The sequence below is a fragment of the Algisphaera agarilytica genome, from assembly GCF_014207595.1.
GTDB lineage: Bacteria > Planctomycetota > Phycisphaerae > Phycisphaerales > Phycisphaeraceae > Algisphaera > Algisphaera agarilytica.
The window spans coordinates 3,998,717-4,055,372 of record NZ_JACHGY010000001.1; the positions used below are offsets into that span (position 1 = coordinate 3,998,717).

Here is a 56,656-nt window from a genome sequence, read left to right on the forward strand (position 1 = left end):
TTGCGGCCAAGCATGCCCAAAAGCTGTGTGTCCAGTTCCGGGCGCTGGTTCTGCATCCACTGGGCCAGGCGCATCAGATACTCGGTTGTGACAAGTGTTTCTTGCTGCTCGGCGCTCTGCAGCAGTTCAAGCCCTTGGCCGGTGAGCCCAACAAGGATGGCGCCCGAACCTCGGGCGTCGGGGTCGTGATCTTTCAGAAGTCGGTCGATCAGACCAGATAACTCTTCTCGGCTGAATCGATTGGCCAAGACGACACAGGCCAAGTCGCGGACAGCGCTCCGGTCGTTAAGACGAAGGGTGTCAACAAGCCATTGCGGCTCCGCGTCACGGCTTACCCTTGTGGCGGCGATGCGCACGAGGTGGGGCATGGCGGGATCAAGCTTCACGTCCAACGATGCGGGGGCGGCGGACTCAAAAGCGATCAATGTGTCTGTGTCATCCCATGAACCGCTGAAGAAATTCTCGGGCGGGGCCGGTCGCACCGAGGCCTCGTACGGTTGAGTGGTGGAACGCTCCCAAACGGCAAGCAACCGGCTGGCCAAGCTTGCGATCTGCGGTGCGGGGTCTTGCTGTGCGTTCTCGATGTCCGGTAGGTAAATCGAGGGGTGGCGTGGCACAAGGCCGGCGATGGCAAGCAGCGCCGCCTCGCGAACCCGGGGCTCGGGATCGTCGAGCAGTGACACCAGCCGGTCGTGGAGATAGACCGGCTCGATTGAGCCGTGACCTCTCGGCAGGTTGCCCAGTTGGAATGCCGCGGCCCGGCGTATCGCTGCGTCTTGCGAAGTCACCCACCGATCAAGCCATTTGACGTAGTGATGCACCGGAACGGGAGGGCAAGACCATGCGCGATGGGCGTCGAGCAGAGAAACCAGCCGATCGTAATCCTCGGATGAATCGACGGTATCGAGATGGGGAAGCGCTGCCTTGACGACCGCTTTTCGTTCAGCCAGGCCATCACCGGGGAGCTGATGTCCGATCGCGATCAGGTGGGGAAATTCGAGTCGGTCGAGTTGCCCCAGCCAGGCGTGGCGGAGTTCGGGGGCTTCGGTGGCTCCCGCGAGCACCATCGCTTGGTACACCTGCAGCACCGCTTCGCTGGAAAGCTCCGGCAAATGGCCCGCGACTCGGGTTCGGAGTTTCGGGTCGCTGGAGGCTTCGCGGATGATCGTGTTCAGCGCGCGTTCGCGAAAGGCGAGGTCCTGCGAGTCGAGCCCGTGCAAAACGATGTGGCGTTTCCTCGCTTCAACCCCGGCCAGCACCATGGGCACAACCAAAGCCGAGGCGAACAGCAGTGATAGCCCTAGATGGCGCCAGTAGCGGGGGGGCAGAGGCCGTCGCATAGGGAGTAGATTAAACGCTGGGCGCTCGCCATGCCTTGGACTTCATCGGATGCGGCTCAGTCGCGCAGATCGAGGTAAGCCAGTTCCTCGGCGGTCAGCTTGAGGTCCATCGCGGGCAGCGAGGTCGCGGTCTCGTTGAGGAAACGCGGGCCGATGAGGGCGAAGGAGGGGAACGGCTGGCAGAGCACGTAGGCCGCGGCGATGTTGATCGCCGAGACGTTGTATTTCTCGGCCAACTCGAACGCACGCTCTCGGCGCTGGCGGTTCTCCGGCGAGTCCCAGGAGTTGTCGTGGTCCCAAATGCCGGCCTTGCCCGTCGCTTGCCGCGAGAGGAAGTAGCCCCGCGCCTGGCTGGACCAGGCGAAGTTGGCGATCTGGTTTTCGATGAGGTATTCGCGGAACTCATCGGTCGTGGCGGCGATGCAGCCGGCCCAGACCGGGTTGATCATCCGCGCCAGGGAGAAGTTGTTGCTCAGGAGGCTGAAGCCCTGTTTGCCGTTGGCCTTGGCGTATTCGTTGGCTTCGACAAAGCGTTCCTGGGTCCAGTTGCTGCCGCCGAAGACCTTAATGCGGCCCGCCTGGGCGTGTTCGTTGAGCACGTCGACAAACTCACCCACGGGCACCTCGAGGTTGTCGCGGTGCATGATGTAAATTTCGACGTGGTCGGTCTGCAGGCGGTCGAGCGACTCCAGCAGCTGTGAGGTCAGCGCTTCGGGGTTGCAGTGCGGGGTGTGGGCGCCCTTGGCGATGATGTTGATCTGGTCGCGCACGCCGCGGCTGGTGTGCCACTGGGCGAGGAGCCTCTCGGGGCCACCGCCGCCGTAGATCCAGGCGGTATCGAAGGTGTTGCCGCCGCGCTCGATCCAGTCGTCGAACATGACCGCGGTGTGGGCGAAGGTGCGTTGGTTGTCGCAGCCCATGACGAAGCGCGAGACGTCGCGGTCGAGGCCGGGCACGCGGTTGTACTGCATGTTGTGGCCGTCTCTGGGGGCCAGGGCGCGTCCGCTGATCGGGGTGGGGAAGCCTTCGGGGGTTTCCTGCGGGTAGGTCAGGCCGATGGCTTGCCGCCACTGGTCGAGGGTGTCCATCTGGCCGAGCGTGTCGTCCCAGGTCATGGCGGGGCTGTCGGCTTCGAGTTTGCCCGCGAGGATGGCGTCGGTGGCGACCTTGATCTCGTAGCCGAAGGCCGAATGCTGCGACTCGATTTCGTGGACGGTGTCTTCGCCCTTCACGGTGACGATGATCTTGCCTTGCTCGGCGCCGTCCCGGCTGTTGAGCCAGGGGTTGGGGACAGAGATGGTGCCGAGTTCGCCGGCGATGTGGCAGGTGTTGTCCAGCGACGCACGGACCGCGGTGGCGACCTCGGCGATCGCGCCCGTCTCAAACTCGAGGTGGGCCGCGGCCCATTCGTCGACGCCCGTCTCGCCGAGGTGGCCCGAGGCCGTGACCTTGGTGGGGTTGAGGAACGGCTTGCCGACCGAGGCCCCCGCGATGAGGCGGGCGTATTCCACGGCGTAGCAGCCCACGTCGAGGATGCCCCCGCCGCCGAGTTCGATGTTGAGCAGCCGGCCCTCGGGGTTGGCGCCCCAGTAGTCGGTGTTAAACCCAAATGACACGCGGATCATGCGCACCGGGCCGATCACGCCGCTCTGCAGGACTTCGACCAGCTTGTGGGCCTGTGGGTGGCAGCGGTCCTTGAACGCGTCCATGAAGAAGACGTTGTTCTCGCGGGCGGCCTGGATCATGGCCATGGCGTGGCCGTGGTTCAAGCCGACTGGTTTCTCGCAGAGGATGTGCTTGCCGGCCTCGGCGGCCTTGATGGCCCACTCGGGGTGCATCGGGTGGGGCGTGGCGATGTAGACCGCATCGACGTCCGGGTCGGCGAGCAGTGCGTCGTAGCTGCCGTGGCAGTTGGCTTCGGGCAGTTCCATCTCGTCGACGAAGGCCTTGGCCTTGTCCACCGATCGGCTGCCGACCGCGGCGACACGGACGTGGGGCAGGCCACGGGCTCCGTTGACGAAAGCCTTGGCGATGGTTCCGGCACCCAGGATGCCCCAAGCGACTGATTCGGACATGGTCGATACTCCAATGCAAGCAGGTGTGGCGGACATGAACCGTCCGCTGAAGTCTGAACGGCCCAACAAACTATCCGATTTCCGGGCATCGGACATTGCCCCCTTGGGCAAAAGCATGTCATAATTGGACGTATGGGCCGAGTGCTGAAGCAGGACTACCGCAACGACACGTTCTATCGCAGCGGACGCCCCGAGCGGGGGCCAGCCTGGTTCGATTGCGGCGTGCTGATCAAGAACGATTTATCGCTTAGCTATCGGAATCGTGTCATCGAAGACCGGCTTGTTGTGGTTTTTTTGCTTCAAGGGAGCGGTTTGTACGTGGACGGCGACGGCCGGGCTCACCGCGTGAAGGCGGGCGACCTCGTTCCCCATGTCCCGGGCCGGCGCCACTCTATGGTTCCCGATGAGAACGGCGGGTGGGTGGAGTTCTTCATGCAGGTGCCCGCCGTGTTTTTCCGCGCCTTGTCGGATATGGGCCACCTCCCGGACGATGACGGGATCCGCCACCCCGGCGTGCGGAAGGACCTGTTGGCGGGGATTGACGACCTGATGGACGCGGTGCGGGACGCGGATGAACTCGATGCGCCGCGGCTGTTGAATCAGGCGCACGGCCTGTTGAACGACTTCTATCGGCCGGCCTCCGAGGTGGTGGGGGAGGGGTCGCACCAGGCCGCGATCGAGGCGGTGTGTGAGGCGTTGTCGGGGGTGGATGGGGCGGAGGTGGATGTGTCGGCCATGGCCGAGGCGTACGGCTTGAGTTACGAGCGGCTGAGGAAATTGTTCCGGGAAAAGGTGGGGCTACCGCCGGGCGAGTACCGCATCCGACGCCGGATCGACCGGGCCCGCACGATGATCGCCGAGCGGGGGTTGAGCAACAAGGCGGTCGCTTTCGAGCTGGGGTACCCCGACCCGTTTGCGTTCTCCAAGCAGTTCAAGAAGTACGTAGGGATGAGCCCTTCGGCGTTTCGGGCGCACCTGTAATTTGGTTTGTTGATGTGTGCTAAGCCGCAACCGGCAAGACCATTAGCCTTGCTCGGGGCTGGCGGCGCTCAGGTCGAGTGTCTCGGGTAACTCGTCGCCTTCGGCCAGATGAACCAGGCCTTGCTCATCCTTGGTGGCCAGACCCAACTCGGTCAGGGCGTTGAGCGCGGCCTGCTGCTCGGCCTGCTTCTTGGAGTTGGCCCAGGCGGAGCTGAACCGGCGGCCCTCGATCTCGATGCACACCTCAAACGCCTTGGCGTGGTCCGGCCCTTTTTCATCGAGCAGGATGTAGGTCGGGTTGCAGGGCAGCAGCTTCTGCGAGAGTTGTTGCAGCACGCTCTTGAAGTTCTGCTGGTGCCGAGACGTGGCGGCTTCGTGGATGTACGGCTCCATGTGCTTGACGATGAAGTCCTTGGCGGCCTCCATGCCCCCATCGAGGTAGATCGCGGCGATGATCGATTCGAGCACCGCGGCGGCGACGCTGGCGGGCAGGGACGGCCGGCCCGACATGCCCTTGCCGAGGTTGAGCAGGGCGTCGAGTTTGATCGCGATGGTGACCTCGGCACAGACCCGGCGAGAGACCACCGCCGACTTGATCTTGGTCATGTCGCCTTCGAGCAGGTCCGGGAAGTTCTGGTAGAGGTATTCGCAGACGACGTAGCCGAGGATGGCGTCGCCGAGGAACTCCATCCGCTCGTTGGACTTCCGGCGGTCGTCCGCGGAGGAGGCGTGGGTGAGGGCTTCCTCAAGAAGGTCGGTGTTATTGAACCGATATCCCAGTACATCAAACGTTTCTTCGGGCATCGCGCTAACCTGAGAGATGAACTTTCAATCCATCCGAGGCGTATCACGGGTACGTCGCTCGGAACAAGCGGTGGCGCGACGGGTGCTCGGTCGGGGTGATGTGGGCACGGATGCCGTGAAATCAATTCAACACATCAACCATCGAGGCGATCAGCCGTGACGACAGCGATAAAACAGTATTGGACCGGCCCGACTGCTTGTCAAAGGTTTGTTCGGCGAATAGGCTTATTTCCTATGCATACCCATTCGATGCGGCGGTTTCTTTGTGTGCTTGGCGTTTGTCTGCTGTTGACGACGGGCGCGACTCCAATCCATGCGGCCGATCCTGATCCGGCCCCCGCGGCGCCGACGCCGATCATGGCCTTCGACGAGGTCAAGGTCGGCATGAAAGGCTACGGCAAGACCGTCTTCCACGGCAGCGAGGTCGAGCCGTTCGGCTTCGAAGTGGTCAGCGTGATCAGCGATTCCTCCGCTCAGCGGGGCACCGTGTGGGTGATCTGCTCGGACGAACGCATGATGCGTAGCGGTCCGGTGCAGGGCATGTCCGGCTCGCCGATGTACGTCTGGGAAGAAGGCGAAGAAGGCACGATCGGCGAAGGCGGGCGGCTGATCGGCGCGTTTGCGTTTGGCTACTCGGATGTGAATGTGTGTTTGGTCGGCGTGCAGCCGATCGAGTACATGCGTGAGGTGGGGGACCGAGCGCTGGAAGAAGACCTGGATGAGGCTCAGGTGTCGCAGGTGCCGCCCGGGACGATGCAGCGCTCGATCGTCGCGCTGGAGACGGCGGCCGAGCGCGTCGGGGCTTCGGAGCAGGCACGCTCGGGCTTGCTCCGGATGCAAGAGCTGATGAGCCATTCGCCTCAACTCAAGCCCACGCAGACCCAGGCCGAGGCTTTGGCATCGGTTCAGGTGCCCGCCGGTTTGGCCACGGGCGGTGATGTGGTTCCGATGCACCTGCCGATGTCGGTGGGCAACGCCCAGACGGCAGAGTTCTTTGCTCCACTACTCGCACCGGCCGGGATCGCGGCGAGGTCCAGCCCGATCACCTCGGTGGCGGGCAAGCCGCCGAGCAATGTCGATCCCGCAAAGGTGAAGCTCGAACCGGGCAGCGTCCTGAGCATCCCGCTGGCTTATGGCGACATGGACGTGAACGCCGCGGGCACCGTGACCGATGTCCTGCCCGACGGCACCGTGCTGGGCTTCGGCCACGCGATGAACTCGGTGGGTTCTTCACGTCTGCCGATGGCCTCGGGTTACACGCACTTTGTGGTCTCGCGTGATTCGATCAGCTTCAAGCTGGCGTCCAGCCTCGACATCGTCGGCAGCATCGTCCGTGACGAGGCCAGCGCTGTGGCGGGTGTGGGCGATATCGCGTTCATCTCGGCTCCGGTGAACATCCAGGTTGACCTGCCCGCTCAGCCCACCCGCAACTACAGCTACCACGCGGTCGACCACTTCCTGCTGACCCCCAACATCGTGGCGCTGCTTGCGTCGTCGAGCCTCAACGCGGTGCAGGGCACGCCGATCCTCCACACCATGCACGCCACCGGCACGATGACCTTCACCGGCGGCCGCACCTTCGAGCTCGACAGCCTGATCCCCGGCCAAGGCATGAACGGCCTCATGTTCGACATGCTCCCGCCGATGATTGCGCTGATGCAGAACCCGTTCGAGCCGCTCAAGCTCGAGTCGGCCGACCTGACCATCAAGGTCGAAGAAGGCATCCACATGGCGTCCATGGTGTCGGCCAGCCTAGACCAGCGTGTCGCCAAGCCCGGCGATACCGTGCAGGTCACGCTCACGCTCCAGCCGTTCGACGGCCCGGCGTTCACCCGGACCCTGCCTTTCACCCTGCCCACCGACCTTACCGAGGGCGAGTATCAACTGCTCATCAGCGACGCGGATTCGTATAGCTACCGCATGATTGCTTCCCGGCCAGACTTGGCCAACATCGACGATGCGGATCAGCTCCTGCGGGCGTTGCAGACCATCGCGGACGTTGATCCGCGGGGGATCTACGTCGGGCTACCGCTGCAACGCCAAGGCATCGCGGTGGGAGGGCAGGCGATGAACGACCTGCCCTCGAGCCGAGCGATGGTGCTCGCTTCGACCGCGTCTTCCACCACCATGCCCTTCCCGCGATTCGTCGAATCGGCCTATCCCGCGGATCAGGTCATCTCCGGCGAACTCTTTTTGCCGCTGCGGGTCGTCCCCGATCAGCCTTGACCGGATGGCTGCGACTTCAGACTTCTAACGGATTGAACCAAGATTTACCGCCGACTCGGCACCACCTCAGGATGAAACTTTGACGCCAACCCCTCCACGATTCGTCCGTCCGCTGCTCGCTCTGGCCGTGCTCTGCCCGGTCGCATTGCCCTCGGCCTACGCCATCCAACCCCAACGCTGGACCCACTCCACCGAGGCCGACTTCGAGGCCGGCGAGCTCGACGGGGTCGTGGTCACGAACCTGGGCGACATCAAGCTGGCCACCGCGGTGGATTCGCTCGGCGAGTTCCCCGAAGAGGTCACCGTGATCTACGACATGGCCGTCGTGGGCGAGACGACCTTCATCGCTGCGGGCCCGGCGGGCAAGCTGTTGAAGCTGGTCGACGGTGAGATCACCGAGCTGGCCGACCTCCCCGACCATCAGGTGTTCGCGCTGCTTGCTTCCAGCGAAGGCTTTGTCACCGCGGCCCTCAGCGGCCAGGAGTCGAAGCTCGTGGCCTACGACGCCGAGGGCGAAGTGCTGCGTGAAATGCTGCTGCCCGAAGACGTCCGCTACATCTGGGACATGGCCACGCGAAACGACGGCGAACAGTTGGTGCTCGCCACCGGGCCCGAAGGCAAAGTCCTGGGTGTCAACGCCGACGGGGAAACGGTCGAGCTGCTCGACACCGCACAGGCCAACGTGCTTTGTCTGGCCGAAGGGGCCAATGGTGCAATCTTTGCGGGGACCGACACCGATGGCTTGGTGTACCGCCTGGATGCCGAGGGCGTGGCCTTTGTGGCCTACGACGCCGACGAGCCCGAAATCGGAGCGCTCTTGGTTGCCGAGGACGGCAGCGTCTACGTGGGCACCGCCGACGCCGAGCAAGCCACGCCCGGCCGGATGGAAGACCCCACCGAAGAAGAAACCGGCCGCCCCGAACCCGAGGGTGACGCCGAGGCCGCACCGCCGGCCGAGTTGCCGGGCGATCCCGAGCCGCAGCCTCTCGATACCGCCGAGGGTGCCGAAGCCGCCGAAGGCGTTGCCGAGGAAACCGAAGCGGGCGCCGAAGCGGCGACCGAGGAAGCCGCCGCCGAAGATGCAGCGGCCGAGGACTCGGCGGAGGAGACTGAAATCGCCGAAGCCGGGCCGCCGTCGCCCGAGCAGCTTGACGCCCTCCGCGAAGAAGTACGCAAGCGTCTCCTGGCCGCGCGCAAGTCCGGCAAGGTCGCGGCGGGACCCGCCAGCGGCAAGTCTGCAGCGCGTCCCACGCGCAACGCTCGCCCCGCCTCCACCGGCGGCGACAAGTCCGGCAACGCGGTCTACCGCATCGACACCCAGGGCTTTGTCAGCGAGGTCTTCCGCGAATCGGTCGCGGTGCTGGACCTCGTCGAGCAGGCCGATGGGCACATCCTCGTGGGCACCGGCAGCGAAGGGCAGCTCTACCGGCTGGACCCCGCGGCGGGTGAAACCAGTGTGCTCAACGATCTCGAAGCCCAGCAGCTGCTAACGCTCGTTGTGGCGGACGGTCGCATCCTGGTCGGCGGCTCGAACCCCGCGGCCTTGATCGAACTTACGGATGAAACCGCCGGCGAAGGCAGTTACACCAGCGATGTGCTGGACGCGACGCACATCAGCCTCTGGGGCACCTTCCTCGTCACCGCACAGGGGATGGGTGACAACGGCACGGTCCAGGTCGAAACCCGCTCGGGCAACGTGTCCGACCCCGAGATCGCTGCTTGGTCGGAATGGTCCGTGGCGGAGTCGGTGACGGCTCAAGTTGCAGATCCGTTGCAGCCGCGGGAGTACACCATCGGCTCGCCGCCCGCGCGGTTCCTGCAATACCGGCTCACGCTTCAGGGTGGCGATACGGCAGAGGCCGGCGGCCCAACCGTGGGCAAAGTCGAACTCGCCTACGTCACCCCGAACCTCCGGCCGAGCGTGTCGAGTTTCACCGCGGCCTACCCCGATTTCGCGGGGGTCGATCAGCCCGCCAGCCCGGCCATGAGCATCGGCTGGGAAGCGACCGACGAAAACGGCGACCGCTTGCTGTACGACCTGGAGTTCAAACCCGCCGCCGCGACCAAGAACGGCTGGCTCCCGCTTGTCGAGGACCTGGCCGACGCGTCCTATGAATGGGACACCCGCAAGGTGCCGGACGGGCGGTACCACCTCCGCGTCACGGCGGACGACCGCCTGGACAACCCCGGCGATATGGCGATGCAGGCCCGCCGCCTGGCCGACCCTGTGCTGATCGACAACACCCCGCCCGCCGCGGGCGAGCTCAAGGTCGAGGTCACCGGCACCACCGCCAAGGTCTCCGCCACCGCGAAGGACGCCTACTCGCCGATCCAATCGGTCGCCTACACCCTCGACGACGCCAAGGAGTACACGCCCGTCCTCCCTGATGACCTGATCTACGACTCGACAAGCGAGGCCTGGTCGGCTACACTCTCCGACCTTTCGCCCGGCGGCCACAGCCTGACCGTGCGGACCCTCGACGCCCGCGGCAACGCGACCTACACGTCGACCTTGTTTGAAGTCAAGTAATGTCAAGGGCTTAACGGATTACGCCCTTGCCCAACCCGAGTAATTCTGCCCCCGAGAATCCCCGATGTCCACCCACTACCCCAAACGTCGCAGCCTGATCAAGCGTGCCCGCAAGTTCGGTTTCCGCGCCCGCATGCGGTCCAGCGCCGGCCGCAAGCTGATCAACCGTAAACGCCGCGCCGGCCGCAGCGTTAACGTGCGTCGCAGCTTCTAAGCCCGCGGCGAATCTCAAGCGAAACGAAATCTGACCACGGCTTCACGGCCGTGGTTTTTCGTGCGCGGGCAGTGGGGCGATCCATTTCAAATTAGAGCATTCCTATTCCACCTGTAGCGTCGGCGTCAATCCCCCTCCCTTGAGGGAGGGGTTAGGGGATGGTGAGTAACCTCGCCCCAAACCGCGGCAAACCGCAAGCCTCGACACCCTCCCCCGGCCCCTCCCTCAAGGGAGGGGAGATGATAAGACGCTAGGGGTGAAGTCGTTGTGCGAGAGCTGCGACGCCACGCGTCGCTGTGTTGCACACAGGCTCAAAGCCGCTGTTCAAGCTCGGCGATGCGCCGCTCCAGTGCCTTGATTTGGCTGGCCATTGCGGGGACGCGCTTCTGGCTGAGCACCACGCGTTTGGCGTCGCTCAGCGGCGTGGCGGGGGTGCCGCCCCAGGTCTCGCCGTCGGGGATGTCGGTCATGACCTTGGCGTCGGCGGCGATGGTGACGTGGCTACCGATCTTGAGGTGGCCCGCGAGGCCGACCTGCCCGCCCATGGTGACGAAGTCGCCGGTGGTGGTGGACCCGGCGATGCCGACGTGGGCGACGATCATGTTGAACCGGCCGAGCTTCACGCCGTGGCCGATGACGACGTTGTCCGAGAGCTTGGTCCCGTCGCCGATCACGGTGCTGCCGAGCGCCGCGCGGTCGATGCTGCAGTTGGCTCCGATCTCCACGTCGTTGCCGACCACGGCGTTACCCGCCTGGGGGATCTTGTGGTGGCGGACTTCGTCATCGCCGTCGCGCTGGGCGGTGGCGTAGCCCAGGCCGTCTTCACCGATGACGGTATTGGCGTGGACGGTGACGCGGTCGCCGATGACGCTGCGGTCGTAGACGCACACGCCCGGGTGCAGCGTGGTGTCGTTGCCGATGACGGCCTTTTTACCGATGTAGCAGCCGGGGTAGAGGATCACGCGGTCGCCCAGCCGGGCGCCGGGGGCGACGTAGGCGAAGGGGCGGACGGTGCAGAGCTCGCCGACGATGGCGGTTTCGTCGATGTAGGCCTGGGGGCTGATGCCCACTGCGGGCTGCGGGCGGAAGCCGTGCAGCTTCACCATCGCCTGGCGGAAGGCGAAATACGGATTGTCGGCGATCAGGACCGAGCAGCCGTTGGCCCGCTTGGCATCGTCGGGCGACACCACGACCGCCTCGGCTTTCGTGGTCGCCAGCTGGTCGGTGTAGCGGGGGTTATTCAGGAAACTCAGGTCGCCTGGGCCGGCGTCTTCGAGCGTGGCGCAGCCGACGATCTCGGCGTCGGGGTCGCCTTGCAGCGTGGCACCGATCATCTCGGCGAGCTCAACTAACTTGATACTGGACATAGGCCCATTGTAATTGATCCGCCGCCTTGCACGGAACAAATCGATGCGCGTAGGTCAGGCATGCTTGCCTGACGCCGAGTTGCAGAAAACCGTGTCAGGCAAGCATGCCTGACCTACGAAAACGCGATGGCCGGTGGCTCACGCCGAGGCGTTCTCTTCCGGGACCAGCCGCGCCACGACGACGGTGATGTCGTCGAGTTGGGGCTCGTCCTTGCCGCCCTTGAACGTGTTGAGGTCGTCGATGATCTGCTTGACGATGTGCTCGGCAGGCTTGTCGTGGTTCTTGCGGATCAGCTCGTACAGCGGTTCCTTGCCGTACATCTCGCCCTCGTTGGGTTGACGGCATTCCCAGATGCCGTCGGTGCCAAACAGCAGCAACGCTCGCGGCGGCAGGTTCTCGTGGATCGTCTCGGTGAACTCCCAGCTCGGCTCAACGCCCAGCGGCAGGTCGTGGCCCTCGATCTCGAAGAACTCGTCTTTGTCGGGGTCGTACACGATGATCGGGTCGTGCCCGGCCGAGACCAGAGTGATCTCGCGGGCGGGGCGGTCCAGCACCGCGTACATCAGCGTCATGAATCGCCCATCCGGGCTGTCGTGGTAGAGCGACGTGTTGACCGACTCGATCATCGGCTCCAGCGGGCCCGGCGGCAGGGCACGCGAACGCAGCAGCGCCCGCGCGGTGCACATCAAGAGGGCGGCCGCAACGCCGTGGCCGGTGATGTCGCCGACCGCGATCGCCAGCGACCCGGGCTTCCATTCGCCCAAGTCCAGGTAGTCGTAATAGTCCCCGCCGGTGCGGTCGGCCGGGATGTTGATGCCCGCCACGTCCAGCCCGTCGACCTCGGGCTCTTTGTCCGGGAGTAACCCCTGCTGGATCGACTGGGCGACCTTGAGCGAGTCGGCCATGTACGCCCGTTCCTCGAGCTTGGGCACCATGTCGTTAAACGCGGTGGCGAGTTGGCCGATCTCGTCACGGCTGGCGGAAGGGGCGCGGGCGGAGAAATCGCCCTCCGAAATTTTCATGGCCGAGTGCGTGAGCTTGCGGATGGGTTCGACGAAGTGCCGGGCCGTGAGCAAACCGATCAACACCGCGACCAGGCCGACGATGAGCAGGATGAAGGTCTGCTGCTGCCGCAGCTCGCGCAGCGGCTGGTCAAAGTCCGAGCGCGGCTTAACCACGCCGACCACCCAGTCGCGTCGCTGCATCGGCGAATAGCTGACGATCATGGTCTCCCGGCTCTCGGGCGCCACGAAGCTCTCGCTGCCGCGCATCACCGCGCCGGTCATGCTCACGGCCATCTCGGGATCGAGCCCGGCCGACTCGATCTCATCCAGCCCGTAACGCACCTGCGAATCGATGGTCGCCCGGACTTCGTCACTGAGCGGGGCCAGGCTCTTATAGAGCATCTCGGGGTTCGGGTGAGCGAGGATGATCCCCGCCCGGTCGATCAACGCCACAAACCCTTCGCCGCCCACGGCCGACTGCTGGCAGATCTCGTGGACCTTCTCGCCGGCCAGCTTCAGCACCAGCACGCCGACGATGTTCTGCTCCGCATCAAACACCGGGCTGGAGAAGTAGATGCCCGGCCGACGCGTGGTCTTGCCGACCAAAATCTCGGAGGTGTATTTTTCCCCCGCCATCGCCGCCTGCATGTACTTGCGGAACGTCAGGTCCTGGCCGACGTTTTTCGAACTGGTCGAGGCGATGCCCGTGCCCTCGGGGTTGGCGATGAACGCCGAGGCGATATCGGGGTTGGTCGCCTTGATGTCGTCCAGCAGCTTCTGCACGGGCGGGAGCTTGGCGTCTCGCTGGTCAACCGGCGCGGCGCAGAACTCGATCACGTACTCGTTGCGGGCCATGAGCTGTTGCAGGTTGCCCACGTCAAGGATCAGGCGATCGATCTCCGTCGCCGTCACGTTGGCCAGCAGCTCCAGGCTCTCGAGCGCCAGCGTCTCCACCGTATTGATCCCCCGGCGGATGTTGAACACCGTCGCGATGGTCAACGGCACCAGCGACGCGATCAGCAGCAGCACCCCGAGCTTAAGCGCGATGGGCAGCGGCATCTGGCCGGAGGCGGATCGGGAAGGGGCGTTGTCGGGCATGCCGGTCTCGTCTTGATGGGGGCGGGAAGTGATCGGGAAAAGGGCCTGCGAGTATGCTAAAGATTCTACTCGCTGGCGTCGCGTTCCAAATACTCCCGCAGCGCCCCGGCGTTGTTGAGCCGCTCTTCCTTGCTGGCGAACACCAGCGTCACCACCTCGTGCCCCGCGATCTGTTCCCGCAGCGCCGCGACACCTTCCGGGTTCGCATCCAACTCCGCAAAGTATCGCTGGCGAAACTCATCCCACTTCGCCGGGTCGTGCTGATACCACTGGCGCAACGCATCCGACGGGGCGGTGTCCTTGGCCCAGTAGTCGATGTTCGCTTTGTCTTTGGAGATACCGCGTGGCCAGAGGCGGTCGGCAAGGATGCGAAAGCCATCGCTTTGGTTAGACGAAATGTGAACACGTTTGATCTGGAATTGTGACATGATTTGTAGAGGGATCGACACTACATCGCGTTAAGCATCTGGCTTTGCAAGGCGACGTTTCCAATCCAGTTTCACATGAATGCGTTTGGCCAGCGTTTCATCCCATGTGACTTCCAGGCCTTGTTCCCGCATTGCGTGGGCAATCATCAAACCAATGTCGACAGATGGCTGTTCGCCCTCTAACACAGAGCCATAACTCAGATACACCCCGTACCCTTCAACGGCACTTTCGGTGTCTTGCTCGTGATAATGCGCGCAGCCAATGATTTCACGCCCTTTGTCTTGCTCGGCTTGAATCTCATCCCAGATTTCGGCGCTTGCGCAGGTACCGCAGCAACTGAAATTGTGCCTGCACACCACTCCTTTATCTTCGAGGGATGCATAGGCCATGTCGAAGCGATCACAGTCTGTCTTTTCGGGCCAAGTTTGCTCAGCTTTAAGGTGGTTTGCGATGGCTGAATTCAGGGCTGACTCTGCGTGTGGACGAAGTGCGACAATGTCGTGTTCATCTTCGAGCACCTCCAGAGCCCTGTCGACAACGTTATTCAGGTCAGCAAAACCGCTGGCAACATCACGCTCGATGTAACCAGTTACTTCGTTGATAGCTTCCTTCAGCGAGGAGCCATCATCTGTGATCGAGGTGTTATTCGAATTTTTTCGTTTAAACCAGCCAAACATACAGACTCCCGGATAGTAAAGATGGCTAAATCAAGTCACAACTGCACGTACTCCACATCCGCGACCTTGGCATCGGCGGCTTCGGGGAGGTGCATCTCGGTGGCGAAGCCGTCGCCCATCTCGGTGCGCCAGTCGAAGGGGTTGTAGAGCTTGCGTTCCATCTTGCCGGCGACGGCCATGAGGTCCAGGGCGATCTGGCCCTCGGTCTTGGCGAGCTCGATGACGGGCAGCGCCTGCTCGAAGTGTTGGTGGCGGCCGTTGACGTTTTCGAAGCTGCCGGACTTTTCGACCCAAGTCGCGCCTGGGAGGACGACGTCGGCGGCTTCGGTGATCGCGGACGGCAGGGTGTCGATGACGACGGTGTAGCGGTCCTTGTCGCTCGCGGCGGCGACGACTTCGGGCGTGGCCCATTCGCTGGGGTAGTTGCCGGTGAAAACCAGGGCGCGGTTGTGGGTGAGATCGCCCATCAGCTGGTCGAAGCTCTTGACCTCGTCGCTGACCATCTCCAGCGCTCGGCGGACGCCGCGGGCGTTGGGGGCTTTCTCGGCATACACGGTGTAGCCGCCGGGGAAGGTCTTGTCTTCGCCGTCGAACGGCACGGGGCCCACGGCCAGTACCGCGTTCTCGTCGATCGACGTGATCATCTTGCCCAAGAGGTACGCCTCTTCGCTGGCGAGCATCGGGCTGACGACCAGCGCCAGCGTGCCCCGGCCCTTCTTGAGCACGGTGAGTTCGAGCTGCTCGAACACCTGGGCGTAGGCGGCGTTCCAGTCGAGCTCTTCGAGGCTGCCGTGGACCTTGTGCAGGGGGGAGCGCAGGCGGTCTTGGTGGTGGACGAACTTCCAGCCGTAGCGGATCTCATCGGAGGTCCACCAGGTATTGACGTCCATGTTGGTGCGGGGCTTGATGCGGTAGACCTTGTCTTCGTTGGTCTCGATGGACAGGTTGTCGCCCGACGCGGTGATGCCGTCGATGGACGGGGTCTTCTTGAGGTTCCAGACGCGCATCGACATGAGGAAGTCTTTGTCGAGCAGGGCCCCGACGGGGCAGATGTCGATGACGTTGGCCGAGAGCTCGTTGTCCAGCGGCTTGCCGGGGAAGACGTCGATCTGTTCGGAGCTGCCGCGTCCGAAGATGCCGATCTCGTCGGTGCCGGTGACTTCGCGGGTGAAGCGGACGCATCGCGTGCACATGATGCAGCGGTCGCTGTAGAGCAGGACGTTGGGCCCGAGGTCTTTCTTGGGCTGCTTGATCTTGGTTTCTTCGAAGCGGGACTGCGATCGGCCGTACTGGTAGCTGTAGTCCTGCAGCGAGCACTCGCCGGCCTGGTCACAGACGGGGCAGTCCAGCGGGTGGTTGATCAGCAGCATCTCCATCACCGATTTCTGGTTGGCGATGGTCTTGGGCGAGTTGGTGAGGTGAACCTCCATGCCCTCGGCGGCGGGGGTCTGGCAGGTCGGCACGAGCTTGGGGATCAACTCGACCTTGTTGTCGTTGCGGGGGTTAGGCGCACCGACCTCCGCGAGGCAGATGCGGCAGGACGCGACCACGGACATGCCGGGGTGGTAGCAGTAGTGGGGGATTTCGATGTTGTTGTCGAGGGCGACCTGCAGGATGGATTTCTTGCCTTCCCAGGTGCATTCACGGCCGTCGATGGTGAGCTTCTGCATAGTATGTGTATCGTATGGGCGTGGGCAGGTGACGGCAAAAAAGGTTGGGCCCGCCGGAGGACTTTTCGATGCGGAGACGAGACGTGATCAAGAGCGGAGCGGCGGCGGCGGCGGGGCTGGTGGCTGTACCGGCGGTGCGATCCGAGCCGCATGCCCCCGATCAGGCGTCGCCAGAGCCGTGGATCGCGTTGCTCAGCGACCCCCATATCGATACGGCCGAGTCGAAAGTCGTCAAGGGCGTGAACATGGCCGAGCACCTCACCGAGGTGATCCATCGCCTGCGTGCCGCAACGCAGCGCCCCGAACACGTCATGATCAACGGCGACTGCGCATTGGGCTCGGGTGAAACTGGTGACTACGCGTTGCTTCGCCGGCTGCTGTCGCCGATGGAAGACGAACAGTGGAGCGTGCGGCTCGCCCTGGGCAATCACGATCACCGCGAGCGGTTCATCGAGGGCCTTGGACGTTCAAGCGAGATTTACCGGACCTTCGGCCGACACCACCAGGCGATCCGCGGGCACGGCAACTCCGTGTGGCTGATCCTGGACTCGCTCCGGGAGACCGACGAGGTCGCCGGCGAGCTCGGGCCCGTACAACGCCAATGGATCAGCGATCAGCTCGACCAAATCGAAGCGAGCGATCCGACGGCCAGGGTGTTCCTCCTGACTCACCACCAACCCGAGGACCCCAAAGACCCGGACGACGACGGCTACGGCCTGGCCGACAGCAACGCCCTGATCGATCTCCTGTGGAACCGCCGGCAAGTCAAAGCGATCTTCCACGGCCACAAACACGCCTGGGGCATCCGCGAAGCCAACGGCATCCATATCGTCGGCCTGCCCGCCACGTCCTACGTGTTCAAAGACGGCGAACAACCCGGCTACGTCGAAGCCCGCGTCCGCCCAGACCACATCGAACTGACCCAGCGATGCCTGAACGCCCAACATCCCGCCGAGGGCCAAACGCACGCCTTGGCGTATCGCTGAGCCAAACGTGGCTCTGAACCGAAAAACCCTTGTAAACCAAGGGAATGGCTCGAAATCAACCCCACCTGGGCCCCTAGGGGCAAGTTATACATAACATGTATTATAGGACTTAAGGTCGAGGTCTAAGCTTACGACAAGTTCGGGTAAATTGGTTTTTGAGATGGAGCGAGCCGTGGCCGTTCTGGCCGTGCTCGGGAGTGATTTAATGCAGAAACCGGTTCTCAATGTGAAGCTGATCTGCCTACACCTCTTGGCTCTGGCTATGGCTATTCCTGCGGCATCCCACACACTTCCTGAAGACGCTCCTGAGTCTTCGGCTTTGGAGCGATATGAGGAAAAGATTTACCAAGCTCGTATCGATCGAATTGTATTTTACGAATTGGAGATAAAGAAATCGGAGTCGTATTTCAGGCGCGAGTATGGCCGTATGCCCAGGCGAGATAATTACACACGATTGGCGGAACGTGATGTAAACCGCGCCGATCTGTATTACAGCATGAAGGATGCGCTTTCTGGTCTTAAGAGAGACGAAACGTCCGGTATTCTGGTCAGCTTAGATGTGGTCAATCCGGTGGCATACGACACAGGGTTGCTCCACCAAAATATCCAAGGCAAGCAGTTTTTCTTTGTAGTTAAAGAACTTTTATCTGAAGACGAATGCCGTATTGCGGTCAGCTACGAAGACCGGTCAGGTACCCAGGGCGAACTTCACGAGAGATACGCCGATCATTTTGTTCGCGACATTTTGATTGTTGGGGCAAGTACCGAAAACCTAATCGTTGATGAGCAGTTGCCGGTTCACTGGAGGCTGCGTCCACATGAGGTCATTGGAGTGCGCGACAACTCTGTGTGGATGATTCATCCCATCATGAGTGATGAGGATGGGATATCTAATGATTAATACGCATTGGCCTCTAGGAATTTAGGCGATGTTTGTTTTCCTCGTCGATGCGTTCGCGTTGGGCGTCGCTGAGGCCGTGGCTGTAGAAGAATTCGGGTTCGAGGTAGTAGTGATGGTGCTTCTTCATCTCGGGGTCGTAGTGGTCGAGGCTGAGGCTGCAGTCGAAGCGCATCAGGATACTGGCGCTCTTTTCCCATGAGTAGGCGGGAGCGAGGTGGCTGATGCCCCAGGTGATGCCCCGGCCGTTGCCGTTGCTGTCGAACGCGTCGGGGACGTACGGGCCGGCGGCGATGGGCATGAGTTCGACCATGGAGGCGATCTCGAAGTTCACGCCGTCCTCGGCGTACTGAACCGTGAAGTGCTCGTTGCCGTCTTTGATGACCATGGCGGCGACCCCCCCTTTGAACGGGAACATGGCGGTCTCGTGGCCCGAGTTGAGGACGGGGTTGAGCGGGTGTTTTTTGAAGGGTCCGAGGGGATCGTCGGCGATGGCGAGGCCGGTCATGCGGACCAGTTCGGGGTCGCCGTCGAAATCGGATTTGTAGTAGAGGTAGATCTTGTCCTGATAGACGATCGGGTAAGGGTCGTGGATGGAGTACTGGTCCCATTCGCCCGCTTCGCCGTTTTCGATGACCACTTTGTTGAGCGGTGTCCACGGGCCGTCGGGCGAATCTGCATGCGACACCGCGACGGGGCAGTCGTCGCCTCTGAGGCCGCTGGCCTCCATGAAGGCCTGGTAATACAGGTAGTACTTGCCTTTGTAGACCAGGATGTCCGTCGTGGTGACGGAGCGCCAGCCGACTTCAGGTTTAGGTGGGCGCGGGATGGCAACGCCCTGCTCTTCCCAGGTGAAGCCGTCCTCGCTGGTGGCGTACCAGATCTCGGAGAGGTCCCAGTCGGCGGACGGGATGGTGTCGGTGGCCTGCGCAGCGTTCCGTAAGCCAACGGGCTTGGTTTCGGTGTGGCGGTAGGTGTACCAGACGTAGTACTTGCCGTTTTCGAAGATGACTTTGGAGGGATCGCGGCGGGTGATGGTGCCGTCGAAGTTGTTGTAGTCGAACCCCTTCAGTTCGGTGTATTTGAACTGCGTGTAGAGCGGGTTGTCTTCGGGGCGCGGCGCCGGGTATTGGTTGTAGTTCCGCTCCATGGCGGCGCTGAGCTCGCGGGACGGTTTCTCCTTGGGGAGAACAAAGGGGAAGCCTTTTTGATCGGGATTTGAATCGCTCATAGATTTGCTTAGGGAGGTGTCGGGTTCATCGGTGACGTTGGATTAGCGTATCCTACGGTTTTCTGAGATTGTTAACATCTGGGATTCTCTCATGCCCGAGCCCCTCTTTCAAAACGTTGCCGGTCGCTACGACGCGGTGTTGTGTGACATCGACGGCTGCCTGCTCAACGAAGCCGGCGGGCCGTTGGATTTGGTGGCGCTGAATAAGATCGCCGAGCACAACGTCCGGGCCAAGACGGACCGGGATCGGCCGTTGGTGACGGTGTGCACCGGTCGGCCGTTGCCGTTTTCCGAGTGCATGTGCCGGTTGATTGCGAACGATGTGTTGCCGTGCGTGTGTGAGAACGGCGTGTGGGTGTACGACCCGTCGGTCAACGGGTATCACCTGGACCCGGCGATCACCAACGAGCATGTGGATGCGGCGGTCGCGTTCCGCCGATGGTGTCTTGATGTATATGCCGATCAGGGCGTTTCGAGCCAGCCCGGCAAGAATGCCAGCGTCAGCCTGTACCACCGCGACCCGGACTTTCTGGAGTCGATCAAGCCCCGGCTGGCGGAGGCGTGTGCGGAGCACGGCTGGCCGTTCCGCGTGGGCGGCACGTGGAACTACATCAACTGCGACCTGGAGCACATCTCCAAGGCCACGGGCATCGATCAATTCCTCAAACGCACGGGGCTCGATCCGAAGCGGCTCGCGGGTGTCGGCGACACCAAGGGCGACATCGCGATTGCCGAGTCGGTCGCGTGGTTCGGCGTGCCGGCGAATCGTGACCCCGCGATCGATGCGCATGCGACGTACATCTCACCTCTCGAGCAGGCGGACGGCGTGGTCGACATGCTCGAGCGGCTCTGCGATTGAGCGTATTTTGAATGACTTCAGAGACCGGCGATATCCGCGGCGCGTTTCAGCGTCGTCCGCGTGATGTTCATCATCAGGTCGGGCGGCCAATCGAGGGTCTGATCGTTGAGATAGATGTCGGGCACAACCGCGAGGGTCATCGTGCGGACTTCTTCTTCGATGGAGCGCCTTCGTTGTTCGCCGGCGTCGGGCGTGCTGCCGTCTACCGGGTCGTTGAGGTCGTAGGCGAGCATCAGCGTCGTGACCTGCCAATCGAAATAGCCCTGCAGGGCGCTTTCGTTGGCGGCCTGATCGCCGGCGGGATCGGAGGCGTCGGGCAGGTGCAGCGTGCGTTGTCCGGGGAGCTGTGTGATCGGGTCAAGCATCGATCGCCCTGCCTTTCTCGAAGACGGCCAGGGCGTCGTCGATGGTGAAGGTGTTTTCGTACAGCGAGCGGCCAATAATGGCCCCCTGCACCGGGAGCTCGCGGAGGGCCGCCAGGTGCTCGAGCGTGCCGACGCCGCCGGAGGCGACGATGGGCGTGTGCGTGGCTTCGCACATGGCCTTGGTCTGTTCGATGTTGGGGCCCTTCAGCGTGCCGTCGGTGGCGATGTCGGTGTAGACGATCGCGGCGAGCGGCCAGTCGCTGACTTTCTGGGCGACCTCGATGGCGGTGGTGTCGGTGGTTTCTTCCCAGCCGGACACGGCGAGCTTGCCCTCGCGGGCGTCGAGGCCCAGGACGAGTCGGCCGCGGTAGGTCGGGTTGCCCATGAGCGACTCGAACCAGTCCCAGTTGCGCAGGGCGGCGGTGCCGATGATCGCGCGGGTCACGCCGATGTGCAGGAGGGCGTCGATGGTGGCCTCGCTTCGGACCCCCCCGCCGACCTCGACCTTGAGGCTGGTCTTGGAGCAGATGTCGTGGATCTCGTCACGGTGGGCGAGCTGGCCGGTCTTGGCGCCGTCGAGGTCGACGACGTGGAGCCAGGTGGCGCCGGCGTCTTCGAACTGTTTGGCTTGGTCGAGCGGGTTGTCGCCGTAGGTCGTTTGCTGGGCGTAGTCACCCTGCATGAGGCGGACGACTTTGCCGCCGCGGAGGTCGATAGCGGGAAAAAGATGCATAGGTTTTAGTCTAGCTGAAGTTTTCGATACAAGCGCCTGCGCGGCGAGCGGCAGGGGCTCTGCCCCTGCACCCCGAAGGCATCGGGCACTTGTTGGGGTGAAGGTTATTCGCCGTAGGGCTTGGTGGTGGGGTCGTTGGGATTCTGATGGTAGCGCTTGGCGAGTTCGACGTAGTGTTTGGCGAGCCAGCCGAGGTATTGCTTTTCTTTGTCGTTGGTTTCACGCATGACCCGGCCGGGCACGCCCATGACGACGTGGTCGTCGGGCACTTCGAGGCCCGGAGGGACCAGGGCGCCCGCGGCGATGAGGCAGCGCTGGCCGATGACGGTTTCGCCGAGGACGGTGGCGTGCATGCCGATGAGGCTGCCGTCGCCGACCGCCCTGCCGTGGACCACGGCGTTGTGGCCGATGGTGACGTATTCGCCGATGACGTTGGGCTGGCCCGAGTCGCAGTGGACGGTGGCGTTGTCCTGGATGTTGGTGCCCCGGCCGATGGTGATGGGGGCGACATCGCCGCGGATGACGCCGCCGGGCCAGACGTTGACGCCGTCGCCGAGCGTGAGCTGGCCGGTCAGGCGTGCGGTGTCGGCGATGTAGGCCGATCGCCCCTCGACTTGGATGCATCGCATGGTCATGCCCGGGATTGTAGTGACCTGGCCCGAAAGTTGAACCCGCCGCCGGGGCCGCTATGGTAGGCGCACCGTGCGAGCCCTTTTCGCCTCTCGATGGTTCCGTGTGACCGCCCTGCTGTGGGTGGTGGGCTTTTTCGTGGTCTTCATGCCCGCCCACCGCCGGGGGATCGTGGCGCTGCCCAACGCCCCGCTGGCCCAGATGGCGGACCCCGCGGACTCGTCCAAATCGGACAAGCCGTTTTGCCCGCTCTGCACGATCTCGCAAGACACGCCCGCCCCGGCCGACGCGCCGGTGAGCTGTGCGATCTGTCACCTCAAAGCCAACCTCGACACCCCGCCGACGCTGATCGTACCGCCGGTGTTCGTTGATGAGTTGGACTACGCCCTCTTTGAGCTGCGTGAGCTGGAGCTGGTCTCCGCCGCGTCGCAGCACCGCATCCTCGGCCGAGCCCCGCCGACCCACGCCTGACCCCGTGGATCGTGTTTGAGGTTCTGATTTTCTCACCGAGGAAGGCTCGACGTGCGCTATCGCACCGCGTTTACGCTTATTGAATTGCTGGTAGTGATTTCGATCATCGCCCTGCTGATCGGCATCCTGCTGCCGGTGCTGGGCAACGCCCGTCGCACCGCCCAGGCCACGAAGTGCCTGTCGAACATCCGGCAGATCGAGACGGCCAACTGGCTCTACGTCCTCGACCACGACGGATTGCTGTTGCCCACTAGCCACAGCGGCAAATCGTGGATCGAACATCTGCGTGATCAGTACAGCCCCGAACTGGTAATGCGATCGCCGCTCGATACCAGCCCACACTTTGTGGGCGGCACCCCTACGCCTTCGACCGGGCAGTATCGCGAGACCAGCTATTCGCTGAACCTTGTCCTTTCACCAGACGGAGTTGATATAGGCCTCCCTGACGCGGTGGCCAGTATCGACTCGGTTCCCCAGCCCGCCAATACGATCCACACCGCCATCACCGTTTTCGAGGGAGAGTTTGCGGCCTCTGACCACTTTCACCCGCATGGCTGGGCCCATCCCTCCCCAGACTTTTCTGCGGCCCTCGCTGCCAACGAACTCGAGACCTCGGCCTACGGCGGTGAACCCGAAACTCGTGAAGCGATCGGCGGCTACGGCTACCTCGACGGCCACGCCGCCACCCACCCGTTCCAAGACAACTACACCGACGCCATCAATCACTTGTTCAAACCCAACTAACCCACTCAGCCTTTTCGCAAGCCCGCGACGAGGCCTCTGAATCACACCCAGGAAGTACCATGAATCACAAAGTTTCCACCACCGCCCTTTCGACCGCCCTGGCACTGACCTCGGCCGTCCCCGCCCTGGCCCACGACGGCCGCCGCCTGGACATTCAAATCAACGACGACCAGATCGTCACACAGGGCTACATCAGCGGCTCGAACCCCGTCGACGACGGCAACGGCATCCGCCGCGACTACTACAACGCGGTCCATAGCCATTGGGGCACGATCGCGGGGAGCTCGGTGACTTCGTTGCCGGGTTTCGACATCGAGGCGCCGTCGGACCTCGGTGGTCGCGGCCTGACGCTGACGGTCGAAGGCGCGTACAAGTGGGCCGACGCTCCTTTTGCCGACTTTGCGGGCGGCCATAGTCACACCCACGCCTCGGGCAGCCATACCGCCCCGATGCACAGCAGCCCGACGCACTTCATGCCCGACTTCCAGCTTCTGGACGGGCAGGAAGAAGCCATCGACCTCTACTTCACCAATGTCCCTACCGCCTCAGCTGTCCGAAGCAGCACCTTGGACACGCTTGATTCGATCGCGCTCAGCGACTCGGTTGCGCTCGATGCCCACTACGACCTGCGGTTCGAGTACCTCGCGGGGAGTGGCGGCAGCCTGATCAACAGCGCTGCGCCGCTGACCGATGTGTACCTGCTCAAGGTCAAGCTCACCGCAGATGGGAACGATGCCCCCGCCGAGAGTGATTCGATCCACATCATCCTGTCGCCGGCGGGCACGAACGTCGCCGGCTCGCACGGCCTGTCGCTGGCGATCGAAGAGCACCTGGGCACTCCGATCCCCGAGCCGGCGTCGTTGGCGCTGCTCGCCATGGGTGGGCTTGCGTTGGCCGGGCGTCGACGCGGGTAATGAGCCGTTAGCTAATCAAACTCGACACGTGAATCACACCGCCCCGCCAACTATGTCGGGGCGGTGTGCGTTAAGGCTTGGTGGCGGTCACCATTCCCAGCGTGTAAGGCACGGCTTCGATCGGCGTACAGCAGCCCCGCTCTAGCCCGGCGGTATGAAGCAGGTCGATCACATCATCGGGCTGGTGGGTCTGGCCCGCGCGGGTACGCAGCGCGAGTCCCAATGTGTAGAGCGTGCGGTTCAGGTCGCCCGCAGCTTGGCCGGGGAACACGTCGATGACGACCAGACGCCCACCGGGGCGCAATGTCGCGGCCAGGCGTTTCAAGGTTTGCCCGAGCGCGTCAGGGGGCATGAGGTGGGCCACGTTGGCCAGGATCACCACGTCATGGCTATCGGCGGGGAATGACGCTTCAGCGAGATCGCCGGGCATCAACTCCAATCGATCGGCCAGTCCCATACGCTGGGCTGTGGCCTTAGCCACTTCCAAAACCGCGGGCCAATCCGCGGCGGTCACCCCGGCTTGCGGCAATCGTTTGGCGAGGCTCAGGCTCCAGATCGCCGAGCCCGCACCCGCATCGAGGATACTCACCTTTCCCTCCGCATCGAGGGTCGCGGCGAGAGATTCCGCGGCCCACGACGCGGCGGGCGCGAGCATCCAGCCCAACGCCGCGGCCTGGCCTTGGTAGCGGGCTTCGCTCTCGGCCGGGTCGTCCATCTGCGCCATCGGCTCGGACGTCTGCAAAAACTCGGGCAGGTGATGCCAGTATGGATCGCCCAGCGTTCGGTACGGTCCGCGCAGCAGGCCATCACCCAAGGGGCTCAACCTCCACAACCCGTCTCCATGTTCAACGACACCGAGTGTCTTCAGCACGTCACACAACATCGCGATGGGCTGGGCCTGCGCATCCAGTTGCTCCGCAAGCGCGGACGCAGAGCTCGGCGATTGCGCGAGCGTATCGAGCAGCCCCGACGATACCGCGGTGCGGTACACATGGTCAGCGCCGTTGGCCGCCATCAACTGGAAGTAGTTCTCCAAAGTGGGCGTCGGGTCGTTCATGGCTTCACCTTCCTTGCTAGTGACACGGTAAAGATGCCCCACTCGTCAACGAGAGTCTGCACCTTCTCGAAACCCGCCGCCCGCACGAGTTGGTCGAGTTCGGCTTGGGTCCGCCGACGCATCACCCACGACTGGCCGCGGTGACTGGGCAGCGTGCGCGCGATCATTTCGACCTGCGGGTGCCAGGGTTGGCCGGTGTAAACCAGGTACCCCCCTGCCGATAGCCCCGCGGCCAGGCCTTTGAGCGATTCGAGGATGGGCGCGTTCTCGGGAAAGAGCTCATAGAGCCCGGAGACCACCGCGACGTCCGGCGTCGGCGTGATGCCAGCCAGCGACGCGGCGTCGAACGCATCGCCGGGCTCGTAGGACACATCATTCACCGCCAAACTTTCGGCATGCTGCCGGGCATCCTCAAGGTTGGCAGGATCGAAGTCACGCAGCGTTGCGGAGACGCCGGTCCCTTCGACCGCTTTGATCGCTTCGAGGGTGTATCGACCGCAGCCCGCTGCGATATCAAGCAAGTGCACATTGGCTTCTTCGGGGCGGTCCTGCGCGGCGAGCGTGATAGCGTGGCCGATCATCTCGTGGAGGTGCAGTCGTCGTTGGCGTATGCCGCGCCAACCCAGCGCATCCAGATACGCCCGGTCGAGTAGCCGGCCGATACCTAACGATCCCTGGGCGTGGTTCTCGTAGACATAGTCCAACGACTTTCCGGAGTCGAAACCGGTGTCGAACCCCAGCCGAACGCCGCGGCTGGTTCGGCCCAATGTCTTGAGCGCTGCGGTCTGCGCCAGATAGAACAGGTTCTTCGGTGACAGTGTAGGCAGCTGCGTGTTGAGCCATTGGTACTCGTTGAACGTGAAGCCGTGCTCGTCGGCATCTAGCAACGCCGACTCTTTCGCGGATTGAGCGAAACGCTCGTCCAGGAAGCCGCGGATGGCATCGAGCACCGGCTCGCGATCCGCCTCGTGCAACACGTCGTGGTACATCTTGGGGAATACGCGCAGCTTCTTCGTGGGCGAGCCGAGCCTGTCGAAGAAATTCCGCTGCGCATTGAGGCTCACCACGTAATCTGAGCCACCTGAGAGCATGAGCGTCGGCGTCTGGATCGCGCCGGCGTCGTCGATCAGGCGGCTGCCCGCATCGTGTAGTCCGAGCAGAATATTGACGGCGATGGCTTTGGCGATTTTCGGGTCGGCGTCGTAGGACGCGGCCTGGGCCGGGTCGTGCGTGAGCATCTTCGCCTTCACATAACTCTTCACGAAAGTCTTGCGCTTGCCGCGGAGCTTTTGCAGCAGCCGCAGCCCGGGGATGGCCAACGGCACGTACAACCGCACACGCAGCGCGGGCGTAGCGAGGATGAGGCCGCGCAGCCGCGGGGCGTGGCTGTGCACCCACGACGCCACAGTCACCGCGCCGACACTGTGGGCGAGGATCACCATGTCTTCTGTGGCAACGCCGTGGGCTTCGGTGAGGTGGCGGATGAACATGTCCACGTCGCGCACCATCGCGCCGAAGCTGGGCGCATAGCCGCGTTCACCGGGCGACTCGCCGTGGCCACGGGCGTCCCAGGCGAAGAGTTGCGTATCCTTGAGGCCGAGCGCTTCGACGACGTCGACAAACCGGCCCGAGTGCTCGTGTCCGCGGTGAAACATCACCAACGTGCGTTTGGCGGGCTGGGCGGGCTGCCAGTGGCGGTAGAACAGCTCGGTGCCGTCGAAGCTGGTGAACGTCCAGGTCTGTTCACTCATCGGCGTTGCGGTGCGTGCAGCCTCGTTAGAGGGGGCTGGAGCGAGGGTGTTCATGGGTAACCTTCCCGGTGAGGCGTTGTGATCAAAACCCATCTGCACAGACGCCGATGAGCCGACTTGCACGTGCTACGCGGTTAGAGCCGGCCGGGTTTTCGAAAAAACCAGGGTTCACGAAATTTCGTAAGTAATTACTTACTTAGTGGCTTCGGCGCCCTGTTCGACGGGAATGGTCGTGGGTTCAGGCTGTCCTTTGACCCAGGTTTCGTGGACGCGGAAGTCGTCGCTCGTCTCGGGGTAGTCGAGGCGGGTGTGGGTGCCGCGCGTTTCCAAACGCCACGCGGCGGCGCGGGTGATCAGTGCGCCGACGGTCAGCAGGTTCTGCACTTCCCAACCGAGGCGGTCGTCGAAGATCTTGTCCATGGTGTAGCGGGCCCAGAACAGGAACATCTCGCCGACTTCCTTGAGGTGGTCGCCTTCGCGTTCGATCCCGACGTGACGCCACATGACGCTGCGCAGGCTCGATCGGACGTCGGCGAGGTCGAGCTCGCTGCGCTCGGACAGGCGGATGTCCGAGACGATCCGGGCGGGGCGTCGCCCGTTGGCCTGGACCATTTCCAAAGCGGCTTCGCCCGCCGACTTGCCGAGCACGAGTCCTTCCAGCAGCGAGTTGCTGGCCAGGCGGTTGGCACCGTTGAGCCCGCTGCAGGAGACCTCGCCCGCGGCGTAGAGGCCGGGCAGGCTGGTTCGGCCCTGGGCGTCGGTGCGGACGCCGCCGATCATGTAGTGGGCCGAGGGGTGGACGGGGATGGTGTCGGTGGCGGGGTCGAGGTCGAATTCCCGCAGCAGCCGTTCGATGCCAGGGAAGCGTTCGTTGAAGCGTTCCGTGCCGAGGTGTCGGGCGTCGAGGTAGACGTGGGTGTGGCCGGTCTTGGCCATCTGCGCGAGGATGCTGCGCGAGACGATGTCACGCGGGGCGAGCTCGGCCCGCTCGTCGTAGTCGGGCATAAAGCGGTGGCTCGAGCGGTCGATCAGGTGCGCCCCTTCGCCGCGCACCGCTTCGGTGATCAGGCTCCGCGACGCACCGGCGATGTAGAGCGTGGTCGGGTGGAACTGATAGAAGGCCAGGTCCTGAAGCTCGGCCCCGGCGCGGTAGGCCATGGCTACGCCGTCGCCCGTAGCGACGCGGGGGTTGGTCGATTCGCGGTACACCTGCCCGGCCCCGCCGGACGCGAGCACGGTGGCGGCGGCCCAGATGACCTGCAGGCCGTACTTGGGGTGGTGCGTGATCGCGCCGAGCACCTGCCCGCCGCTTTCGCTGGTGTTGTCGGCGGTGATCAGGTCGAGGACGAAGCATTCCTGGAAGAAGCGGATGCGCGGATCGTTCTCGATGCGTTGCCCGAGGCATTGGCCCAGCGCCTTGCCGGTGGCGTCGCCGTCGGTGTGGAGGATGCGGTGGTGGGAGTGGCCGCCCTCTTTGCCGAGCGCCGGGGTGCTGTCGTCCTCGGAGGCGAGGTCGAAGCGCATCCCCCAGTCCATGAGTTCGCGGACCCGCTCGCCGCCCTCCTGCACGATCTGCGTCACCACGGATTCGTCACACAGCCCGGCACCCGCGACCATCGTGTCGCGGACGTGATCGGCCACCGAGTCGGCCTCGCTGATTACCGCGGCGATGCCGCCCTGGGCCCAGAAGGTGTTGGACTGTTTGAGCTTGCCTTTCGCCACGACGATGACGTCCGCCTCGTCGTGCCCTTCGGTCGCCGCCAACGCCGCCCGCATGCCCGCAACCCCCCCGCCGATGACCAACACGTCCGTGAAGATCTGCGGCAGCAGCGTGGCACGGAATGGGATGAGGTATCGGCGGTCGGTGTAGACAGAGTGCATGAGAGGAGATTGGGCGATTTCGTGATTAGGTGATTGTGCGATTGGCGGCGGGTAGCTCAGATTCTCAGGAACAATTGCTGGACAGGCGATGCGGTGTTGGGGCATCAATCACCAAATCGCCCAACCCCTAAATCGCAAAACGCTCACTCCAACACCCCTTTGCCGGAGAACAGCACCAGGGGGAGCGGGATGCCGGTCTCGGTCAGGAAGCTTCGGAGGTAGTTTTCTGGAGAATAGGTCACGCTGCCGTTGATTTCCCAAGATTTCCCCGAGAGCGCTTGGCCATCGGTTTGGATCGCGGCGGGGAGGCGGATCGCCTGGACGCCCTTGGGCCCCAGGACCCGGGCGGGGATTTCGACATAGGCGTAGGACCCGGCGTCTGCGACCGAGAGCGTGTACGACGCTTCGGGCAGCTGGATCGCCACGTCGTTGGGGTTGCTCATCACCACGGCCACCTCGACGCGGGCCCCTTGCGGCGATTCCTGGGTCAGCTCGGCGCCCACCACCTCCAGGGACGGGGGCACGGCGCTGATGCACCCGGTTAGACCGGCCACGCAAATCACGATGACAGCAACGAATCGCATTTCACAATTGTACGAGATTTCATTTCCCGGCAACATCATCCGGGCCGCGGCGGGCGCATCATCCCAACCGCCACCGCTTCGCTGACCGTTACAACCCACACGCTTGGAACGACCTGCACGCAGCCTTTCGCCAGGCCTCAGAAAGCTCACAACCGCCTGTTGCATACCCGCTGCTCCGCCGATGGATCGGCAGAGGAGAAGTACCGCCCATGGCGTCCACCGAGAGAACATGCGGCTCCTGCACCGCGTGCTGCAGCAGCCTGGTCATTGAAGAGCTTTCGAAGCCGGCGTTTACCGATTGCCCGCACGAGTGTGCCGGGGGCTGTGATGCCTACGCCTCGCGTCCGACCTCCTGCCGGGACTTCCGCTGCCTGTGGCTCGATGGCCACCTCGAAGAGAACGACCGGCCCGATAAGCTCGGCGTCATCTTCACCACCACCCACGATGAACAGGTCGGCGTCCACCCGCTGATCGTCGAAGCGGAGCCGCAAGGCGTCGATCGTCCAGCAGTTCAGGACGCCATCCAACGGCTGACCGAAAAATCACCGGTGCTGGTTCTGACACCCGCCGGCGGCACGTTCCATCCCAAACGTCGGCAAACCACAACGCCGCTGACCATCGATGGCCAGGCGGCGTAGGTGTGATGGGTTGTCTATAGAAATTCAACGGCTCAGCGCTTGTGCTCGGGGCTGGCGAAGTCGCTCTTGCATCCCGCGTCCCAGGCTTCGGGCTGGTTGCCGTGCGCCGGGATGCCGCCGGCGTCTTTGAGCATGCGCGCCAGGTGCAGGCAGTTCCACACGAGGAACGTGGTGTTGCGGTTGGTGAAGTCGTTCTCGGGGCCGCCCGAGCCGGGATCGCGGTACGACGGGCCCGGGCCGGCTTCACCCATCCACCCGGCATCGGCCTGGGGCGGGACGGTGTAGCCGATGTGTGACAGCGAGAACAGGATGTTCATCGCGCAGTGCTTCACGCCGTCTTCGTTGCCGGTGATCAGTGTGGCGCCGACCTTGCCGTAGTCGCGGTACTGGCCCTTCTCGTTGAACGAGTGGGTGTAGCCGTACATGCGTTCGAGCGTGCGGTTGCAGACCGACGACTTCTCGCCGAGCCACACCGAAGTGCAGAGGATCAGGATGTCACAGGCATCGACCTCGGCCTGGATCTGCGGCCAGTCGTCACGCTCCCATTCGGGGGTCTGCGACATGTCTTGACCGAGCCCGGCCGCGATCTCGTAGTCGACCGGACGGATGACCTTGTGGCTGACGTTGTTCGCATCGAGGATGCCTTGCGCCACACCGATGAGCCCCTCGGTGTGGGACATCCGCGGCGAACGCTCGAGGGTGCAGTTGAGAAACAGCACCTTGAGGTCGTCGTAGGTCGCCGGGGCGATCGTGCACTGCTGCTTGGTAATCTTCTCGAGTTGCTCGGACATCCACGGCTCCTGTGATGAAAGTAGTTGATTCACTTCGATACACGACAGTCAACCGGCAGGCGCACGCGCATTATTTCAGGCTCGGAGGATTTCAAGCACAGGGTTTTCCTCAATCGCCGGTCATCTTCATCAGGAACTCGGCGTTGGTCGGCGTCTTCATCAGACGGCTCTTGAGCATCTCCATGGCTTCGACGACGTTCATGTCGGCGAGCACCTTGCGAAGGCGGTAGACCAGCTTCAGCTCGGTCGGGTCCATCAGCAGCTCTTCCCGGCGGGTGCCCGAGGCGGCGATGTCGATCGCGGGGTAAACCCGTTTCTCGACCAGGCGGCGGTCCAGGTGCAGCTCGGAGTTACCGGTGCCCTTGAACTCTTCGAAGATGATGTCATCGGCCTTGCTGCCGGTGTCGGTCAGCGCGGTGGCGAGGATGGTCAGCGAGCCGCCGTTCTCGATCGCCCGGGCGCTGCCGAAGAACTTCTTGGGGCGTTGCAGGGCGTTGGAGTCGAGGCCGCCGGTCATGATCTTGCCGGTGTGGGGCATCTCGGCGTTGTAGGCGCGGGCCATCCGGGTGATCGAGTCCATGAGGATGATCACGTCGTGGCCGTATTCGACCATCCGGCGAGACTTCTCGATGACCATTTCACACACCTGTACGTGGCGGGTGGTGTTCTCGTCGAACGTCGAGGCGACGACTTCGACTTCCGGGGGCGTGTTCGCCTTGAAGTCGGTGACTTCCTCGGGGCGTTCGTCGATGAGCAGCACGAACACCTTGCAGGTCGGGTAGTTCACGATCAGCGACTTGGCCATCTTCTGGAGGAGGACGGTCTTACCGGTACGCGGCGGCGCGACGATCAGGCCACGCTGACCCTTACCGACGGGGGCGACCAGGTCGACGATACGCATCTCGAAGTTGTTGTCGTCGCCGGGGGTTTCCATCACGAACCGCTCGTAGGGGTGGAGCGGCGTGAGGTCGTCGAAGTCTTTGAGCTCGTTGAGGTGCTGCGGGTCTTCGCCGTTGATGGCGTCGACGCGGAGCAGCGCGAAGTAGCGCTCGGATTCCTTGGGCGGACGGATCGTGCCGGCGACGACGTGGCCGACCTTGAGTCCGAACCGGCGGATCTGCGACGGGCTGACGTAGATGTCGTCCGGGCAAGCGAGGTAGGACTGGTCGGGGCTGCGGAGGAAGCCGAAGCCGTCCGGCAGGATTTCCAGAACGCCTTCGCCGTACATCAGGCCCTTGGCCGAGAAGTGCTTCTCGAGGATCTTGAAGATCAGACGGTTCTTGACGAGGCCTTCGATGTCCTTCTCGCTGAGTCCTTCGTTCTCGGCGAGCTTGAGCAGTTCTGCGTCGCTCATCACTTCGAGGTCGCGGACGGTGAGGTCGGCCTTCTTGGCCTCCTCGTAGTGCTCCTGCGTCTCGGCGTCGAGCTCTTGGTCGGACTGCGGCGCGGGGGGAGCGACTTTCTTTTCTTCACCCGACGAAGCCTTGGCTTTGGTCTTTCGGGAAGATTTTTTCTTGCTGACTTTTTTCTTGGTCGTGGTGGATTTCTCAGCCATGAGAACGGGTACTCCTGGGGTGGCCGTGCCGCGCACAACATGCGGCAGGTTGGGGGGTGGGTGGAACGGGGGATGTTGTGAAGGGTGAACTAAATCGAGGTGTCTGAACGAATCATCGGTCCTTGGGCATACCCTGATCGGCATACCTGTTTTTTTAGGGGGGTATTTCAAGCGACGCCTGCTGGACGAGGGTCCCCACCCACCAGCACGGTCATTCAAAGCTCAATAGCGAATCGACCGTGCCGCGGCAGGGTCTGTGTCGTCATCACGAGCTTTTCGAGAGAGCCCAATCGAGTAGCCGACGGGCTTGAGTCTGAACAACCGATGGATCGGCGTCGTTGCTGAAGACATAATCGGCACGCGCACGCTTGATGTCAAGCGGCATCTGGTTTTTCTCTCGACGCTCCAGCTCCTGGGCCGACCAACCGCGGGTGCGGGCCACCCGCTCCTGACGAACTTCCAAGGGCGCATCGATATAAACCAATACGTCGCAATCGCCTTCGAGTTCGCGCTCGAGCAGCAGCGGGCAGTCTTCGATAATCGCCAGGACATCGGCATCGCCTCGATAGAGCGACCGCAGCTCGCTCCGGCGGGCGTGCACCAGTGGGTGGACCAGCGATTCGAGACGGGCCAACTCGCACGGGTCGTCGAAGACCTTCGCGCCGATCGCCGAGCGGTTCACGCTGCCGTCGGCTTCCAAGACACCTGCCCCCCACCAGCCGACGAGGGTGCCCTTGACTTCCGGGCGGTCCAGCACCTCCCGCGCGATGGCGTCTGCGTCGATCACCGCCGCGCCCTCATGGGCCAACAGCTTGGCGACGTGGCTCTTCCCCGAGCCCGGGCCGCCGAGCAAGCCGATCACGGGCTTGGTCTTCGACGAAAGGCTGGCGGCAGAGCGTGGTTCGTAACCCATCGCCCTATCCTAGCCGACTGGGTCGATTCGTCGAGAGTCTTGGCTGCGGAAGTTTACGGCTTGAGGTCGCGGATTTTGACCGAACGCCCGAACGCCTCGATGAGCGGCTCCAGCTCGACGCCGTAGTCGTCTTCGAGCGCTTCCTCCCAACTCTTGCCGTCCTTGATCCCGTTGATGAAAGCTTGGTACCGCTTGCCGTTCTGCTTGATCATGAAGCCGGTGAGCAGATTGGCCATGGGGTAGTGGTGGCCTTCGATATGGCTCGCGTAAAAGAAGGCGTTCCCGCCGAGCGATTTATTCTGCCGCATCAGGCTCAGGCCGTAGTCGATATTGCGTGCGAGTGAGCTTTCGCCGAAGCCGCCCTTGTCTACCAATTCCGATGAGACGTACTCGGCAAGGCCTTCGTTGATCCAACTCGGCAGGAAGGGGTATGAGCGGTAGCGGTGGTTGAACATGTGGACCGCTTCGTGCACCAGCACCCGTGCGAAATCCAGATCGCGGCGTTGCTTGAAAAGCGCCACCTCGCTCTTGCCGGTGCCGTACGAGAGGCATAGCCCCAGCGTCCCGCGGGAATCGTGCTGGTGGTGCAAGAGAAAGTACTTGTGGTAGTCCGCTTCGTTCTGAAACACGATGATCAAACCCCGGCCCAGGAAAATGTTTTCCCCTTTTTCCAGGCCGAAGATGTCCGACAAGCGGTCGTACATCTCATCGAGCAGGCCGGCCCACTGGCGGGCTTCCTTCGGCGGTAGGTCGGAGTAAAACAGGAAATAGTCCGAGGCGTCTTCATAGAGCCGGAGGCGCAGGTTGATCTTCTTTTGGGCTTCGAGCATCTCCGCCTTTAGCTTTTCGACGTTTGACGCCATCACCTCGTCGGAAAGATCGCCCCAGAACTGGGACTGGATGTCACCGACCGTGACCGGGCCGCCCAGGCCGGATCCACCCTCGCCGTGGTCGTGGGTGTGCGTGTGGCCGGGCTGTTCCTCGATGACTTCTTCGGGCTCGGGCTCGTCGTAATCCACGACCTCGCCATCGCGGACCCGATCGATCTTCGACGCCAGCCCGGGTTCGATCCGCAGCGCCCGCTTCCACGCGCTCTCGGCCAGCTTTTCGCCGTCTTCCCGTTCATACAGCAGCGACCCCAGGGTGTACCAGCCCCGGGCGTCATCCCGGGCGAGAAACTTTTCCTGCACCCACATCACCCGGTCCGGCCGGAGCGAGTCCCACGCGATCTGCTTGGTCTCCCCTTCCACCGTTTTCATGGTGAAATCGAAGTCGTCGTACTCGGTGAGCCAACCCCGCAGACGCTCGCCGCCGTCCGGAGCGACGGTCAGCTTCACCGGCGGCTCCACCACGATCGGCTCGGACCACACCGTGGACGTCCAAGCCAAACCCAGCAGCGTCAGCGCCAACCACGAGGCCCGCACGAGGCGTTTGCGGGCTGTCGTGCGCCGATCCGCATTATGGAATGGAGGTGTTTTCATGATCGAGTCTTTCCCGGATGAGTGCTTCTAATTGTTCGATCGTTTCCGCGTGGGCAAGTTCTTCTGAATTCAGCCAAATACGCGCCTCCTTCTCGTCTTCCTTCAACACGGCGGGCCAATCCACCGTTTCCAGATCGTAGCGCTCCTTCGCCTCGTCACGGTGCAAGAACTCGATGTCGTGTTCGAGACCTTCGATGAATCTGGCCCACCGTTTCTTCATCCCCAATGCATGGTGCGTGACGGCGCAAAGGGAACAGCGGTAGGTCTTGGGGGAAATCAATTTGTGGGCGCTGTCCCACGCAGCGCCCAGCCAACCCGCGTCGGCGTTGTAGACGAAAATCAGTTTCACGGCCGAGGCCCGAGAGGGAAAAACGACGATGCCGAATCACCGGCCCATGCTGGCGATCTGCCGATAGTTGTCACGGAAAAACAAGGTCCAGGCCAGCTTGTCCTTGAGCTTTTGGTCATCGTCCCGGCCACGGAAGCGGTCCATGAAATCCGCGAGTACGCCCGCCGCTTCGGAGTGACGCGGGTGATCCACGTCACCGACCGCCGACTGCCAATCGTTAGCCAGCTCTTCGTCCGGCCAGGTCAGCGTCAGTTCTGGCGGCATCTCGTCGAACAGCCGGAGCATCTCTGGCTTGTCGGGGTGATCATCAGGAGTACGAAGGATCGCCCGCCAGGCGGCGATCAGGTCCTGGTGGACATCGATCGCCATCGCCTGCGACACGGGCGATACCGCCGAGAAAAAGTCCGGCATGCCGGGCATGATCGGGACGGCCGTGGGGTACGGGTCGATCTGAGGATCGGACCAGGTGGCTTTCTCCTCGGCGGTGTAAAGGTCGGCGCGGATCGGTTGCCGACGCAGTTCGTAGCGGATCGGGCCGCCCTCGGTGTCGAGCTTGGCTTGCCAGAGCCGCTGGGACTCTTTGCTGAGGAGCCAGGTGATGAACTGCTCGGCGGTCTCACGGTGCGGCGCGCCACGCAGCAACGACACCGGGTCGGCCGTGGTCGCCGTCATGCTCTTGCCATCAACAACGGGGTCGGCGTAACCCACACGGCTCATGCCCTGGCCTTCGGTGTCGCCCGACCATCCCGCCGCGGCGATGGCCCCGGCCTGGGTGCGACCGTAGAAGTCGATGCACATGCCCGCCGCGGCTTCACCCGAAGAGACGTCGACCGGCACCTTGCTGGCGGCGCTGGCGAAGTAGCGGGCGTTGGCAAACACGCGACGCATCACCGCCCACCCTTCGGTCCACCCCGTGCGCTTGAGCAGGGTATTGAACGTCGCCCCGATCGAGCCGGAGTGGCCGGGGTCAGCCAGCGCTACCCAGTTCTGGTACGCCGGGTCGGTCAGGTCGGCCCAAGTCGTGGGTTCTTTGAGATCGAGCATGACCAGGAGGTCGCGGTTGTAGACGATGCCGAAGCTGGACAACGCGGTGCCGATCCAGAGCTTGTCGGGGTGATAAAGCTGTTCGCCGCCGATGAGCGCTTGAGGAAACGCCTCGTCAAGAACCGCCTGAGGGATATCCGCGGGCACGGCGACGGCGATCTTCACCTCTTCGCCGTCTCGTTTAATCTTGAGCCCGCTGGCCAGCTTGTTGTGGTCGTATTCCCCGCCGCCGAAGAACAGGTCGGCTCCGATGCCGCTGTCTTCCTGACTCTTTTTGGCCTTGGCTTCGAACTGAGCCAGGATGGTTTTACGCAGGTCCGAGGTGCCGCCCGAGGCACGCCAGTCGAACTTGACCGGCGACAGCCCCTGCTCGCCCCGCCAGGCGTTGAACGCGTGGGACATCTCGAGACGGATCTGCTCGTTGTGCGGGGTGTAGATGATCAGGCGTTCGCCGGCGCCGTCGCTGTCGGTCAGCTTGCCCGAGGCGTCGTTGGGGCGGAGCAGGAAGGGCACGCCCACCACCAGGAGCATCAACGTCACGATCACGATCTTCGCCAGGTGTTCTCGCATGGGAACAGTTTAGCGTGAGCCGGGGTGGGTCTCCCGTTAAAAAATGGCCTGCGTTAAACTCTTTGGCGATGCCCCCGCCACCCCCCGGCCCCGAACGCGACGAGTACTTCATGCGCCTTGCGCTGGACGAGGCCCGCCGCGCCGCCGAGCTCGGCGAGGTGCCCGTGGGTGCGGTGGTTTACCGGCTGGAGGATGGGCAGGTGATGGCCACCGCGCACAACCTCCGCGAGAACGACGCCGACCCCACCGCCCACGCCGAGGTGATTGCTCTGCGGGAAGCGGCCCGTCAGCGCGGCGTGTGGCGGCTGGAGACCTGTGGCCTGGCGGTCACGCTCGAACCCTGCCCGATGTGCGCCGGGGCGATCGTGAACGCCCGGATCGGCGAACTGATCTACGGCGCGGCCGATCCCAAGATGGGGTGCGTCGATACGCTGCACCACCTCTGCGCCGAGCCGAGGTTCAACCACCGTTTAACCCACCGGTCGGGCATCTTGGCGGACGAATGTTCACAGGTACTCAAAGATTTCTTCGCCGCTCGGCGTGGGAAAGGTAGTGCTCCGGATAAGCCCCGCCCCAGGCCTGCTGATTAAACAGACTTGGCGCCCGCCGGCGATGCCTTGCCCGGGATAAGCATCAGCATGAGCAGCCCGGGGATTGCGATCGCAAGGCACGCCGCGACGGCGGTGGCGGTCAGCCCCGGCGCGTGCGCAGAGCGCAGCCCGGCCGCCAGAAGGAACCCCCCCGCGACCACCAGGCCGAACGCCTCTCCGCCCGCGGCATGTCGAAGCGTCAAAAGTTCGACTTGTGATGCGTCACGCCGAACACGGGCGCCGATCCAAAGCACAACCACACCGCCCACCGCCGGCCACACGCTCCAACTCAGCGCAGTCATGGGTTGAGACAACCAACCCACCCCCGCGACCATGACCAACCCGCTCGTCACGATCCCCAAGCCAGCGCCTAAGCCCGAACACACGCCCAATCCGCAGAGCACGATCACCACGGGCAACACAAGCCCCGCGATGGCAACCAGAGCAATCGACAGCGTCGAGAAAGACCCGCTTCGCATCATCGTGCGTTCGAGCGACCCGGTGACTTCGGGTTCGATCTCACGGACTGAATCGTGAAATGAAACGATTGCCTGAGCAGAGGGCCAATCCGTTGCGCCCGATGGAGGGCTGGCTTTGAGGCGGTACCACGGTTCGGCGTCTTCCGCCGCGTCGTCGGGCAACGCATACCAGGACGCAAAGAGCCCGCCGTTGCGTTGCAGGTCCGTCACCGTCAAAGGCGTGGGGTCGAGCATCCCCGTGACCAGCGTGCCTGCTTCGCGGCGGGTGACGTCGTAGTCGCGCTGCAGTGCAGTGAGTCGAGCCTGCCGTTCCTGCGCATCCAACGACTCCGCTTCGCGGACAAAACCTTCAGCCGCTTCGATCATCCTCGGGTGCCAATCTCCCAGGTCTTGTTTGGTACCTGCGGGCATCAGCCCGATCCCTTGGCGGATCAACTGGACCTGATCGATGAGATCGACGGGGCTTGTCTGAGTAGGGCTTTTCGCGAGGGCGGCGGCGGACCGCGCCGCGGCACCGAGCGACACTTCCATCTCGTTCATGATGGCGTCGATCGCGGTTCGGTCTTCGGGGAGTAGTCGGCCGATGCCGGTGACCTGTTCGACCTCAGGGAGTGCGCGGAGCGCCGTCGCTCGATTCTGAGCATCCTCCATACCCCGCGCGAGGATCGACAACGGCATGTCCCACTCCCCGCCCTCGACCCAGGCCCGCTCCCGCCAGATCGCGCCTTCGGTTTGCTCGGGGATGAAGCCCGACGTCTCGGCACCCCGGGGCGTGAACGCGGCCGATGCCCCGATGCCCGCCACGACCACGACCGCCAAGGCCCATGCGATGCGTGGCCGGTTGGCGCTGGCCTCCGCCAGGGTTTGGGCCAACTCGCCGCGCGACGCATTTTTAGAGGAAGTATGGGGCGAGCGGTTAGCGGGCAATAGTGCCGTGCCCACCATCACCACGACTGCCCAAGCGAGAACCATGCCAAGCATCGCGATCAGCCCCGCCTCACGCAGCCCCATCACAGCTGGGCCGGACCCACCTAACCCCAAGACCGCCATGGCTTGCTCGTCCCACACGATGAACCATGCTGCAACCCCGCACACCGCCAAACACGCCAGAGCCAGCACCGGGCCCACGGCCACGATTCCCGTTCGGCGATCCGCTCCCCTCGCGCAGGCCCCCGCCAGGAACAACCCGCCGTAGAGTGAGGACAAGCCCGCCAGGACAACGCCGATCATCGCCAGGGCGTTGATCTCACCAAGCAGTAACCCGATCAGCCCCAGCGTGCATACGGCCGAAACACCGGGCAGCGCGACGGCCACCACCGGAAGCCATAAGCTCCGCCACGCCAACCCCGAAAGCAGCAAGATCCCGATCAGCGCTCCGCCCACGGCACGCTGTGAAGCGGTGCGGATCACCGACTCCGCCTCGCGGCTGGTGGGCACGTACCCGGTGACCCCCAGCTCCAGCGTTTCAAAACGCAGCCGGATTGTTTCGACCTGCCGACGGAGCGCGGCCAGCGAGCCCTCGTAGCCGGGCCGCTCATCGATGCCTTCCGCAAGCTCGACGCGGAGCACGAGCAGTCGGCCGCTTGCCGAGCGCAGCAGTTCCCATTCGGGTTGGCCGGCCGCGGTGGCCAGGGCCGCCCAGAGGTCAACGGGTTCCTCGGGAGGTGTTTGCATGCGCTGGGTCATCGCGTCCATCAGCCCGACAAAGACCGCCGCACCCTCGGCCAGGTTAGGTCCTTCCTCATCGTCGCTGCTGATGGTCTGGATCGCGCTCTGCATGGCCCGCGCCATGCCGGCGTTGAGCAACGCGCTAGGCGTGTCACTTTCAAGAAGAGGTTTGAGCTGCGCGATGCTGGAACTGAGAGCCTTTACGTCTTCCAGCGGGAGCGTGCGGATGAGCTTCGGGCTGGACTGCGCGGGGTTGAGTCCCCAATGCACCGTCGCCACCTTGGGCTCTTCTTCCAGAGATTCACCTAAGGCGTACGCCGCTTCGGTCGCGATAGCTTCGTGTTCGCCTGCTTCCCCCGTATCGATCAGCACGATGGCTTCCTGCCGGGTGTCAAACAGCTCGCGGTACTCGGCGTAGCGCTGCTCGCCGGGGTTGGATGCGTCGAAGAGCGAGCCGAGGCTGGTCACCGACAAACGCGGGATCCCGAAGCCGGCCAGCGCGGCAGTCAATAACGCGGTCACAAAAAGCACCGCAACCCGCCCGCGTCCTTGGGCGAGCGGCAATTTGTGCATCCATGTTTCGACGGTCCGGTAGGGCATGGGCGCTCAGTCGGCGGGTTCGGAGGCGGTGGGCTTTCGGGGTTGGCGTGACCGCCGGTTCGCTGCGGTGGCCCCGAACACCTCGGCCACCTCGGTCGGCCCCACGGCAAAGACGCGATCCTTACGGCTAGGCAGGATCGCCTTCATCCCGGTAAACGCGCCAAACCCCGGCAACACCGCCTGCCGGGTTTTGAAGTGGAAGCACGCCGCGCGGAGCCGCGACTTGCCCAGGCCTTCCAGAATTACCGCGGGGTGGATGTGGCCGCACAGCGTTACCGCGTTGCTGACCACGTCCGGCTCGTGGGCGAAGGCCACCGCTTGATCGGATTCGTCACGCCAAGGGCCGCACACGCATTCGATATCCAGCGAGGACGGCGGGTCGCCGGCTTGGCGGTCGTGATTCCCGCGGACATTGATGACACGCAATCCGTCCCAGCGGTTGCGCCACACCCGGAGCTGTTCGATCAACTCCTCGGTGACGCCGTTGCGTGAGTGGAAAAAGTCGCCGAGCACGATCAGCCGCTTCGCACCCGTGGCTTCGAGGGCGACGTCGAGGCGTTCGAGGTTGTGCCGTGTCGTCCCGCGGGGCACGGGGACGCCGGCGCTGCGGAAGTGGTCCGACTTCCCGAAGTGGGGGTCGGCGATAATCAGGGTCCGCTGTTCTTTCCAAATCATCGAGCGGTCGGGGCGTAGGCCCCACGTCTGTCCGCCCCATTCGAGTTCACTCATCGTCAGGACTCCGTTCCGATCGTGGGTGCCTCCGGGCATGTCTACCGGCCCGCGGCCGCTTCCAACCTCATGACCATTTTACCGACCTGATCCTGCCACGACTGGCTGGTCAGGTGTTGTTCACGCAATCGCTCAGCCCACAGCGGAAACGCCATCGGCGTTAACCGCTCGGTCTGGCGGGGCTCGAGCCGCATCTGCTCCAACTCCTTGAGTGCCGCGGTCAGGCGGGTGACCTCAAGCTGCTGCTCCAGTACTTCCCGCCGGGCCTGGTCGAGCAGGAGGTTGTCGGGATCGAAATCGGTGAACACATCGAAGAACAGCTCCGAAGACGCCTGGAGGTGGCGGTTGGTGACTTGCTGGCCGGGGTATCCGGTCTGGATCAGCCCCGCGACCCGGGCGATGTCGCGGAAAGCCCGCCGGGCGAGTTGGGAGGTGTTGAGCGCTTCGAGCAGATGCTCCAGCAGATCGTCGCGGTGCAGCAGACGCCGCCAGTCGGCCTCGGTCAGCTCCGGATCTTCCGGCGAGAGCAGCTCGATGCCGTAGTCGTTCACGGTGACCGTCACCGCCCGGGGCGCTTCGCGGGTCAGCCGGTGGGCAAGCAGGGTACCCAGCCCTTCGTGGACCAGTCGGCCCTGCAGCGGGTAGAGGAACGTGTGGTGCCCGTCGCGGCTGGTGGTGGTTTCGATCAGCAGCTTGCCGCTGCCCGGCACCACGGACCATTGGGTCTGCAGCTCCAGCAACGGGGCAACGGCCCGCATCTCGGGCGGCAGGTCGTCCGCGGAGCTGCCGCGTTGCCTGATGTCGTCGAGCCGTGCGCGGACCGCGTCGGCGAGTTGGGTGCTCAACGGGGTGCGGCCGCCCTGCCAACGCGGGACCTGGGCTTTCTTGCCCTTGGCCTTCTTCACCGTGGCGACCATCGCGCGGACACGCACCAGCTGCAAGAGGTGGCCGGCGAAGACAAACTTGTCGCCGGGCTTGAGGAAGCCGACGAATCCTTCTTCGACGGTGCCGAGCTTCTTGCCGTTAGCGAACTTCACGGCGATGGCGGCGTCGGAGGTGATCGTGCCGATGCCCAGGCGGTGGTTGCGCGCGATCTTGTTCGAGGCGACGCCGAAGCGTCCGTCGTCGTCTTCTACGACCCGGGCGTATTGCGGGTAGACCTTCAACGTCTCTCCGCCCCGCCGGACGAAGTCGAGACACCACTCCCACTCCTGGTCGGTAAGGTTGCGGTAGGCGTGACTCGAACGGACCTCGGCCAGCATGTCGCCCGAGGTGAAGCCGCCGCCCATCGCGCACGTGACCAGGTGCTGAGCCAACACGTCCAGCGGCCGATCCAGCGGCCGCCGTGATTCGATCCGGCGGGCCGCCGCCGCATCACGCGCCGCCGCGAAGTCGATGATCTCCAGCGCGTTCGTCGGCACGCCGATCACCCGGCTCACCTTGCCGGGCTGGTGCCCGCTGCGTCCGGCCCGCTGCAGCAGCCTGGCCACGCCTTTGGGCGACGCCACCTGGATCACCTGCTCCACCGGCGAAAAATCCACGCCGAGGTCCAGGCTCGACGTGCACACGCAGCACCGCAGCCCGCCTTGGCGCAGCAGGTCTTCGACGGCCTGGCGTGACTTGCGGTCGATCGAGCCGTGGTGCAACGCGACCTCGCCGATCCAGTCGGGGCGTTTAGCGATGATCTCGTTGAACCAGATCTCGGCCTGTGAACGCGTGTTGGTAAACAGCAGCGTGCTGCCCGCGTTTTCCAGGACCGCCAGCACCTGTGGCAACAGCGTGATGCCCAGGTGGCCCGCCCAGGGGAAGCGGTCCATGTCGTCGGGCAGGAGCGTGGTGATCTCGATCTGTTTGTGGTCGGGGCCGTGGATGAGTTGGCCGGTGGGAGCCAGGCCGGGGCCCAGCAGGGTGTCCATCGCCTCGGGCAGGTTGCCGAGGGTGGCGGAGAGTCCCCAGACCGAGAGTTCGGGGTTCCACGTGCGTAGCCGGGCGAGGCCGAGCTCGGTCTGCGTGCCGCGTTTGGTGGACATGAGCTCGTGCCACTCGTCGACGATCACGGTCTGCAGCCCACGGAATTTTTGCCGGGCGTCTGCGTAGGACAGCAGCACTGACAAACTCTCGGGCGTGGTGACCAACGCGCTGGGCAGCCGTTTCTTTTGTCGTGCTTTGACCGTCGCCGACACATCACCCGTGCGTCGCTCCACGGTCCACGGCAAGCCCAACGCCCCGATGGGTTTTTTGAGGTTCTCCTCGGTGTCGGTCGCCAGCGCCCGCAACGGCGTGATCCAGAGCACCCGAATCGGTTCGGTTTGTTTGTCTTGCCAGGTGCTTTGCTCGGGATGCCCGTCACACCACCGCATCAGCGACGGCAGCCAGGCCGAGTAGGTCTTGCCCATGCCCGTCGGGGCGTGCAGCAGTCCCGATTCGCCCGCCAGCTGCGACGCCCACGCGTCACGCTGAAACGCAAACGGCTCGCCCACCGCATCTCGGAACCAGGACTCAACGGGATTCATCGGGAAGTGGTCGCCCTCAGCAGTGTCTGCAACGACTCCAGCGTATCCGCATCCTGAGGCTTTTTGTCGGTCCGCCAGCGGTGCATGCGGGGAAATCGCAGGGCGATGCCCGATTTGTGACGGTCCGATTCGTTGATCCCTTCGAAGGCGATCTCAAAAACCAGCTCCGGCTCGACCTGCCGGAAAGCGCCCTTCTTGCCCAGGGTGTGGGTCTTGATGAAGTGATCAACCTTCGCGAACTCCTCATCGGTCAGGCCCGAATACGCCTTGGTCACCGGGACCAGTTCGCTCTTGCCGGGCTCACCGGACCACACAGCGAAGGTGTAATCGGTGAAGAGCGAACTGCGCCGCCCGCTGCCCCGCTGGGCGTAGACCATGACGCAGTCGACTGTGTACGGATCGACCTTCCACTTCCACCACGCCCCCTTGACCCGCCCTGCGGCGTAGGGGGCGTCGTTGCGTTTAAGCATGACGCCTTCGACCCCGCGTTCGCGCGATTCTTCACGCAAATCGGCCAAGCCGGTCCAATCCGTTGCTTCGATCAGTGGTGAGCGTTTTACACTCGGCTCTTCCGGCAACACCGCCTCGAGTCGTGCACGCCGTTCTCGGGTCGACAAATCACGGACATCGGCGCCGCCTTGCTCGAGCAGGTCGTAGGCCATGAACACCACCGGCACATCGGCGAATAGCATCGGCTCCATCCGCTTGCGGTTCAGCCGTCGTTGCAGCAACGAGAAACCCAGGGGTCGGCCGTTTTCGTAGGCCAGAACCTCGCCGTCCAAGACCGTGCCGTCGGGCAGCGCATCCCCGACCGCGCGAAGCTCGGGGAAGGCCTCGGTGATCAGTTCGTCCCCACGCGACCAGACCATCGTCTGCCCGCCCCGCCGGATAATCTGGGCGCGGATGCCATCCCACTTCCACTCGGCGGCCCACTCCCGAATGTCGCCCAGAGCCGCGGGATCGCTTTCGAGTTGATGGGCCAGGTAGAACGGGTACGGCCGGGCGTCGTCGTCTTCCGAACCCGCGAGCAGTTTTTCGTACGCCCCGGGCGTGGGCTCGATCGGCTTCCCGCTCAGGCGGTGTTGCATCACCGCGGCGTCCACTTCCGCGGCCTGGGCCAAGGCGTTGATGACCACCTTTTTAGCCGCGCCGAAACGGAAGTTGCTGGAGATCAGTTTGTGGAAGAGGAAACGCTGGGTCTGATCGAAGCACTTCCAGGTCTCCATCACCGACACCTTCTGCTCGGCCTCGGTCATCTGAGCCAGCGGCAGGATCCGCTCACTCACGATCTGATGGAGCGGATCGTCGTTGGCCTCGGCAGGCTCGGGCAGGACCAGTGAAAGGGTTTCGGATAGATCGCCCACCGCGCTGTAGCACTCGTTGAACAGCCAAGGCTCCAGCCCCGCCGCCTCGGCCGCCCACGCCCGCAGCCGTTTGTAAGGCACCGCGCGGATCAGCTTCTGCCCGGTCAATACACGCAGAGCCCAAACCGCGTCGGCCGGTGGAGCCAATTCGAAATAACGTCGTAGCGCTGCGGTCTTCTCCGAGGTCCGCGTCGTTGCGTCGACTTCCATGAACAGGCGGGTGAACAACTTCACGCCGAGTCGCTGCTTTCCGTGGAGGGCTCGGTCGAGGTTTCGGTGTCGGTGTCGAGTTCGCCGACGTACCGCGTGGATATTTCGTCCGCCTCCACCCCCTGCTCTTGCAGGTAGCGGGCGACGACGGCCGTGTACCCGTGCGTAGCGCCGACGCTCTCGCATCCGGTGGCCTTGATTGTTTCCAGCAGCCCGGTCCAATCCACGTGATCCGACAGCACAAAGCCGCGGTCCACCCCACGCCGTCGGCGGTTGCCACGTACCGCCATCCACCCCGAAGCGAAGGCGAGCGACGCGGGCGAAAACTTCTTGAGCCATGCCGTCCCCAGCACCGACGGCGGGGCAACAACCAGCCCCTTCCCCTTCACCGCCTTGCGGCTCTCGGCGGTCGAGGTCGTCACTCCGGGCACGTCCACGCCCGCTGCGCCGTACACCTCACAGAACCGCTTTACCGAGCCGTGCACGACGATGTGGCCTAAGCAGCGGTCGACCAGCGACAACACCCTTTGCGCCTTGCCCAGGGCGTAGGCGAAGACCACGCTGGTCCTCCCCGCCGCTTGGTTGGCCAGCCACCACGCGTTGATCTGCTCAGCGATCTCGGCCTCGGGCCGCCACTTGTAGATCGGCAATCCGAACGTACACTCGGTGATCAGCCGGTGACAACGGATCGGCTCGAAGGGATCACAGGTCTTATCCGGCTGCGTTTTGTAATCACCCGTGACCACCTCGACCCGCCCGGCGTGTTCGACCCGTACCTGGGCCGAGCCCAGCAGGTGCCCCGCGGGGTGGAGGCTGACCTCGACGCCGTTGATGCAGGTGGTCTGGCCGTAGGCGATCCCTTCGATCTTCGCGCCGTTGTGGACGCGTGGCCGGAGGACTTCGACGCCGACTTCCGAACAGAGGTAACGCTGGCTGCCGGGGGTGGCGTGGTCGGAGTGGGCGTGGGTCACGACCGCGCGGTCCACGGGTCGCCAGGGGTCCACGTAGAAACCGCCCTGTTCGCAATAGAGTCCGCGTTCGGTCGGGCGGATCAGCCGGTCATCGCGATCACCCATCGGCTACCCCCGCATCACCAACGCCAACATCCAGATCACCAGCCCGCCGCGCAGCGTCCAGCCCGCCGTCCGCAACCAATTCGTGTTCACCAGCAGGCGGCAAGCCTTTGGATCAAACCCCCTGGCCAGTTTCACGTGTTGAGGCACCGAGCAACAAAAAGTCACGCCCCACACCAACAACACCAAGCCAAGCCCCACCCATGGCATCCATCCGGGCAGCACCAGCCCCAATTCTGCATCAGGTTTAACGATCACTAACCCAACCGCAGAAACCAACTCCACCATCATCGGCGGCAGAACGATCGGGGTGATGGCGCGCGTGTGTCGTGCCTCGTAGGCCGCGAATTGTGGCTCGCTCACGCCATCGAACAGCGGGTAGTGGACCCGCTGCACCATCCAGATCAGGCCGACCATGTACAGGGTGGCCGCCGCATTCGTGAGAAGAATCGCCTCGAACATGAAACCCAATCTTAAGAGATGGCGTTTGCTTCTCGGTTGAAAAACCGGGTCGCGGGCTCGGCGTCCTCGGCGAAAAGCTCGGTCATCCGTCGATGGCGGTGTTCAAACAGCTTCCGCAGATCGCGCCGCACCATCGCCGCATCCACCAAGCCCGCCACGGGCCCACCCGGCGGGCGGTAGCGGATCACATCGCGGGTCGTGGTGCCTCCGCCTTCGGGTTCGAAGGTGTGCAGGTGAGAGAAGTGTGCGTAGGGGCCAGCCGCCTGGACGTCGACGAATCGTCTGGGGTACTCGACCTCGGTGATGCGGGTCCGCCAACACACGCCGATCCCGTGGAGCCGTAGCCGGTACTCGTATTCGACGCCGGGGGCGATCGCCGGGGGTATCTCGTCCGGGGAAAGGTTGAGGATGTCGAACTGCATGAAGCCGGGGATCACGTGATTCATGTGCCGGCAGTCCGCGACGAACGCCCAGATGTTCATGGCGTCGGCGGGCAGCCACTGCCGGGCCTGCATGACGTAGTCCCGACCATCCCGTTCGAAATGGATCTCGCCGGGAGTCGACGGGTGATCGTGCGGGCTCATGTGGGAACCGCCTCGGCCTCGGGCGTCTTGAGAGGACGATCGCGGTAAGCGGCCCAGAGGATCAGCCCGAACGGGACCCACCAGATCAGGTCGTTGGTCGGGATGGTCCAGCCAAACGCGGGAGACAACTCACCGCGGATCAGTGCCCCGTCGACATAGCCGATCGGCCCCAGGATCTTGCCGAGCAGCCCCACCAGCACGATCGGCCAGTGCCGCAGCGGGTTGGTCGCCGCGATCGCGTAGCCGATTCCGTAGACCCCGACGATCATGCCCACGCACTGCCAGATCGCGGGGTGGCGTGGAGGCTCCATCCCCACCAGCGTGAAGAAGTGCTCCGGGAACAGCACCACCCAGGCCCCCCACACCAGGTTGTATCCCGCCGCGGCGAACAGCACCCAGGACATCCAGGGCGGTGGTTGGGTGGCTTGTGAGTTGCGAATCTGCATCACCCAACACTAGGCGGTCCGTCGGGTTTCGGCAGTCCTTGGCATATACTTTTGTTATGCCGCCTTCATCATGCCCGGCCGGGAGTACCGCGATGCGAACGATCTTTTTTGGAGTCTTGACCAGCTTTGCTTTGGCGTGGTTCAGCGTCGGGCAGCCCGCCCTTGCCGCGGGCGGCGGGCCCGAGGCGGAAGCCGATCCGTTTGCCGAACCCAACGAGAACGCCCCCGCCGAAGCCGAACCCTTCGCCGACGCCTTAGCTGAAGACCCGGGTATCGAGCTGAACCTGGTGCCGTCGAATTTCAACCTCAACCGGTCGATCAGCTTCGACGACCAGGGCGAGCCCCGCCACCGAAACAACCAGCTCTCGATCAACTTCCGTTGCTTCTACGAGACCGACACGAAGCCGCTGTCGTACCGCGATATCGAGATCACCTCGGTCATCACCTCGGCGGGCGAAGAGCTGGAGGTCGATCCCAATCGGCAGAACCGCCACCAGCAGCAGATCCACGCCAACCGTCAGCGCAACGGCAAGCCCTACTTCGATATCTACGTCAACCTCCCCGCTCCGTCGCGACACGCCGACGAGATCACCGAGCTCCGGGGCAAGCTCAAGATGGAGCTATCCCAAGGCCCCGAACGGGTGCTGCGTTTCTCGCCGTTATCGGATTACGTGGATAAAAAGTTCCGCGTCACGGACATGGACGACTCGCCGATGTCGATCAGCTTGATCGAGGCCCACAACAACCAGCCGGCCATGATCGAGTGGCGATACGCCCGTTCGATCGAGCCGCTGATCCAGGAGATCAAGTTCTACCGGCGGAACGGCGTCGAGTTTGAAGCGAACCGCCACGGGGGCAATAGCGACAACACCAGCCGCAGCCAACGCTTCTCCGTGGGGCCGGCCGACGATGTGATCATGGTCGTGCGTCTGTTCCGGCAGACGCGCACCGTTGAAGTCCCCTTCGTGGTAAGGGATATGCCGCTGCCGGTCGCTGAGCCGCGGGGGCCGCGTTTTGATCTGGCGATCGCCACCGAGCCGCTGGGCGGAGCGGTCGGGCTCGAGCCGGTTGACGGTGAGGTGCCCGTGGGCCCGGGCGCTCCCGGTGAGAACGACCTGCCCATCATCATTTTGGAGTGACGGTGTTCACTGCCCCTTAACCGCGTCGAGCGCGGCCAGCGCCGAGTCGCGGGCCTGCTTGTGATCGACGATGGGGTACGGGTACGTTTCGCCCAGCGTGATGCCCGCCGCGGCGAGCTGCATCGGCGGAGCCTCCCACGGCTTGTGCAAGATGCGGTCGGGCAAGGCCGCGATCTCCGGCACCCACTGCCGGACATACTCACCGTCCTTGTCAAACTTCTCGCCCTGCAGGATCGGGTTGAAGATGCGGAAGTACGGCGCCGCGTCCGCCCCGCAGCCCCCGGCCCACTGCCAGCCCAAAGTGTTGTTCGCCAAGTCCGCATCCAACAGCGTGTCCCAGAACCACTCGGCACCCTGTTCCCACGAAATCAACAAGTCTTTCACGAGAAACGACGCGACGATCATCCGCACCCGGTTGTGCATCCAGCCGGTGGCGTACAGCTCACGCATCCCCGCGTCGATGATCGGGTAACCCGTCTGACCGCGCTGCCAATTTTTGAGATGCTCGGCATCTTCTTTCCACGGGAAGCGGGCGTATTTCTTCTGCAGCGGCTCGCGTGGCGTCTCGGGGAAGTGGTAGAGCACGTGGTAGGCGAATTCACGCCAACCCAGTTCCTGGACGTAGTGTTCGCACTGCTTGAGTTCGTCCTTGGAGAGGTTGCGTCGGCCGTCGGCCATGAATTTGCGGGCGGCGTGGTAGCACTGCCGCGGGCTGATCTCGCCGTGCACAAGGTGGGGCGAGAGCTTGGAGGTTCCGGGCTTGGCGGGGAAGTTGCGGTCGTCTTTGTATTGGCGGATCGCGTCGTCGAGGAAGGTGTCGAGTTTTTCCTGCGCCGCGGGTTCGCCGGGGGTGAACGCCTCGGCCAGGCCGTCTTTCCAGTCCCGCGTGGGTTCGAGGCCGAGGGCTTCGAGTACGACCGATGCCGGCCACTGACTCGGCGCGGGGATCGACTCGGGCGCTTCGCGCGGCAGGTCGGGAGTGGGCTGGTTCTTCGCGTTCCGCCAGAACGGCGAGAACACTTTGTACGGCCCCCCGCCGCCGGTCTCGATTTCCCAGGGCTCGTAGAGCAGGTGGCTGTTGAAACTCTCCGCGGCAATCGAACGCTCGTCACGCAACCAACGCTTGATGTTCTGGTCACGCTCGATCGAGGCCGGCTCGTAGCGCCGGTTCCAGAACACCGCGCACGCGGATGTTTGCGTGATCAATTCTTCGAGAACTTCTTGGGTGGGGCCTTCACGAAGCACAAGCTGAGAGCCAAGCGCTTTCAGCGATTGATCCAGGGACCTAAGCGAGTGGTGCAGCCACCACCGCCGCGCGCCGCCCGCCGCCCAACCGCCCTCTTCTTCCGGCGACCAGATGTACACCGGCACCACCGCCCCGCCCTGTTCGTTTGCACGCTCCACCGCCGCGAGCAGCGCGGGGTTGTCCGCCAAACGCAGATCCTGTCGGAACCAGACGATCGTCACCGGGGCTTGATTCATGCCTGTTCATAGGCGGCTAAGGACGCCCAAGCAACTCGCGGAGCGCTTGTTCGAGGTGGGGCTGACGGAAAGTGAAGCCCGAGCCCGTCAGACGCATCGGCTCGACCCGCTGGCCGGCGAGCAGGGCTTCGTCTGCCATGCCGCCAAACGCCCGGCGCAACGCAAATCGCGGCGCGGGGAAGACCGTGGGACGACGCAAGACCCGCCCCAGCGTTTTGGTGAACTCGCGGTTGGTCACCGGCTCGGGTGCGACCAGATTCACCGGCCCGCTCATCTTCCGGTCGAAGATCGCGTGCATCATCGCCCGGATATGGTCGTCCAGCGTGATCCAGCTCATGTATTGATCGCCCCGCCCGAGTCGACCCCCGAGGCCCATCTTGAAGATCGGCAGCATCTTTTTCAGCGCCCCGCCGCGCGGGTGCAGCACGATGCCCGTACGCAGATTCACCACCCGGATGCCGATGTCCGTGGCGGTCTGGGTCGCGGCCTCCCACTCTCGGCCAACGTCGGCCAGGAAGCCCTCGCCCGCGGCGGAGTCTTCGGTGAGCAGGGAATCGCCGCGGTTGCCGTAGTACCCGATCGCCGACCCGCTGAGCATGACTCGGGGTCGGGCTTCCTGGGGCATACGCGACAGCTGTTCGCACAGCAGGCGGGTGCGGTCGACGCGGCTGCGGTGGATCCGGCTACGCACGTCTTCGCTCCAACGCTGCGCGATCGGCTCGCCCGCTAGGTGGACCAGCACGTCCGCCCCGGCGATCGCGTCCAGGTCGAAGGTGAGGCCGTCGCGGCGTGCGACCGGCCGCGGTTGGTGGCCGCCCGTGCTGAGGAACGCCGACAACGCCCGCCCCAGCATGCCCGACGCGCCGGTGATCGCCACCGTCAGGCTGCGTCCCCGGGTGAAATTCTGGTGGTCAACCATGTCCGCCACGAGCGTCGCGTGGCGGTGGTCGAACATCTTCTTGATCTGCTTGCGGATGAACAGGGCATACGCCAGGCTGCCCAACGGGCCGAACGGCGGCTTCAGTTCGATCGAGTCCCGCATGACACACCGAAGCGCGTTGCCGTCGAGCGTGGGCTCAACGCGGTGGGTGTGGACCCACTCAGAGAACGGGCCGGACACCTGCCGGTCTTTGAACTGCAGGCCCGCGATGAAGTCTTCGTGTTCGGCGACCCACTTGCGGGGCCAGGGGGCCATGACGCGGAGGGTGACACGCTCGCCGTCACGGATGCCGCCGAACTCGAGCACCTTGGTGTTGTCCCAGGGCGGGGTGAGCCGCTCAAAAGCGCCGGGCCGGGTATGCCACGCGAACACCTCGTGCTGCGGTGCGGGGATCTCGGTGACTTTCTCGAATCGGCGTTTGAACATGAGGTGTATGGTAGACCCAAAGGGCTCGGGCTTCACCACCGGGCCAGCCCCAAAGCGGTGCATATACTTCACGCATGGATGCGATCGCGACGACGCAACCCGAACTTCCGCCCAGCGTCTCGCAGAGGCGTCTGGTGCCGGAGGTGATGGACGACCCCGAGCTCGACCCGGCGTTGCACGAAGCGGCGCTGCGCGGACTGGGGCGGATCAACCGCGTGTCCCGGTCGGCGGCTATGTTGTGGCCCTCGATCGAGAAAGCAGCGGCGAGAAACTCCGGACGGGTTCTCCGTGTGTTGGACCTGGCCTGCGGGGGCGGCGACGTGCTGATCCAGCTCGCCCGTGGTGCGAAACGCAAAGGACTGCGGGTGGCGTTTGCCGGGGCTGATGTCAGCCCGGTGGCCCTGGACTTCGCCGCCGAGCAAGCCCGGCAAGCGGGGTTAGAGATCGATTGGATCCCGATCGATGTGTTCGAGCAGCCGCTGCCCGATTCGTTCGACCTCACCATGAACAGCCTCTTCATGCACCACCTCACAGCCGAGCAGGCGGTGGCGGTGTTCGGAAAGATGAAAGCGGCGTCGCCTACCGTGCTGATCAACGACCTGCGTCGCGGCCCGGTCGCCTACGCCATCACGGTTGCGGGCACCCGTCTGCTGTCGCGCAGCCCGGTGGTCCACGTGGACGGCCCGCGTTCGGTCCGCGCGGCGTGGACCCCGAAGGAACTGCTGGCCCTCGCCCACGCCGCGGGTTTGCAGGGCGCGACCGTGCAACACCGCTTCCCCTGGCGGATGCTACTGAAATGGAACGCTTCCTCGGCAGATAAGGGAGGCGTGTCGTGAGTGAAACATGCATCGACGCCGTGGTGATCGGGGCGGGGCCCGCTGGCGCACTGGCAGCGCGTGGATTGGCGTTGCAAGGCCACTCGGTGTGGCTAGTCGACAAGCAATCGTTCCCACGCCCGAAAGTTTGCGGGTGCTGCCTGAATCAATACGCGATCACCTCGCTGGAGCGGGTTGGAATCACCGGATTGGTCGAGCGACTCGGCGGTCGACCCCTGGAGCGGTTGCACATGATCGCGGGTGGCAGGTCAGCAGATGTGCCGTTGCCACGCGGGGTGTCGCTGTCACGCGGGGCGCTGGACGGGGCATTGATCGAAGCGGCAAAGTTGGCCGGGGCGGACTTCATCGACGGCGTCTCCGCCAAAGTGCAGACGCTTGGCGGGACCGCCGAGGAAGGACACCGGGTGTCGCTGGGCTCGGGCAACTCGGTGGTGGCACGCGTGCTGGTCATCGCCGACGGCCTGGGCGGGTCCAGCCTCTCGGCGGTCGAAGGCTACCGCGTCGAGACCGCCCCGGCCTCGCGCATCGGCCTGGGCGGCGTGACCCGATCACCCGTCACTCAACCCACGATCCCCCGCGGCACGATCGCGATGGCTTGTGGCCAGGACGGGTACCTCGGCGTGGTCGAACTCGAAGACGGCCGGCTCGACTTCGCCGCCGCCATCGATGCCGCCGCCATCAAGCAAGCGGGCGGGATCGCGCAGGCGGCGCGACGGCTCGTCGAGCAGTCCGGGCTTGGCGATCACGATTGGCCGATGGACGACGTCGAACGCTGGCGAGCCACCCCGGCCCTGACGCGTACCCGCAAGCGTATCGCGGGGCCGGGGCTGTTCGTCGTGGGAGATGCCGCGGGCTACGTTGAGCCGTTTACCGGCGAGGGGATGGCTTGGGCGATCGCGGGCGGGAGTGCCGTCAGCGAAGTTGCGTCCGAAGCGGTCCAGAAATGGGACACCTCTCAAGAAATCAGGTGGGTCGAACGCCACCGCGCCCGTATCCGCAACCGCCAGGCGGGGTGCAAGCTGGTGGCCGCAACGCTGCGTCGGCCGTGGTTAACACGCGTGGTGGTGCGATCGCTGTCCGCCTGGCCGGGCATCGCCAACCCGTTGGTCCGTCGCATCGCCGCCCCCGCAACCGCAAGTGATCCTGCTCCAACGCCATACACAAGGGAAGGATCATTCGCATGAGTCTTTTGATCCAGGGCCTGGGCACCGCACAACCGCCCCACGCGCTCGAACAAGAAGCCATGGCCGCCTCGGCTTTGCCCTGCTCCTGCAGCAACGAACGCCAGCGGAAGCTGCTGCCCACGCTCTACCGACGCGCCCACGTCGAACGCCGCCACAGCGTGGTGGTCAACGCCAAGAACGGCCACGCCAAGCTGCCCGTGCACGACCGGATGCTGGCGTTCTACCCGCCCGCTTCCGACGCCAACGACCGCGGGCCTTCGCTCTCCGACCGCATGCGTCGTTACCCCGAGGAAGCCCTGCCGTTGGCGCTCGATGCCTGCCGGTCGGCGCTGGACGACGCGGGTGTCGCCCCCAAACAGGTCGGACAACTCGTCGTTGTGTCCTGCACCGGTTTCTCCGCACCCGGGGTGGACATCGGACTGATCGATGCGTTGGGTTTACCGCCCACGGTTGGCCGAACGATGGTCGGCTTTATGGGCTGCCACGGCGCGATGAACGGGCTGCGTGTGGCGCGGAGCCTCGCCGATGCGATCACCGAGCCGGATCAACACGTGCTGATGTGCTGCGTTGAGCTTTGCACCCTGCACTTCCAATACGGCTGGGACCCGCAGAAAGTCGTCGCCAACGCGTTGTTTGCCGACGGCGCTGCCGCGGTGGTCGGAAAGCCCGAACCCGTTGCGCGTCGAGACGACTCTTTTAACCTTCCGCGTGCCACGGCCCACGGCAGTTGCCTATTGCCCGACTCGCGTGACCTGATGACATGGATTATCCGGGACCACGGGTTTGAGATGACACTCTCGCCCAAGGTGCCCGACCTCATCCACCAGCACCTGCGTAACTGGATCGAACCCTGGCTGGCTGAGCAGAGCCTGACCGTTGAGCAGATTCAGGGCTGGGCGATCCACCCCGGCGGGCCGCGGGTTATCACGGCGGTGGAAGAATCGCTCGGATTGCCCGAAGGGGCCGGTGACGGTTCGCGGGAGGTGTTGCGCGAGTGTGGCAACATGTCCTCGCCGACGGTGCTGTTCATTCTGGACCGGCTCCGCCAGCAAGCCACCCCGCTTCCATGGGTCGCACTGGCGTTTGGCCCCGGCTTAACGATCGAAGCAACGCTGTTTCGTTAAGCGGCACATACGGACTACTTCTTGAGCGACGCCGCGTTCGCTTTGGAATTGAGCTTCCAGTCGTACGAGACGAATTGGATTTGGTCGGTCAGCGGTACACCCAATCGTTCGGTGGCGTAGGCCTTCCAATCCGGCCCGAAGTCTTGGCCGTACCACTCGAAGAGTTTGGTCACGGCCAGGCCGGACTGCTGCTTCACGGCGTAGCGTGGGTGGTTGAAGTTCAGCACATAGGCTTCTTGCTCGGCGAGCTGTTCTTCGAGCCGATCTGCGGTGTACGCCTCGGCCCGCAGCGGGGGGCAGGAGTAGGCGGCACACACCACGGCCCAGTGGATGCGGGGCTCGTCGAATTGCTTGCGGATGATTTCGTGCTCGAGTTGGTTGAGGCTGAGGGTGCGGCCGGCGAGGTTCCAGATTTCCTGGTCCCAGGGCTTGCCGCCGTGCAGGTCGGTGATGGATTGCGGGGCCTCGTCCCCATTGTAGTTGTCGAGAATGAGCTGGAGCGTGAACGCGTTGTAGGCGTTGATCAGGGTCGCGAGCCTGGCCTCGGGCTGATCGAGCAGCGGCAACGCTTCGGGGTCGGCCAGCGAATCCACATACCGGCGCAGCGCCTCGGGCTCGGCATGCAACGCGTCGTAGTCCACGAAACCCGCGTCATCCACGTGGGCCTTGAGCAAGGCGTCGTAGCCATCGAAGGCGGACGGCTCGGCAACGCTGTTCGACGGGGCGAGCAGGGTCGCAACGGCAAGAATCACGGCGGTCAGGGGTAGGTTGACGAAACGTTGCATGGTGAGGGTCTCCGGTGTCGCGGGTCTAACCCCGCCAGGGGTGGATTGTATTCCCCGCACGGCGGAATCGGCGGCGTACAATCAAAGCCTCATGGAAGAACAACCGTTTCAAATCGTCAGCGAGTTCCAGCCCATGGGCGATCAGCCCGCGGCGATCGACGCCATGGCCGAGCGCCTCATCGCCGGGGAGAAGTACAGCACCCTGCTGGGCGCCACCGGCACGGGCAAGACCTTCACGATGGCCCACACCATCGCCCGCGTCGGCAAGCCCACGCTGGTGCTCTCGCACAACAAAACCCTCGCCGCCCAGCTCTACGAAGAGTTCAAGGAGCTCATGCCCAACAACGCGGTGAGCTACTTCGTCAGCTACTACGACTACTACCAGCCCGAAGCTTACATCCCCCAGCGCGACATCTACATCGAGAAAGACTCGTCCCGCAACGACGATCTCGACCGCCTCCGCATGGCCAGCACGACCAACCTGGTCTCCCGGCGGGACGTGGTCGTGGTCGCGTCGGTCTCGTGCATCTTCGGCCTGGGCTCACCCAAGGAATACAAAGAATCGGTTGTGCCCATCCAGAAAGGCGATCTGGTCGACCGGCAGAAGCTTCTCCGCCGGTTTGCCGACCTGCAGTACACCCGCAGCGAGTTCGAGCTCAAGCGCGGCGGCTTCCGTGTGCGGGGCGATGTGATCGAGCTTGTGCCGGCCGCGGAGGAGTTTGCGTACCGCATCGAGTTGTTCGGCGATGAGGTCGATAGCCTCGCGCTCATCAACCCGACGTCGGGCGAGCTGCTGGCCGACACCGATCGCATAGACGTCTACCCCGCGGTGCAGTACGTGCTGGATGAAGACCGCAAAGAGTTCGCCATCAACGCGATCAAGGCCGAGCTGGAGAACCGTGTCATGGAGCTGCGCGGCGAGTGCAAGCTGCTCGAAGCGCAACGGCTGCTGGCCCGCACCAAGTACGACCTGGAGATGCTCGACGAGGTCGGCTTCTGCAACGGCATCGAGAACTACTCCCGCCACCTCGACGGCCGCCAGCCCGGCGAACGGCCGTACTGCCTGCTCGACTTCTTCCCCGCCGACGACTGGCTGATGCTCATCGACGAGAGCCACGTCACGCTGCCGCAGATCAAGGCGATGTACCACGGCGACCGCCA

The 56,656-nt window shown here is 64.0% G+C and carries 50 protein-coding genes (2 of these 50 cut by a window edge); 17 read left to right on the top strand and 33 right to left on the bottom strand.

Going from position 1 to position 56,656, the window contains the following annotated elements; all coding sequences use genetic code 11:
- Together HNQ40_RS17335 and HNQ40_RS17340 are read right to left on the bottom strand one after the other, a co-directional pair.
- Window positions 1–1,262 carry the 5' portion of a hypothetical protein gene (locus tag HNQ40_RS17335; RefSeq protein WP_390675705.1) on the bottom strand. The gene continues 289 nt to the left of window position 1, outside the view, so 1,262 of the gene's 1,551 nt are visible here — the first part of the coding sequence; its start codon is at window positions 1,260–1,262; the stop codon falls past the left edge of the window.
- 134 nt (window positions 1,263–1,396) lie between these two features.
- A complete protein-coding gene (locus HNQ40_RS17340; protein ID WP_184679075.1) occupies window positions 1,397–3,415 on the bottom strand; it encodes an aldo/keto reductase in 2,019 nt (672 codons plus the stop codon).
- A 132-nt stretch (window positions 3,416–3,547) separates the two neighbouring features.
- Between HNQ40_RS17340 and HNQ40_RS17345 the strand changes: the two genes are divergently transcribed.
- Window positions 3,548–4,396, top strand: a complete 849-nt coding sequence (locus HNQ40_RS17345) for a helix-turn-helix domain-containing protein (RefSeq protein ID WP_184679076.1) — start codon at window positions 3,548–3,550, stop codon at window positions 4,394–4,396.
- 42 nt (window positions 4,397–4,438) lie between these two features.
- On the opposite strand, the gene rnc is transcribed toward HNQ40_RS17345, so the two are convergent.
- Window positions 4,439–5,200, bottom strand: a complete 762-nt coding sequence (gene rnc, locus HNQ40_RS17350; protein ID WP_184679077.1) for a ribonuclease III — start codon at window positions 5,198–5,200, stop codon at window positions 4,439–4,441.
- Window positions 5,201–5,434: 234 nt separating this feature from the next.
- Between rnc and HNQ40_RS17355 the strand changes: the two genes are divergently transcribed.
- The 3 genes from HNQ40_RS17355 to HNQ40_RS17365 all read left to right on the top strand — a co-directional run bounded on the left by HNQ40_RS17355 (window position 5,435) and on the right by HNQ40_RS17365 (window position 10,170).
- A complete protein-coding gene (locus tag HNQ40_RS17355) occupies window positions 5,435–7,426 on the top strand; it encodes a hypothetical protein (RefSeq protein WP_184679078.1) in 1,992 nt (663 codons plus the stop codon).
- 79 nt (window positions 7,427–7,505) lie between these two features.
- Window positions 7,506–9,956, top strand: a complete 2,451-nt coding sequence (locus HNQ40_RS17360; RefSeq protein ID WP_184679079.1) for an Ig-like domain-containing protein — start codon at window positions 7,506–7,508, stop codon at window positions 9,954–9,956.
- Window positions 9,957–10,020: 64 nt separating this feature from the next.
- The gene (locus HNQ40_RS17365; RefSeq protein ID WP_184679080.1) at window positions 10,021–10,170 is read left to right on the top strand and encodes a large ribosomal subunit protein bL34; all 150 of its coding nucleotides are present in this window, start codon (window positions 10,021–10,023) and stop codon (window positions 10,168–10,170) included.
- Between the two features lie 311 nt (window positions 10,171–10,481).
- On the opposite strand, the gene lpxD is transcribed toward HNQ40_RS17365, so the two are convergent.
- From lpxD to HNQ40_RS17390, 5 genes are all read right to left on the bottom strand, one after another.
- Entirely contained in the window at window positions 10,482–11,537 is a 1,056-nt protein-coding gene (gene lpxD / locus HNQ40_RS17370; protein WP_184679081.1) for a UDP-3-O-(3-hydroxymyristoyl)glucosamine N-acyltransferase, read from the bottom strand.
- Window positions 11,538–11,675: 138 nt separating this feature from the next.
- On the bottom strand, window positions 11,676–13,640 hold the full coding sequence (locus HNQ40_RS17375) for a SpoIIE family protein phosphatase (protein ID WP_184679082.1): 1,965 nt from the start codon (window positions 13,638–13,640) through the stop codon (window positions 11,676–11,678).
- Window positions 13,641–13,705: 65 nt separating this feature from the next.
- A complete protein-coding gene (locus HNQ40_RS17380; RefSeq protein ID WP_184679083.1) occupies window positions 13,706–14,068 on the bottom strand; it encodes a DUF488 domain-containing protein in 363 nt (120 codons plus the stop codon).
- 30 nt (window positions 14,069–14,098) lie between these two features.
- Window positions 14,099–14,746, bottom strand: a complete 648-nt coding sequence (locus HNQ40_RS17385) for a DUF6891 domain-containing protein (RefSeq protein WP_184679084.1) — start codon at window positions 14,744–14,746, stop codon at window positions 14,099–14,101.
- Between the two features lie 35 nt (window positions 14,747–14,781).
- Window positions 14,782–16,416, bottom strand: coding sequence for a molybdopterin-dependent oxidoreductase (locus HNQ40_RS17390; protein ID WP_184679085.1), 1,635 nt, complete (start codon window positions 16,414–16,416; stop codon window positions 14,782–14,784).
- 68 nt (window positions 16,417–16,484) lie between these two features.
- Between HNQ40_RS17390 and HNQ40_RS17395 the strand changes: the two genes are divergently transcribed.
- Complete coding sequence (locus tag HNQ40_RS17395) at window positions 16,485–17,402, top strand: metallophosphoesterase family protein (protein ID WP_184679086.1); 918 nt, start codon at window positions 16,485–16,487, stop codon at window positions 17,400–17,402.
- 172 nt (window positions 17,403–17,574) lie between these two features.
- Complete coding sequence (locus HNQ40_RS17400) at window positions 17,575–18,303, top strand: hypothetical protein (RefSeq protein ID WP_184679087.1); 729 nt, start codon at window positions 17,575–17,577, stop codon at window positions 18,301–18,303.
- A gap of 13 nt (window positions 18,304–18,316) precedes the next feature.
- Here the strand turns inward: HNQ40_RS17400 and HNQ40_RS17405 are convergent, their stop codons facing one another.
- Window positions 18,317–19,531 (bottom strand): glycoside hydrolase family 117 protein, encoded by a 1,215-nt coding sequence (locus HNQ40_RS17405; protein ID WP_184679088.1) that lies wholly within the window; start codon window positions 19,529–19,531, stop codon window positions 18,317–18,319.
- A gap of 91 nt (window positions 19,532–19,622) precedes the next feature.
- Here HNQ40_RS17405 and HNQ40_RS17410 point away from each other — a divergent pair, with 91 nt between their 5' ends.
- Window positions 19,623–20,390, top strand: a complete 768-nt coding sequence (locus tag HNQ40_RS17410) for an HAD family hydrolase (protein WP_184679089.1) — start codon at window positions 19,623–19,625, stop codon at window positions 20,388–20,390.
- A gap of 17 nt (window positions 20,391–20,407) precedes the next feature.
- Here the strand turns inward: HNQ40_RS17410 and HNQ40_RS17415 are convergent, their stop codons facing one another.
- The 3 genes from HNQ40_RS17415 to HNQ40_RS17425 form a co-directional block, all read right to left on the bottom strand.
- A complete protein-coding gene (locus HNQ40_RS17415; RefSeq protein WP_184679090.1) occupies window positions 20,408–20,755 on the bottom strand; it encodes a hypothetical protein in 348 nt (115 codons plus the stop codon).
- Window positions 20,748–21,488 carry a 1-(5-phosphoribosyl)-5-[(5-phosphoribosylamino)methylideneamino]imidazole-4-carboxamide isomerase gene (gene hisA, locus HNQ40_RS17420; protein WP_184679091.1) on the bottom strand — a complete coding sequence of 247 codons (741 nt, stop codon included), beginning with the start codon at window positions 21,486–21,488 and terminating at the stop codon, window positions 20,748–20,750. Before hisA ends, HNQ40_RS17415 begins: the two co-directional genes overlap by 8 nt.
- A 104-nt stretch (window positions 21,489–21,592) precedes the next feature.
- Window positions 21,593–22,123 (bottom strand): gamma carbonic anhydrase family protein, encoded by a 531-nt coding sequence (locus tag HNQ40_RS17425; RefSeq protein ID WP_246402924.1) that lies wholly within the window; start codon window positions 22,121–22,123, stop codon window positions 21,593–21,595.
- 100 nt (window positions 22,124–22,223) lie between these two features.
- Here HNQ40_RS17425 and HNQ40_RS17430 point away from each other — a divergent pair, with 100 nt between their 5' ends.
- The 3 genes from HNQ40_RS17430 to HNQ40_RS17440 are packed head-to-tail and all read left to right on the top strand — an operon-like array spanning window position 22,224 to window position 24,247.
- Complete coding sequence (locus HNQ40_RS17430) at window positions 22,224–22,589, top strand: hypothetical protein (protein ID WP_184679092.1); 366 nt, start codon at window positions 22,224–22,226, stop codon at window positions 22,587–22,589.
- 51 nt (window positions 22,590–22,640) lie between these two features.
- The gene (locus tag HNQ40_RS18445; RefSeq protein WP_184679093.1) at window positions 22,641–23,333 is read left to right on the top strand and encodes a type II secretion system protein; all 693 of its coding nucleotides are present in this window, start codon (window positions 22,641–22,643) and stop codon (window positions 23,331–23,333) included.
- Window positions 23,334–23,392: 59 nt separating this feature from the next.
- Window positions 23,393–24,247 (top strand): PEP-CTERM sorting domain-containing protein, encoded by an 855-nt coding sequence (locus HNQ40_RS17440; protein WP_184679094.1) that lies wholly within the window; start codon window positions 23,393–23,395, stop codon window positions 24,245–24,247.
- A gap of 70 nt (window positions 24,248–24,317) precedes the next feature.
- On the opposite strand, the gene HNQ40_RS17445 is transcribed toward HNQ40_RS17440, so the two are convergent.
- The 4 genes from HNQ40_RS17445 to HNQ40_RS17460 all read right to left on the bottom strand — a co-directional run bounded on the left by HNQ40_RS17445 (window position 24,318) and on the right by HNQ40_RS17460 (window position 29,520).
- Window positions 24,318–25,304, bottom strand: a complete 987-nt coding sequence (locus HNQ40_RS17445) for a class I SAM-dependent methyltransferase (protein WP_184679095.1) — start codon at window positions 25,302–25,304, stop codon at window positions 24,318–24,320.
- On the bottom strand, window positions 25,301–27,055 hold the full coding sequence (locus HNQ40_RS17450; RefSeq protein WP_184679289.1) for a bifunctional alpha/beta hydrolase/class I SAM-dependent methyltransferase: 1,755 nt from the start codon (window positions 27,053–27,055) through the stop codon (window positions 25,301–25,303). Before HNQ40_RS17450 ends, HNQ40_RS17445 begins: the two co-directional genes overlap by 4 nt.
- A 192-nt stretch (window positions 27,056–27,247) precedes the next feature.
- A complete protein-coding gene (gene nadB / locus HNQ40_RS17455; protein WP_184679096.1) occupies window positions 27,248–28,936 on the bottom strand; it encodes an L-aspartate oxidase in 1,689 nt (562 codons plus the stop codon).
- A 143-nt stretch (window positions 28,937–29,079) separates the two neighbouring features.
- Window positions 29,080–29,520: a hypothetical protein gene (locus HNQ40_RS17460; RefSeq protein ID WP_184679097.1), complete on the bottom strand. Its 441-nt coding sequence runs from the start codon at window positions 29,518–29,520 to the stop codon at window positions 29,080–29,082.
- A 209-nt stretch (window positions 29,521–29,729) separates the two neighbouring features.
- On the opposite strand from HNQ40_RS17460, the gene HNQ40_RS17465 reads away from it, so the two are divergent.
- Window positions 29,730–30,158: a hypothetical protein gene (locus HNQ40_RS17465; protein WP_184679098.1), complete on the top strand. Its 429-nt coding sequence runs from the start codon at window positions 29,730–29,732 to the stop codon at window positions 30,156–30,158.
- 32 nt (window positions 30,159–30,190) lie between these two features.
- Here HNQ40_RS17465 and HNQ40_RS17470 read toward each other — a convergent pair whose 3' ends face one another.
- The 6 genes from HNQ40_RS17470 to HNQ40_RS17495 all read right to left on the bottom strand — a co-directional run bounded on the left by HNQ40_RS17470 (window position 30,191) and on the right by HNQ40_RS17495 (window position 36,861).
- Window positions 30,191–30,949, bottom strand: coding sequence for a flavodoxin family protein (locus tag HNQ40_RS17470; RefSeq protein WP_184679099.1), 759 nt, complete (start codon window positions 30,947–30,949; stop codon window positions 30,191–30,193).
- 109 nt (window positions 30,950–31,058) lie between these two features.
- Window positions 31,059–32,504, bottom strand: a complete 1,446-nt coding sequence (rho, locus tag HNQ40_RS17475) for a transcription termination factor Rho (RefSeq protein ID WP_184679100.1) — start codon at window positions 32,502–32,504, stop codon at window positions 31,059–31,061.
- A gap of 265 nt (window positions 32,505–32,769) precedes the next feature.
- Entirely contained in the window at window positions 32,770–33,417 is a 648-nt protein-coding gene (gene coaE, locus HNQ40_RS17480) for a dephospho-CoA kinase (RefSeq protein ID WP_184679101.1), read from the bottom strand.
- Between the two features lie 53 nt (window positions 33,418–33,470).
- The gene (locus tag HNQ40_RS17485) at window positions 33,471–34,898 is read right to left on the bottom strand and encodes a hypothetical protein (RefSeq protein ID WP_184679102.1); all 1,428 of its coding nucleotides are present in this window, start codon (window positions 34,896–34,898) and stop codon (window positions 33,471–33,473) included.
- Window positions 34,876–35,247 carry a hypothetical protein gene (locus tag HNQ40_RS17490; RefSeq protein WP_184679103.1) on the bottom strand — a complete coding sequence of 124 codons (372 nt, stop codon included), beginning with the start codon at window positions 35,245–35,247 and terminating at the stop codon, window positions 34,876–34,878. The genes HNQ40_RS17485 and HNQ40_RS17490 overlap by 23 nt, the downstream gene beginning before the upstream one ends.
- Window positions 35,248–35,283: 36 nt before the next feature.
- Entirely contained in the window at window positions 35,284–36,861 is a 1,578-nt protein-coding gene (locus tag HNQ40_RS17495; RefSeq protein ID WP_184679104.1) for an ABC transporter substrate-binding protein, read from the bottom strand.
- Window positions 36,862–36,929: 68 nt separating this feature from the next.
- On the opposite strand from HNQ40_RS17495, the gene tadA reads away from it, so the two are divergent.
- The gene (gene tadA, locus HNQ40_RS17500) at window positions 36,930–37,451 is read left to right on the top strand and encodes a tRNA adenosine(34) deaminase TadA (protein ID WP_184679105.1); all 522 of its coding nucleotides are present in this window, start codon (window positions 36,930–36,932) and stop codon (window positions 37,449–37,451) included.
- Here tadA and HNQ40_RS17505 read toward each other — a convergent pair.
- From HNQ40_RS17505 to HNQ40_RS17540, 8 genes are read right to left on the bottom strand one after another with little or no spacing between them, the layout of a single operon-like run.
- A complete protein-coding gene (locus tag HNQ40_RS17505; protein WP_221435610.1) occupies window positions 37,448–40,171 on the bottom strand; it encodes a hypothetical protein in 2,724 nt (907 codons plus the stop codon). The genes tadA and HNQ40_RS17505 overlap by 4 nt on opposite strands.
- Before the next feature lie 33 nt (window positions 40,172–40,204).
- Window positions 40,205–40,927: a ligase-associated DNA damage response endonuclease PdeM gene (gene pdeM, locus HNQ40_RS17510; RefSeq protein WP_184679107.1), complete on the bottom strand. Its 723-nt coding sequence runs from the start codon at window positions 40,925–40,927 to the stop codon at window positions 40,205–40,207.
- Window positions 40,928–40,968: 41 nt separating this feature from the next.
- Window positions 40,969–43,440 carry a ligase-associated DNA damage response DEXH box helicase gene (locus HNQ40_RS17515; RefSeq protein WP_184679108.1) on the bottom strand — a complete coding sequence of 824 codons (2,472 nt, stop codon included), beginning with the start codon at window positions 43,438–43,440 and terminating at the stop codon, window positions 40,969–40,971.
- The gene (locus HNQ40_RS17520; RefSeq protein WP_221435611.1) at window positions 43,437–45,038 is read right to left on the bottom strand and encodes an ATP-dependent DNA ligase; all 1,602 of its coding nucleotides are present in this window, start codon (window positions 45,036–45,038) and stop codon (window positions 43,437–43,439) included. Before HNQ40_RS17520 ends, HNQ40_RS17515 begins: the two co-directional genes overlap by 4 nt.
- Entirely contained in the window at window positions 45,035–46,090 is a 1,056-nt protein-coding gene (locus HNQ40_RS17525; RefSeq protein WP_221435612.1) for a ligase-associated DNA damage response exonuclease, read from the bottom strand. The genes HNQ40_RS17520 and HNQ40_RS17525 overlap by 4 nt, the downstream gene beginning before the upstream one ends.
- A gap of 3 nt (window positions 46,091–46,093) precedes the next feature.
- Window positions 46,094–46,549 carry a hypothetical protein gene (locus HNQ40_RS17530; protein ID WP_184679110.1) on the bottom strand — a complete coding sequence of 152 codons (456 nt, stop codon included), beginning with the start codon at window positions 46,547–46,549 and terminating at the stop codon, window positions 46,094–46,096.
- A gap of 11 nt (window positions 46,550–46,560) precedes the next feature.
- Window positions 46,561–47,133 carry an SRPBCC family protein gene (locus HNQ40_RS17535; protein WP_184679111.1) on the bottom strand — a complete coding sequence of 191 codons (573 nt, stop codon included), beginning with the start codon at window positions 47,131–47,133 and terminating at the stop codon, window positions 46,561–46,563.
- Window positions 47,130–47,579: an alkyl hydroperoxide reductase gene (locus HNQ40_RS17540; RefSeq protein WP_246402932.1), complete on the bottom strand. Its 450-nt coding sequence runs from the start codon at window positions 47,577–47,579 to the stop codon at window positions 47,130–47,132. Before HNQ40_RS17540 ends, HNQ40_RS17535 begins: the two co-directional genes overlap by 4 nt.
- A 92-nt stretch (window positions 47,580–47,671) precedes the next feature.
- Here HNQ40_RS17540 and HNQ40_RS17545 point away from each other — a divergent pair, with 92 nt between their 5' ends.
- A complete protein-coding gene (locus HNQ40_RS17545) occupies window positions 47,672–48,718 on the top strand; it encodes a hypothetical protein (protein WP_184679112.1) in 1,047 nt (348 codons plus the stop codon).
- Between the two features lie 6 nt (window positions 48,719–48,724).
- On the opposite strand, the gene HNQ40_RS17550 is transcribed toward HNQ40_RS17545, so the two are convergent.
- A complete protein-coding gene (locus tag HNQ40_RS17550) occupies window positions 48,725–50,200 on the bottom strand; it encodes a cryptochrome/photolyase family protein (protein ID WP_184679113.1) in 1,476 nt (491 codons plus the stop codon).
- A gap of 16 nt (window positions 50,201–50,216) precedes the next feature.
- The gene (locus HNQ40_RS17555) at window positions 50,217–51,566 is read right to left on the bottom strand and encodes a TIGR01777 family oxidoreductase (protein ID WP_184679114.1); all 1,350 of its coding nucleotides are present in this window, start codon (window positions 51,564–51,566) and stop codon (window positions 50,217–50,219) included.
- 74 nt (window positions 51,567–51,640) lie between these two features.
- On the opposite strand from HNQ40_RS17555, the gene HNQ40_RS17560 reads away from it, so the two are divergent.
- The 3 genes from HNQ40_RS17560 to HNQ40_RS17570 are packed head-to-tail and all read left to right on the top strand — an operon-like array spanning window position 51,641 to window position 54,710.
- On the top strand, window positions 51,641–52,402 hold the full coding sequence (locus tag HNQ40_RS17560) for a methyltransferase domain-containing protein (RefSeq protein ID WP_184679115.1): 762 nt from the start codon (window positions 51,641–51,643) through the stop codon (window positions 52,400–52,402).
- Complete coding sequence (locus tag HNQ40_RS17565; RefSeq protein ID WP_184679116.1) at window positions 52,399–53,586, top strand: NAD(P)/FAD-dependent oxidoreductase; 1,188 nt, start codon at window positions 52,399–52,401, stop codon at window positions 53,584–53,586. The genes HNQ40_RS17560 and HNQ40_RS17565 overlap by 4 nt, the downstream gene beginning before the upstream one ends.
- Window positions 53,583–54,710 (top strand): type III polyketide synthase, encoded by a 1,128-nt coding sequence (locus tag HNQ40_RS17570; protein ID WP_184679117.1) that lies wholly within the window; start codon window positions 53,583–53,585, stop codon window positions 54,708–54,710. The genes HNQ40_RS17565 and HNQ40_RS17570 overlap by 4 nt, the downstream gene beginning before the upstream one ends.
- Before the next feature lie 14 nt (window positions 54,711–54,724).
- Here HNQ40_RS17570 and HNQ40_RS17575 read toward each other — a convergent pair whose 3' ends face one another.
- Window positions 54,725–55,495 carry a DUF547 domain-containing protein gene (locus HNQ40_RS17575; RefSeq protein WP_184679118.1) on the bottom strand — a complete coding sequence of 257 codons (771 nt, stop codon included), beginning with the start codon at window positions 55,493–55,495 and terminating at the stop codon, window positions 54,725–54,727.
- Between the two features lie 91 nt (window positions 55,496–55,586).
- Here HNQ40_RS17575 and uvrB point away from each other — a divergent pair, with 91 nt between their 5' ends.
- On the top strand, window positions 55,587–56,656 hold the 5' portion of the coding sequence (gene uvrB / locus HNQ40_RS17580) for an excinuclease ABC subunit UvrB (RefSeq protein ID WP_184679119.1). Its footprint extends 1,006 nt past the window's final position; only the first 1,070 of its 2,076 coding nucleotides appear in the window; the start codon lies at window positions 55,587–55,589; its stop codon lies beyond the right edge, outside the window.

Excerpts from the sequence above, each read along its gene's own strand:
- HNQ40_RS17550 (WP_184679113.1), bottom strand. The coding sequence starts at position 50,200 with ATGAATCAAGCCCCGGTGACGATCGTCTGGTTCCGACAGGATCTGCGT.
- rnc (WP_184679077.1), bottom strand. The coding sequence starts at position 5,200 with ATGCCCGAAGAAACGTTTGATGTACTGGGATATCGGTTCAATAACACC.
- HNQ40_RS17545 (WP_184679112.1), top strand. The coding sequence starts at position 47,672 with ATGCGAACGATCTTTTTTGGAGTCTTGACCAGCTTTGCTTTGGCGTGG.
- HNQ40_RS17460 (WP_184679097.1), bottom strand. The coding sequence starts at position 29,520 with ATGCGATTCGTTGCTGTCATCGTGATTTGCGTGGCCGGTCTAACCGGG.
- HNQ40_RS17450 (WP_184679289.1), bottom strand. The coding sequence starts at position 27,055 with ATGAGTGAACAGACCTGGACGTTCACCAGCTTCGACGGCACCGAGCTG.
- hisA (WP_184679091.1), bottom strand. The coding sequence starts at position 21,488 with ATGCATCTTTTTCCCGCTATCGACCTCCGCGGCGGCAAAGTCGTCCGC.
- HNQ40_RS17525 (WP_221435612.1), bottom strand. The coding sequence starts at position 46,090 with ATGGGTGATCGCGATGACCGGCTGATCCGCCCGACCGAACGCGGACTC.
- HNQ40_RS17390 (WP_184679085.1), bottom strand. The coding sequence starts at position 16,416 with ATGCAGAAGCTCACCATCGACGGCCGTGAATGCACCTGGGAAGGCAAG.
- HNQ40_RS17540 (WP_246402932.1), bottom strand. The coding sequence starts at position 47,579 with ATGCAGATTCGCAACTCACAAGCCACCCAACCACCGCCCTGGATGTCC.
- coaE (WP_184679101.1), bottom strand. The coding sequence starts at position 33,417 with ATGGGTTACGAACCACGCTCTGCCGCCAGCCTTTCGTCGAAGACCAAG.
- HNQ40_RS17465 (WP_184679098.1), top strand. The coding sequence starts at position 29,730 with ATGGCGTCCACCGAGAGAACATGCGGCTCCTGCACCGCGTGCTGCAGC.
- HNQ40_RS17530 (WP_184679110.1), bottom strand. The coding sequence starts at position 46,549 with ATGTTCGAGGCGATTCTTCTCACGAATGCGGCGGCCACCCTGTACATG.
- HNQ40_RS17415 (WP_184679090.1), bottom strand. The coding sequence starts at position 20,755 with ATGCTTGACCCGATCACACAGCTCCCCGGACAACGCACGCTGCACCTG.
- HNQ40_RS17515 (WP_184679108.1), bottom strand. The coding sequence starts at position 43,440 with ATGAATCCCGTTGAGTCCTGGTTCCGAGATGCGGTGGGCGAGCCGTTT.
- HNQ40_RS17425 (WP_246402924.1), bottom strand. The coding sequence starts at position 22,123 with ATGACCATGCGATGCATCCAAGTCGAGGGGCGATCGGCCTACATCGCC.
- HNQ40_RS17555 (WP_184679114.1), bottom strand. The coding sequence starts at position 51,566 with ATGTTCAAACGCCGATTCGAGAAAGTCACCGAGATCCCCGCACCGCAG.
- tadA (WP_184679105.1), top strand. The coding sequence starts at position 36,930 with ATGCCCCCGCCACCCCCCGGCCCCGAACGCGACGAGTACTTCATGCGC.
- HNQ40_RS17470 (WP_184679099.1), bottom strand. The coding sequence starts at position 30,949 with ATGTCCGAGCAACTCGAGAAGATTACCAAGCAGCAGTGCACGATCGCC.
- pdeM (WP_184679107.1), bottom strand. The coding sequence starts at position 40,927 with ATGAGTGAACTCGAATGGGGCGGACAGACGTGGGGCCTACGCCCCGAC.
- HNQ40_RS17570 (WP_184679117.1), top strand. The coding sequence starts at position 53,583 with ATGAGTCTTTTGATCCAGGGCCTGGGCACCGCACAACCGCCCCACGCG.
- HNQ40_RS17445 (WP_184679095.1), bottom strand. The coding sequence starts at position 25,304 with ATGAACGACCCGACGCCCACTTTGGAGAACTACTTCCAGTTGATGGCG.
- HNQ40_RS17380 (WP_184679083.1), bottom strand. The coding sequence starts at position 14,068 with ATGTCACAATTCCAGATCAAACGTGTTCACATTTCGTCTAACCAAAGC.
- HNQ40_RS17560 (WP_184679115.1), top strand. The coding sequence starts at position 51,641 with ATGGATGCGATCGCGACGACGCAACCCGAACTTCCGCCCAGCGTCTCG.
- HNQ40_RS17355 (WP_184679078.1), top strand. The coding sequence starts at position 5,435 with ATGCATACCCATTCGATGCGGCGGTTTCTTTGTGTGCTTGGCGTTTGT.
- HNQ40_RS17365 (WP_184679080.1), top strand. The coding sequence starts at position 10,021 with ATGTCCACCCACTACCCCAAACGTCGCAGCCTGATCAAGCGTGCCCGC.
- HNQ40_RS17385 (WP_184679084.1), bottom strand. The coding sequence starts at position 14,746 with ATGTTTGGCTGGTTTAAACGAAAAAATTCGAATAACACCTCGATCACA.
- nadB (WP_184679096.1), bottom strand. The coding sequence starts at position 28,936 with ATGCACTCTGTCTACACCGACCGCCGATACCTCATCCCATTCCGTGCC.
- lpxD (WP_184679081.1), bottom strand. The coding sequence starts at position 11,537 with ATGTCCAGTATCAAGTTAGTTGAGCTCGCCGAGATGATCGGTGCCACG.
- rho (WP_184679100.1), bottom strand. The coding sequence starts at position 32,504 with ATGGCTGAGAAATCCACCACGACCAAGAAAAAAGTCAGCAAGAAAAAA.
- HNQ40_RS17505 (WP_221435610.1), bottom strand. The coding sequence starts at position 40,171 with ATGCACAAATTGCCGCTCGCCCAAGGACGCGGGCGGGTTGCGGTGCTT.
- HNQ40_RS17375 (WP_184679082.1), bottom strand. The coding sequence starts at position 13,640 with ATGCCCGACAACGCCCCTTCCCGATCCGCCTCCGGCCAGATGCCGCTG.
- HNQ40_RS17340 (WP_184679075.1), bottom strand. The coding sequence starts at position 3,415 with ATGTCCGAATCAGTCGCTTGGGGCATCCTGGGTGCCGGAACCATCGCC.
- HNQ40_RS17440 (WP_184679094.1), top strand. The coding sequence starts at position 23,393 with ATGAATCACAAAGTTTCCACCACCGCCCTTTCGACCGCCCTGGCACTG.
- HNQ40_RS17535 (WP_184679111.1), bottom strand. The coding sequence starts at position 47,133 with ATGAGCCCGCACGATCACCCGTCGACTCCCGGCGAGATCCATTTCGAA.
- HNQ40_RS17410 (WP_184679089.1), top strand. The coding sequence starts at position 19,623 with ATGCCCGAGCCCCTCTTTCAAAACGTTGCCGGTCGCTACGACGCGGTG.
- HNQ40_RS17395 (WP_184679086.1), top strand. The coding sequence starts at position 16,485 with ATGCGGAGACGAGACGTGATCAAGAGCGGAGCGGCGGCGGCGGCGGGG.
- HNQ40_RS17485 (WP_184679102.1), bottom strand. The coding sequence starts at position 34,898 with ATGAAAACACCTCCATTCCATAATGCGGATCGGCGCACGACAGCCCGC.
- HNQ40_RS17575 (WP_184679118.1), bottom strand. The coding sequence starts at position 55,495 with ATGCAACGTTTCGTCAACCTACCCCTGACCGCCGTGATTCTTGCCGTT.
- HNQ40_RS17405 (WP_184679088.1), bottom strand. The coding sequence starts at position 19,531 with ATGAGCGATTCAAATCCCGATCAAAAAGGCTTCCCCTTTGTTCTCCCC.
- HNQ40_RS17495 (WP_184679104.1), bottom strand. The coding sequence starts at position 36,861 with ATGCGAGAACACCTGGCGAAGATCGTGATCGTGACGTTGATGCTCCTG.
- HNQ40_RS17345 (WP_184679076.1), top strand. The coding sequence starts at position 3,548 with ATGGGCCGAGTGCTGAAGCAGGACTACCGCAACGACACGTTCTATCGC.